Annotated in this window: 52 protein-coding genes and 3 pseudogenes (1 of these 55 cut by a window edge); 4 read left to right on the top strand and 51 right to left on the bottom strand. The window is 44.0% G+C overall.

Translation table 11 applies throughout. The features are described from left to right. The 3 genes from OCV70_RS09585 to tnpA form a co-directional block, all read right to left on the bottom strand. On the bottom strand, window positions 1-2,082 hold the 5' portion of the coding sequence (locus OCV70_RS09585; RefSeq protein WP_173765805.1) for a PEP/pyruvate-binding domain-containing protein. Its footprint begins 492 nt before the window's first position; only the first 2,082 of its 2,574 coding nucleotides appear in the window; it begins with the start codon at window positions 2,080-2,082; its stop codon lies beyond the left edge, outside the window. Window positions 2,083-2,270: 188 nt separating this feature from the next. Further along, complete coding sequence (locus tag OCV70_RS19725; protein WP_021924623.1) at window positions 2,271-2,543, bottom strand: IS66 family transposase; 273 nt, start codon at window positions 2,541-2,543, stop codon at window positions 2,271-2,273. A 227-nt stretch (window positions 2,544-2,770) separates the two neighbouring features. After that, window positions 2,771-3,199 carry an IS200/IS605 family transposase gene (gene tnpA, locus OCV70_RS09575; RefSeq protein ID WP_262579660.1) on the bottom strand — a complete coding sequence of 143 codons (429 nt, stop codon included), beginning with the start codon at window positions 3,197-3,199 and terminating at the stop codon, window positions 2,771-2,773. A 744-nt stretch (window positions 3,200-3,943) separates the two neighbouring features. Here tnpA and OCV70_RS09565 point away from each other — a divergent pair. After that, window positions 3,944-5,660 (top strand): annotated as a pseudogene (locus OCV70_RS09565) (IS1634 family transposase). 172 nt (window positions 5,661-5,832) lie between these two features. On the opposite strand, the gene OCV70_RS09560 reads toward OCV70_RS09565, so the two are convergent. The 15 genes and pseudogenes from OCV70_RS09560 to OCV70_RS09495 all read right to left on the bottom strand — a co-directional run bounded on the left by OCV70_RS09560 (window position 5,833) and on the right by OCV70_RS09495 (window position 30,423). Then, window positions 5,833-6,330, bottom strand: coding sequence for a nitroreductase family protein (locus OCV70_RS09560; protein WP_117854227.1), 498 nt, complete (start codon window positions 6,328-6,330; stop codon window positions 5,833-5,835). Between the two features lie 364 nt (window positions 6,331-6,694). After that, window positions 6,695-6,931 carry a polya polymerase gene (locus OCV70_RS09555; RefSeq protein ID WP_173767635.1) on the bottom strand — a complete coding sequence of 79 codons (237 nt, stop codon included), beginning with the start codon at window positions 6,929-6,931 and terminating at the stop codon, window positions 6,695-6,697. Between the two features lie 173 nt (window positions 6,932-7,104). Further along, window positions 7,105-7,986, bottom strand: coding sequence for a carbohydrate ABC transporter permease (locus OCV70_RS09550; RefSeq protein ID WP_117854229.1), 882 nt, complete (start codon window positions 7,984-7,986; stop codon window positions 7,105-7,107). Between the two features lie 12 nt (window positions 7,987-7,998). Continuing rightward, the gene (locus tag OCV70_RS09545) at window positions 7,999-8,916 is read right to left on the bottom strand and encodes an ABC transporter permease (RefSeq protein WP_118582788.1); all 918 of its coding nucleotides are present in this window, start codon (window positions 8,914-8,916) and stop codon (window positions 7,999-8,001) included. A gap of 97 nt (window positions 8,917-9,013) precedes the next feature. Then, complete coding sequence (locus tag OCV70_RS09540) at window positions 9,014-10,456, bottom strand: ABC transporter substrate-binding protein (RefSeq protein WP_117854231.1); 1,443 nt, start codon at window positions 10,454-10,456, stop codon at window positions 9,014-9,016. A 216-nt stretch (window positions 10,457-10,672) separates the two neighbouring features. Further along, complete coding sequence (locus OCV70_RS09535; protein WP_243176782.1) at window positions 10,673-11,785, bottom strand: helix-turn-helix transcriptional regulator; 1,113 nt, start codon at window positions 11,783-11,785, stop codon at window positions 10,673-10,675. A gap of 129 nt (window positions 11,786-11,914) precedes the next feature. Further along, window positions 11,915-12,247, bottom strand: a pseudogene (locus tag OCV70_RS20150) (response regulator); the annotation flags it as partial. Next, on the bottom strand, window positions 12,244-13,962 hold the full coding sequence (locus OCV70_RS09530; protein WP_117854233.1) for a sensor histidine kinase: 1,719 nt from the start codon (window positions 13,960-13,962) through the stop codon (window positions 12,244-12,246). The pseudogene OCV70_RS20150 and the gene OCV70_RS09530, both read right to left, overlap by 4 nt. Before the next feature lie 51 nt (window positions 13,963-14,013). Continuing rightward, window positions 14,014-16,461, bottom strand: a complete 2,448-nt coding sequence (locus tag OCV70_RS09525; protein WP_117854234.1) for a glycoside hydrolase family 3 protein — start codon at window positions 16,459-16,461, stop codon at window positions 14,014-14,016. A 22-nt stretch (window positions 16,462-16,483) separates the two neighbouring features. Next, complete coding sequence (locus OCV70_RS09520) at window positions 16,484-18,823, bottom strand: GH36-type glycosyl hydrolase domain-containing protein (protein WP_117854235.1); 2,340 nt, start codon at window positions 18,821-18,823, stop codon at window positions 16,484-16,486. 21 nt (window positions 18,824-18,844) lie between these two features. Then, window positions 18,845-21,286 carry a hypothetical protein gene (locus OCV70_RS09515; RefSeq protein WP_117854236.1) on the bottom strand — a complete coding sequence of 814 codons (2,442 nt, stop codon included), beginning with the start codon at window positions 21,284-21,286 and terminating at the stop codon, window positions 18,845-18,847. After that, a complete protein-coding gene (locus OCV70_RS09510) occupies window positions 21,283-23,712 on the bottom strand; it encodes a glycoside hydrolase family 3 N-terminal domain-containing protein (protein ID WP_117854237.1) in 2,430 nt (809 codons plus the stop codon). Before OCV70_RS09510 ends, OCV70_RS09515 begins: the two co-directional genes overlap by 4 nt. After that, window positions 23,705-26,272: a family 78 glycoside hydrolase catalytic domain gene (locus tag OCV70_RS09505; protein WP_117854238.1), complete on the bottom strand. Its 2,568-nt coding sequence runs from the start codon at window positions 26,270-26,272 to the stop codon at window positions 23,705-23,707. Before OCV70_RS09505 ends, OCV70_RS09510 begins: the two co-directional genes overlap by 8 nt. Then, entirely contained in the window at window positions 26,272-28,905 is a 2,634-nt protein-coding gene (locus OCV70_RS09500; protein ID WP_117854239.1) for a glycoside hydrolase family 3 protein, read from the bottom strand. Before OCV70_RS09500 ends, OCV70_RS09505 begins: the two co-directional genes overlap by 1 nt. 99 nt (window positions 28,906-29,004) lie before the next feature. Beyond that, complete coding sequence (locus OCV70_RS09495) at window positions 29,005-30,423, bottom strand: MFS transporter (RefSeq protein ID WP_226838046.1); 1,419 nt, start codon at window positions 30,421-30,423, stop codon at window positions 29,005-29,007. A gap of 213 nt (window positions 30,424-30,636) precedes the next feature. On the opposite strand from OCV70_RS09495, the gene OCV70_RS09490 reads away from it, so the two are divergent. Beyond that, window positions 30,637-31,821 (top strand): helix-turn-helix domain-containing protein, encoded by a 1,185-nt coding sequence (locus OCV70_RS09490; RefSeq protein ID WP_117854240.1) that lies wholly within the window; start codon window positions 30,637-30,639, stop codon window positions 31,819-31,821. A gap of 216 nt (window positions 31,822-32,037) precedes the next feature. Here the strand turns inward: OCV70_RS09490 and OCV70_RS09485 are convergent, their stop codons facing one another. From OCV70_RS09485 to OCV70_RS09450, 9 genes are all read right to left on the bottom strand, one after another. Then, window positions 32,038-32,295, bottom strand: a complete 258-nt coding sequence (locus OCV70_RS09485; protein ID WP_117854241.1) for a hypothetical protein — start codon at window positions 32,293-32,295, stop codon at window positions 32,038-32,040. Between the two features lies 1 nt (window position 32,296). Further along, window positions 32,297-32,539 carry a hypothetical protein gene (locus OCV70_RS09480; protein ID WP_117854242.1) on the bottom strand — a complete coding sequence of 81 codons (243 nt, stop codon included), beginning with the start codon at window positions 32,537-32,539 and terminating at the stop codon, window positions 32,297-32,299. Then, window positions 32,539-32,772: a hypothetical protein gene (locus tag OCV70_RS09475; RefSeq protein WP_420360641.1), complete on the bottom strand. Its 234-nt coding sequence runs from the start codon at window positions 32,770-32,772 to the stop codon at window positions 32,539-32,541. Before OCV70_RS09475 ends, OCV70_RS09480 begins: the two co-directional genes overlap by 1 nt. A 159-nt stretch (window positions 32,773-32,931) precedes the next feature. Then, the gene (locus OCV70_RS09470; RefSeq protein WP_117854244.1) at window positions 32,932-33,621 is read right to left on the bottom strand and encodes a hypothetical protein; all 690 of its coding nucleotides are present in this window, start codon (window positions 33,619-33,621) and stop codon (window positions 32,932-32,934) included. Between the two features lie 13 nt (window positions 33,622-33,634). Beyond that, a complete protein-coding gene (locus OCV70_RS09465; protein ID WP_173767632.1) occupies window positions 33,635-34,291 on the bottom strand; it encodes a hypothetical protein in 657 nt (218 codons plus the stop codon). Window positions 34,292-34,308: 17 nt separating this feature from the next. Beyond that, the gene (locus tag OCV70_RS09460; protein ID WP_117854246.1) at window positions 34,309-34,764 is read right to left on the bottom strand and encodes a zinc-finger-containing protein; all 456 of its coding nucleotides are present in this window, start codon (window positions 34,762-34,764) and stop codon (window positions 34,309-34,311) included. An 88-nt stretch (window positions 34,765-34,852) separates the two neighbouring features. Beyond that, a complete protein-coding gene (locus OCV70_RS19020) occupies window positions 34,853-34,984 on the bottom strand; it encodes a hypothetical protein (RefSeq protein ID WP_301331857.1) in 132 nt (43 codons plus the stop codon). Between the two features lie 4 nt (window positions 34,985-34,988). After that, complete coding sequence (locus OCV70_RS09455) at window positions 34,989-35,819, bottom strand: S1 RNA-binding domain-containing protein (RefSeq protein WP_301331858.1); 831 nt, start codon at window positions 35,817-35,819, stop codon at window positions 34,989-34,991. A 262-nt stretch (window positions 35,820-36,081) separates the two neighbouring features. Continuing rightward, entirely contained in the window at window positions 36,082-36,867 is a 786-nt protein-coding gene (locus OCV70_RS09450) for a transglutaminase-like domain-containing protein (RefSeq protein WP_117854247.1), read from the bottom strand. A 628-nt stretch (window positions 36,868-37,495) separates the two neighbouring features. Between OCV70_RS09450 and OCV70_RS09445 the strand changes: the two genes are divergently transcribed. Together OCV70_RS09445 and OCV70_RS09440 are read left to right on the top strand one after the other, a co-directional pair. Continuing rightward, window positions 37,496-37,774, top strand: a complete 279-nt coding sequence (locus OCV70_RS09445; RefSeq protein ID WP_005924829.1) for a type II toxin-antitoxin system RelB/DinJ family antitoxin — start codon at window positions 37,496-37,498, stop codon at window positions 37,772-37,774. Next, window positions 37,771-38,061 (top strand): type II toxin-antitoxin system YafQ family toxin, encoded by a 291-nt coding sequence (locus OCV70_RS09440; RefSeq protein ID WP_117854248.1) that lies wholly within the window; start codon window positions 37,771-37,773, stop codon window positions 38,059-38,061. Before OCV70_RS09445 ends, OCV70_RS09440 begins: the two co-directional genes overlap by 4 nt. 442 nt (window positions 38,062-38,503) lie before the next feature. On the opposite strand, the pseudogene OCV70_RS19720 reads toward OCV70_RS09440, so the two are convergent. The 24 genes and pseudogenes from OCV70_RS19720 to OCV70_RS09315 all read right to left on the bottom strand — a co-directional run. Continuing rightward, window positions 38,504-38,761: pseudogene (locus tag OCV70_RS19720) on the bottom strand (group II intron reverse transcriptase/maturase); the annotation flags it as partial. 489 nt (window positions 38,762-39,250) lie between these two features. Continuing rightward, entirely contained in the window at window positions 39,251-39,877 is a 627-nt protein-coding gene (locus tag OCV70_RS09425) for an L-2-amino-thiazoline-4-carboxylic acid hydrolase (protein ID WP_117854249.1), read from the bottom strand. 202 nt (window positions 39,878-40,079) lie between these two features. Further along, window positions 40,080-40,484: a class I SAM-dependent methyltransferase gene (locus tag OCV70_RS09420; RefSeq protein ID WP_243000316.1), complete on the bottom strand. Its 405-nt coding sequence runs from the start codon at window positions 40,482-40,484 to the stop codon at window positions 40,080-40,082. Further along, window positions 40,471-40,716 carry a hypothetical protein gene (locus tag OCV70_RS09415; protein WP_202031095.1) on the bottom strand — a complete coding sequence of 82 codons (246 nt, stop codon included), beginning with the start codon at window positions 40,714-40,716 and terminating at the stop codon, window positions 40,471-40,473. Before OCV70_RS09415 ends, OCV70_RS09420 begins: the two co-directional genes overlap by 14 nt. A 16-nt stretch (window positions 40,717-40,732) precedes the next feature. Then, window positions 40,733-41,443 (bottom strand): DUF6796 family protein, encoded by a 711-nt coding sequence (locus OCV70_RS09410; RefSeq protein WP_243000318.1) that lies wholly within the window; start codon window positions 41,441-41,443, stop codon window positions 40,733-40,735. Between the two features lie 10 nt (window positions 41,444-41,453). After that, complete coding sequence (locus OCV70_RS09405) at window positions 41,454-42,053, bottom strand: L-2-amino-thiazoline-4-carboxylic acid hydrolase (protein ID WP_117854251.1); 600 nt, start codon at window positions 42,051-42,053, stop codon at window positions 41,454-41,456. After that, window positions 42,050-42,712, bottom strand: coding sequence for an L-2-amino-thiazoline-4-carboxylic acid hydrolase (locus OCV70_RS09400; RefSeq protein WP_117854252.1), 663 nt, complete (start codon window positions 42,710-42,712; stop codon window positions 42,050-42,052). The genes OCV70_RS09405 and OCV70_RS09400 overlap by 4 nt, the downstream gene beginning before the upstream one ends. Next, window positions 42,709-43,443 carry a DUF6796 family protein gene (locus OCV70_RS09395; RefSeq protein ID WP_117854253.1) on the bottom strand — a complete coding sequence of 245 codons (735 nt, stop codon included), beginning with the start codon at window positions 43,441-43,443 and terminating at the stop codon, window positions 42,709-42,711. Before OCV70_RS09395 ends, OCV70_RS09400 begins: the two co-directional genes overlap by 4 nt. Beyond that, complete coding sequence (locus OCV70_RS09390) at window positions 43,440-44,282, bottom strand: class I SAM-dependent methyltransferase (protein WP_117854254.1); 843 nt, start codon at window positions 44,280-44,282, stop codon at window positions 43,440-43,442. The genes OCV70_RS09395 and OCV70_RS09390 overlap by 4 nt, the downstream gene beginning before the upstream one ends. A 13-nt stretch (window positions 44,283-44,295) precedes the next feature. After that, window positions 44,296-44,787, bottom strand: coding sequence for a hypothetical protein (locus OCV70_RS09385; protein WP_118582749.1), 492 nt, complete (start codon window positions 44,785-44,787; stop codon window positions 44,296-44,298). Then, window positions 44,787-45,488, bottom strand: coding sequence for an L-2-amino-thiazoline-4-carboxylic acid hydrolase (locus OCV70_RS09380; RefSeq protein WP_173767630.1), 702 nt, complete (start codon window positions 45,486-45,488; stop codon window positions 44,787-44,789). Before OCV70_RS09380 ends, OCV70_RS09385 begins: the two co-directional genes overlap by 1 nt. Window positions 45,489-45,539: 51 nt before the next feature. Next, window positions 45,540-46,226 (bottom strand): class I SAM-dependent methyltransferase, encoded by a 687-nt coding sequence (locus OCV70_RS09375; protein ID WP_173767628.1) that lies wholly within the window; start codon window positions 46,224-46,226, stop codon window positions 45,540-45,542. A 44-nt stretch (window positions 46,227-46,270) separates the two neighbouring features. Further along, window positions 46,271-47,176, bottom strand: a complete 906-nt coding sequence (locus OCV70_RS09370) for an alpha/beta hydrolase (protein ID WP_117854258.1) — start codon at window positions 47,174-47,176, stop codon at window positions 46,271-46,273. Window positions 47,177-47,189: 13 nt separating this feature from the next. After that, window positions 47,190-47,795, bottom strand: a complete 606-nt coding sequence (locus OCV70_RS09365; RefSeq protein ID WP_117854259.1) for a class I SAM-dependent methyltransferase — start codon at window positions 47,793-47,795, stop codon at window positions 47,190-47,192. A 4-nt stretch (window positions 47,796-47,799) separates the two neighbouring features. Then, a complete protein-coding gene (locus OCV70_RS09360) occupies window positions 47,800-48,414 on the bottom strand; it encodes a class I SAM-dependent methyltransferase (protein WP_117854260.1) in 615 nt (204 codons plus the stop codon). A gap of 110 nt (window positions 48,415-48,524) precedes the next feature. Next, window positions 48,525-49,103, bottom strand: a complete 579-nt coding sequence (locus OCV70_RS09355) for a TetR/AcrR family transcriptional regulator (protein WP_118582767.1) — start codon at window positions 49,101-49,103, stop codon at window positions 48,525-48,527. Between the two features lie 267 nt (window positions 49,104-49,370). After that, the gene (locus OCV70_RS09350) at window positions 49,371-49,775 is read right to left on the bottom strand and encodes a group II intron maturase-specific domain-containing protein (RefSeq protein ID WP_243176785.1); all 405 of its coding nucleotides are present in this window, start codon (window positions 49,773-49,775) and stop codon (window positions 49,371-49,373) included. 20 nt (window positions 49,776-49,795) lie between these two features. Further along, window positions 49,796-50,200, bottom strand: a complete 405-nt coding sequence (locus OCV70_RS09345; protein ID WP_021926392.1) for a hypothetical protein — start codon at window positions 50,198-50,200, stop codon at window positions 49,796-49,798. A gap of 327 nt (window positions 50,201-50,527) precedes the next feature. Beyond that, window positions 50,528-50,728 carry an iron dependent repressor, metal binding and dimerization domain protein gene (locus OCV70_RS09340; RefSeq protein WP_021926391.1) on the bottom strand — a complete coding sequence of 67 codons (201 nt, stop codon included), beginning with the start codon at window positions 50,726-50,728 and terminating at the stop codon, window positions 50,528-50,530. Between the two features lie 21 nt (window positions 50,729-50,749). Beyond that, the gene (locus tag OCV70_RS09335) at window positions 50,750-52,468 is read right to left on the bottom strand and encodes an ABC transporter ATP-binding protein (protein WP_021926390.1); all 1,719 of its coding nucleotides are present in this window, start codon (window positions 52,466-52,468) and stop codon (window positions 50,750-50,752) included. Continuing rightward, the gene (locus tag OCV70_RS09330; RefSeq protein ID WP_173767626.1) at window positions 52,462-55,737 is read right to left on the bottom strand and encodes an energy-coupling factor transporter ATPase; all 3,276 of its coding nucleotides are present in this window, start codon (window positions 55,735-55,737) and stop codon (window positions 52,462-52,464) included. The genes OCV70_RS09335 and OCV70_RS09330 overlap by 7 nt, the downstream gene beginning before the upstream one ends. 17 nt (window positions 55,738-55,754) lie before the next feature. After that, on the bottom strand, window positions 55,755-56,459 hold the full coding sequence (locus OCV70_RS09325) for an energy-coupling factor transporter transmembrane component T (protein ID WP_117854265.1): 705 nt from the start codon (window positions 56,457-56,459) through the stop codon (window positions 55,755-55,757). Next, window positions 56,456-57,034 carry an MptD family putative ECF transporter S component gene (locus OCV70_RS09320; protein ID WP_117854266.1) on the bottom strand — a complete coding sequence of 193 codons (579 nt, stop codon included), beginning with the start codon at window positions 57,032-57,034 and terminating at the stop codon, window positions 56,456-56,458. Before OCV70_RS09320 ends, OCV70_RS09325 begins: the two co-directional genes overlap by 4 nt. 164 nt (window positions 57,035-57,198) lie before the next feature. Next, the coding region (locus OCV70_RS09315; RefSeq protein ID WP_262579652.1) for a helix-turn-helix transcriptional regulator at window positions 57,199-57,671 on the bottom strand (473 nt) is incomplete at its 5' end.

Genomic DNA, 57,671 nt, shown 5'->3' with positions numbered 1-57,671 from the left:
ATCTATCTGCGTCTTCCTCGATAACCCCATGGAAGAATGTACATTTTCCAGAATAATATTTTCTTCCGGGATATTGTCCGGAATTTCCACATTCCCCGTATCCTTAAACACCTGCAATGGTCGGCACTGCAGCAGATTTATAGAGTATTCTCCTGTTTCAGATAAGTTTACCGTAAACTCAATGTCAACAGGATAGTCATATTCCTTCTGAATCAACTGCATGATCATTTGTATCTGCTGCATGAGAAGCTCTTTTTTTACAAGACCGCCGCATGAAATAAAACGGACCTCTCTGTTTATTCCTCTCTCCCTCATGGAAGCCTCCACCTCAAAATCATGTTCCAGAAGAAGTTTGCCCAGATATCCCGGAATATAAGCTTCAATCTGGTCCAGCTCCAGCTGTCTCAGACAGTGTCTGGTTGTATCCACAACTTCTATTTTCCGCTGTGAAAACTGATGTTTCTGGGCAATAGTCGTGCAGTTTGTTGCCTGAGGCATATCAAGGCTGACAAGTCTTGGATAAGAGCCTTCTGTCCTGTCTACTGCCGACGTTCCCAGCCCCATAACTAATCTGAGCATTCCAGCTTTCGGATCGATTTTCTCCAAAAACTTGTACGGACTGTAGGAGTATCCTACCCCTGCTGCGCATGGCATATAATAAGAGCCATAGTAAGAACCAGATACACGCTGTACAAGAAGTGCCATCTGTTCATCACGTTTATCAAGCCCCCGCCTCTTTCTGTAATCCAGCGCAGACAAGCTCATAGAGCTTGCATATACGGTCTTTATGGCATTCTCGAATTCCGCAAGGCGTTCTTCCAGGCTTCCACGATTTGCGCAAAAAACAGATTCATATTTTCCTGCAAATGCGTTTCCGAAGCCATCCTCCAGAATACTGCTGGAACGCACAATAAAAGGATCCTGTCCATAATATTCCAGAATATGTAAAAAATGATTTTTCATTTCCTCGGAAAATACACCATTTTTCAGACGTCTGGCAAATTCTTCTGCCAGAGAAAAATATTCTGTTTCCTCTCTTTGACGAACACGGATATCCCAAAATCCATTGTCCACAATATATGTATAATAAACATCGGAACCTATAAAGAAAGAATCATGTGGTTCCAGTACCTCATTGATGTCCCAGGCCAGATTTCGCACAATTGCTCTGGAAAGCAGCATACCGCAGGCTTTTCCGCCTATCATGCCGGTTCCGATCATATGATTCCGGACACTGAAATAGTCTTCAGGAGAAAAATGCTTTTTTACCATAAGACGCATTTTTCTGTCTCTGGTCATCATAATATCGCACATTGTATTGCAGGCCTCTTCTGTATTCATGTGATTGTCATACAGCATCCTGGCAGTATTGAAAAAACGATCCCAGGAATCTGTAAACTGTTCTTCGCCTGGTCTTTGAAATTTGCTGAGAATCTGATAAAAACGGCTGGACTGCACGCCATCTCTGATCGGACGAAATGTTCTCAGTTCTTTGTTGTAAATATGTGGCAGAAACATGGTTTCTGAATCTCTGTTCCACACTTTTGCAGGACGTACATAGATATTTTTGGGATCAGAATATACATCCAGAAGTAATTGTGTTGTATTTAATATCTTTTTTACCGCATGAAAGGAATGCTTCCCTCTGATGATAGGGAAAAAGGCAACCGTATCCAGGGAAAAAAGGAACGGACAGGTTACACGAAAAAAGTTGCCCATCATCAGGTCTGTCGCCCAGGCTGTCTGAAGCTCTGATAAACAGTCAAAAATGTAAAAGGTATCAATACCTTCCCTTTCAATGACTTTATGTATTTCCACCGTAAAGTTTTCAAATTGATGGGACAGCGGAATCTCTACTCTTTTCACCTCAGGGCATTCTTTTACCAATAATTCATGGCTTGCAAATCGAAAATATACAATATTTCGTTTGTCTTTAATCGCCTGTTCTACATAAGGTTCGCAGAAATATCGAAATTCCTCCAAGTGAGATACCCTCCATACCACGTTATCCCCCAGCCTGATATTGTCAAGTGCCTGATCCATTTCCGGAATTCCGGAAAGAATTCTATCAAAAGCTGCCATATTTTACCTCCTCTCCGATAAAAAAAGACACACAGACTTTCCATCTGTGTGCCCCATTGCACAAACTCCCACTTTTGAATTCATTATAGAAAGAATGCACCTGAAAGTCAAGAATATTTCTTTCATAGGTTAGAGGGCATTGCCCTCTTTGTAACTACTCAGCCTGACGGCTGAGTAGTTTTAAAGTACTAAAAATAAACGGGGCAATATATGGCCCGTTTGCCTGCAAATATAATGTAAATACTTTCGAGTATCTGCATTTTTTTGCAGGTTTCTATAACGCTCATGATGTCACAATACAGTTTACTGCCACTTTCTTTTCTAAAACCATCTGACATCTTCTGATGAGTTTTGCATTTGCGCAGATTCCGTTCAGAATCATTATTATAAAATTTTACATCTGCATCCCGCAGGAACAGTTCTTTTCTGCGACTGTTCGCATCTGCTAAAAGATATATCATCTCCGTACTCCAGGAATTGCCTGTCTTATCCGAATTCTTTCTCAAGTATCGCAACAGATAGACATTACACTCTGCATGCTCATTTCCGAAATGATACATCAAGCGAAGTGTAGTAAAAATCTAAGTTAGCAACCACCAGTTCAACTGGTGGTTTATCCTTGGCCCTCCAAAGGCCATTGTTACTGCTCGCCCCAAAGGGCGGTATCGCAAGCACTTTTACTGGCCCGCTATAAAGCGGTACTACTGGAATCTTCTCTTCTCGATTCCTCTGCTTGCTCATTTATATATTTCTGAACTGCTGCATCTGTTATATTGCCGATTGTTTCAACATAATATCCTCTAGCCCAAAAGGCTTTATCCCATTTACTTTGCAGTTCTGGATGTCTGTCGTAAAGCATCAATGTGCTTTTCCCTTTCAGATATCCCATAAAGTCTGATACACTAAATTTCGGTGGAATTGCTACGCTTAAATGCACATGATCGATACATACGGCTCCCGCAATTATTTCTACATTTTTATATTTGCATAGAGTTGATATTATTTCTCTCACATCTTCTCGTACCTTTCCATACAATACTTTCTTCCTATATTTAGGAATGAATACGATATGATACTGGCATTTCCAGCGAGTATGTGATAGACTTTTATTGTCCATTTGGACCGCCTCCTTTGATTTTGAGTTTGGCTTGCGACACCATTCTCATCATATCACAGGAGGCTTTATTTTGTTATCCTCACCGCTTCCGCCTACTCCATTCTCCCCAGCATAGCTGGGGGATTAGGCTTTTCATTTACCAAATACAGAACTTTTTCTGTTTAGATTTGGATAGTGCCTTTTTTTCTGAATAAGTGGGAAAAATAATGCTCATTTTTGAACCTATTTTTACCCCGAAAACGGCATTTGGTCACTGCGGTACCGGCTGTGGTATATGCCGTTAATTATCCTATTATAATACAGGTCATTTCAGAAATTCAAGAGAAATCGTGTGCTTTTGTGGAAACCCAAACAATTACATATTATACAATATGTTGTAAATATCATATTTCAATTTCACAATATATAGGATTTCAAAGCTTTCGTTTTACAATATGTGTTGTATGGTGTTGACTGTTATGTTTAATTCTTCATGCTTACCAGGGCAGATAAGTGCCTGCATCATTATCATAATAATACCATCCATTTCCTTTTCCAACTGGTTCACCAGCTCCTTCCGCCTGTTGGTAAGGGATATAAGACCCGGTCTCCACAGTTTTGCAGTAACATATGTTCGCTTATTGCTTGAAAGCCTTTTGTTTCCTTGCTTTCAGGCTTTTTTATTTTTAAAAATTAGTCATGTTTTACTAGCGTTTTATATCGTTTTGCGTTATAATAAATATTATACGAAACGGAATGCTTGCCATGTACCTCAAAAAAACACCTAACCTGAATGGTCGAATTCGTCTTTCCATTGTTGACACCTATTACGATAAAGCTAAGAAATGCTCCCGTCAGAAAACAATAGAATCTATTGGCTGGCTGGATGAATTGGAAAAAAAGTATAATGACCCTATTGCCCACTTTCAAAAAAGAGTAGAGCAGCTAAAAGCTGAAAAAGCAGCCAGACAGGCTCCCATCCACTTTACTTTTTATGATTCTGACCGGCTTTGCATAGGTGACGATCTGAGAAAAAAACTTCGGCTATGCCGCCCTGAGCCAGATCTATCATGAGCTTGACCTCCATACTTTCCTAACGAACCGGCAGCGCCACTCAAAAGAACAGTATGATGCCAATACCATCATGAAGATGCTGGTCTATTCCAGACTTCTTTTCCCTGCTTCAAAGAAATCTTCCTATGATGACCGGGAACATTTCTTTGAGAAAACAGACTACTCTTTAGACGATGTTTACCGCTGTCTGTCTTTCCTTGACAAACATAAGGAAAACTTGCAGATCTGGCTAAATGACCATATCAAAGAGAATTATGGCAGGGATACCAGCCTCATCTATTATGATGTTACAAACTACTATTTTGAGACAGATGAGCAAACCGATTTTCTCCGTAAAGGAGTTTCAAAAGAACATCGTCCAAATCCAATTGTGCAGATGGGACTTTTCATGGATAATCAGGGAATTCCTATTACTTATGAGCTTTTTCCCGGAAATACCAATGACTGTCTGACCTACAGACCTAACTTTGGACGCATCAAAAAACAGTTTGATCTTGGCAGAGTCATTTCCGTTGCTGACAAAGGAATGACAACAGGTGATAACATCTGGTACACGATCAACACGCCCACTGATGACGGATATGTTTTCAGTATGTCCATCCGGGGCGCAGAAAAAAGCATCAAGGACTATGTTCTGGAACAGGAAGGTTATGAATGGCTTGGTACAGAATACAAGCGGAAATCCCGCAAGTCTCCAAGAACGATCCAGGTATCCTCTGTTTCCGGCAAAAAGATAAAAAAGCAGGTAAATGAGAAACAGGTTGTCTTCTGGAGTGAAAAATATGCCAAACGAGCAAAAGCAGAGCGTGAAGCTGCACTGGCAAAAGCCAGAGACCTGGCAAAAAATCCAGGGAATTATACAAGAGCCATATCTTATGGTGCTGCAAAATACGTCAAAAAAGTTGACTATGATAAAGAAACCGGAAAAATCCTTACCGCCTCTTCTGTTCTGGACATTGATGAAGAAAAAATCCGAGGGGAGGAAGCACTGGATGGTTACTATATGCTCTTAACCAGCGAAATGGAGACATCTGACGACGAGATTATCGATATGTACCGAGGTTTATGGAAAATTGAAGAATCTTTTAAAGTAACCAAAAGTGAACTGGAAGCCAGACCCGTGTATGTCTGGCCAAAAGAACATATCGAAGCACATTTCCTTACCTGTTTTGTAGCTTTGACAATCGCAAGAATACTGGAAAATAAACTGGAGAGAAAATACAGCATCGGAACCATTTTGGAATCTCTGTCAAAAGCCGAATGTAGTTTAATCCAGCAAAACTACTATCTATTTGATTATTACGATGAAGTTCTAAAAGATATCGGAAGAGTTACAGATATTGATTTTGGGAAACGTATCCGTACTCTGGGAGAAATAAAAAAAGTTTTAGCAAAGACCAAAAAGTAGAAAAAACGCCATGAAAATCTGACAAAGCCGAAAAACCGCCAAGCCCTGTATTTACTGGGTTTGACGGGTGTTTTATATCCATTTAGCTGCAAAAGTCAGGATATATGCCTGGTTGTCAAGGGGAAATATCTGTAGTTAGTCCCTACTATACCAAAAACAAGACTGTTCAAAGTTATTCAACAAAATGAATCCTTGTTTCATCAAAACGATTCTGCTGTTCTCGTATTTCTGCCGGATACCCCAGTGCAAACAGAGAAAATACTTCCAGATTTTTCGGAAGATTCAGTATTTCATGAACCAGGTTCATTCTGTCCTGCATCGGTGCAATCCCAATCCACACACCGCCAAGTCCCAGTGCATCCGTTTCCAGCCAGATATTTTCCTGGGCAATAGCCATATCAATCTGAGCCATATCCTGTACAACCAGACCTTTCGTGCGATACACCGGTACAATGACAACCGGGGCTTCTGCTGCACATCCGGAATATGGGGTTGCCTTTGACAATTCCTGTATTTTCTCTTTGTCTGTCACTACATAAAATTCCCATGGCTGCTGATTACATGCACTCAGTGCCTGCATTCCCGCCTTCAATATCTGTATGATTTTTTCTTTCTCTACTGCCTTATCCTCATATTTTCTGATACGCACCCTGTGAAAAACATTCTCCATATTATTTTGCTCCTTCTGTATACATTTTTGAACTTCTAGTTGTATCATACGATATATTTTTTATAAAAACAATCCAGAAATTTGTGCAGTTAATAGACGCTTTATGTTTCCGCGCAATTTTGCGTTGATACTTTCCTTCCAATAACGTATAATTCGGAGACAGCTGGAAAAGCAACCGGCTATTATATTATAAAAACATACGATTGGAGGGCATTGATATATGGAAGAAAACCAAACTCTAAACAGACCATAATAGAACTGCATTGTATAAAGATTTCCTTCGTAAAACGAAACTTCTTTATACAACGCAGCCTTTCCTTTAACTTTGAATCGTATGTAATTTTTCAAACAGGCTCCAACACTTTTATTTAACCGGAACCAGGAATTCCTTCAACAAAGCATAATCCTCTGCATCATAGCATACGATCTCATAGGATTCTATGTCCGGGTTGCTGAATACTCTGGTAAGCCCAATATACTGTGTCAGCTTGGAGGCAAGATTTAACACGTCTTTCACGTCTGTAATCAGTTCCACTCTTCCATGGCATTTCTCAAGTGCTCTGAAAAAGCCGTCAATGTTCTTTATTGATTTTACACGCATGGTTTTCACTCTTTTGAATTTCTTTTTTTCTTCGACATTAGAGCATGTTTACAAAGTACTTCACTGCTTCTTTTCATGCATCTTGTCAATGATATTATTTTAACACTATTTAAAATATTTTTTGCAATTCTATTTTTGTCATCATAGTTTCTATTTGGGAAACTATAATGATCTCACCCCTTCACAGCACCAACCGTAATTCCTTTTACCAGGAATTTCTGGAAAAACGGATATGCAATCAGAATTGGCAAAACTCCCAGAAATGCAATTGCCATACGCACTGATGTAGAAGGAATCTGTGCCATTACGCTGACACCAGACGCGGAAGTCTGTTTGATCATATCAATATTTCTCATAATCTTTGTTAACAATACCTGAATGCTGTAAAGGCTGTCGTCTGACAGATAATACAGACCATTCATCCAGTCATTCCAATATCCGAGACCAACCAGAAGTGCAACAGTTGCAATAATTGGTTTCGCCATAGGAAGTACACATTTCACAAGAATTGTCCCTTCACGCGCCCCATCGATTTTTGCAGCTTCGATAATTTCCATAGGGATACTGGATGTAAAATATGTTCTCATCATAATTACATTGTAAGCATTCAGTAAAAGATTGGGAATCAGCAATGCCCATATTGTGTTCTGAATATGGAAATTTCTTGTCCACATAATATAGGAGGGAATCAGACCACCATTAAACAGCATTGTGAAAAAGAGATAAAAAGCAAATATATTTCTGCCCGGAAGATCTTTTCTGGATAACGGATATGACATCAAAATTGTCATGATCAGATTAAGAACCGTTCCCACAACCGTAACACCAATAGAAACGCTGTATGCTTTTAACAGTGCACCAGTGCTGGAAAATAAATATTTGTATGCAGAAAGATCAAACTCTTTCGGCCAAAAAGTATAACCATATACTGACAGTGCCGATTCAGAACTGAATGACGCGGAAATCATCAAAAGAAACGGAGCCACACAGCATATTGTCAGCAATGCAAGAATTAAATTGGCAAAAAACTGGAATATTTTTTCGTTTTTATACATAGGTGCCTCCTTTTAAAACAACGCGCTTTCCGGATCGACTTTCTTTACGATCAGATTCGCTGTAATAACAAGTATAAATCCGACTACAGATTGATATACTCCTGCTGCTGCAGACATTCCAATGTTATTTGTCTGCATCAAACCACGATATACATAAGTATCAATTGTATTTGTCACATCAAGAAGTGTTCCGGAATTCATCGGAATCTGGTAAAACAGACCAAAGTCAGAATACATGATTCTTCCCACACTCATCAGTGTCAGAATTACAATCGTCGGTTTAATCGCAGGCAAAGTGATATGTAGGATCTGCTGCCATCTTCCTGCCCCGTCAACTCTTGCTGCTTCATAGTAAGTCTTATCAATTGCAATAATCATTGCATAGTACATAATACTGTTGTACCCGATATTTTTCCATAAATTAACGATTACCAGTATCACAGGCCAGTATTTCGGCTCATTGTACCAGGAAATTTTGTTCATTCCCAATTTTGCAAGAATCTGTGTATTAATATAGCCGTTTCCTTCACTGAGGAATGCAAATACCAGATAACTGACAATTACCATCGAAACCAGATACGGAATCAGAATACAGGTCTGATATATTTTTTTCGAAATCTTTGATCTTATTTCGCAAAGAAGGATTGCTACCGCAATTGCACACACAGTTCCTAAGACAATAAAAATAAGATTATAGCCAATTGTATTTCTCATAATGATCCATGCGTCTTTGCTGGCAAAAAGAAATTTGAAGTTTTTCAGTCCGATAAATGGGCTTCCATAAATTCCTTTCTGGAAATTATACTGACGAAATGCCAGTGACACGCCAGGCAGCGGCACATAATTATTAATAAAAATATATATGCAAGCCGGAAGCATCATCAGATACAAAGGCCAATAGCGTCTGATTTTTCTCATTTTACTTTTCATGAACAAACCTCCTCGTTTTTCTATTCAAACACATGCACTGCTAAGTGCATTTAAAAAGGACAGGACGAAACCGGCCTGTCCTTTTTATTCCCTTTACTTATTTCTGTTTTGCCAGATATTCATCCAGCTGTCTCTGTGCCTCTTCATGAATGGTTCTAAGACCAGCAGCTTCCAGTTCTTCAATGAATTCCGGAATTGCTTCTTCAGGATCTAATGCGCCCCACTGTAAAGGAGTTTCATACTTCTGCTTTACGTTATTACATGCAGTAATTTCGTTCATAATTGTAGAAGTATCCAGAACAAAACCAAGAGAAGTTGCACGTGCTGCACTATCATTGAACTCTTCAAGTTCCTGACGGACAGCTGGATCTTTTCCTTCGAATACTGGAAGAATATTTAAGTTCGGCCATGCCCACTCATATGTAGTATAAGTGTCTTTCACACCATCCGGAATCTTTACAACAGATCCTTCTTCTACCCATTCATAATTAACGCCTTCAATACCATATGCAGCCATTGTAGCTACTTCCTTATCGGAATAAAGCAGGTTCCACAATTCCATTGCTTTTTCCGGATATTCACAGCCTGCAGGAATACACCAGATACCTTTATTACGCTCTGTATCTTTAAGAGGCTCTACAAACTGGGCTGAAACAAATTCATGTCCATTGCCTTTTGAGAAATCTGCTTCTTTACCAGGAATCAGGTTTTCATAATCAGCAAATCCAACTGTGCTCATCGGACTGTTATCTGTGGAAGTAGCAGCATCTGGCATCAGAAGTCCTTCCTGGTTCCACTGGTACATATAATTACAGAAATCCTTCCATTCCTGTGTCTCATACTGGCTTGTGATAGTGGTATCACTTGGATCAAATCCATTTTCAAGTACAACTAGTCCATTATAAATATCATCAATGTGGAAGGTTTTCTGCATTCCGCCACCAACCCATGATGGAACAAGCGGATATAAATCCGGATAATTCTCTTTTACTTTTACAAGTACATCATGAAAATCGTCCATTCCTTTGATATCATCTGCATTGATTCCCAACTCATCCAGAATATCTTTTCTCATCATGACACCTGAAGCTCTTGCTTTGTCTCCATTGCTTGGAAGGAAATACATCTGGTCATCGAAATACAATGCTTTGGTATCTTCTTCTTTTACCATGGCAGCTGCGTCTGGTGCATATTCTGTATACAGATCATCCAGCGGAAGAAGCATTCCAGAGGATACCAGTCCGCTACGGTCAAGATTATGTGCACACACCAGGTCAAGTTTTTCGCCACTTGTCATTGCAAGATTCAGTTTTTCCGTATCAATTGTCTGATAGATTTCTACTTCTGCTCCAATTTTCTCTCTGGTGATTTCGCTAAGAGCCTCAGATACTTTTTCGCACTCTTCTGTTGAGCCTTCGCCAAACACCCAGATTTTAAGTTTTACAACATCATCATCTGCTTTTACTGCTACTGCCGGTGTAAATGCAGAGCATGTCATTAGTGCTGCAAGAACTGCTGCCATCATCTTTTTTCTTTTCATTTTTTCCTCTCTTCTGCACAGAAATAGATTTTATGTTCGCAGGCTTCCATGCATTGTCTGTGCTCATATGCTTTTGCCTCTTTCTGTTCTTTATTTTATCGCCCTGCCATATTTAAATCTATCAAAGAAGCATCCAGTATTGTTCTGTTTACGTTTACTTATTTTTTATTGATTATTTTTTGTTCTTTTTCCGCACATTTTTGTTCTTTTTCCGTTCTACGCGTTCCGTTCCGAGGATGGTGTCGTACCCATAACCTTTTTATAAACTTTACTGAAATGAGAAAAATTGTCATAACCAACTTTAGCTGCGATCAGACTGACAGGCAAAGATGTGGTAATCAACAGATTTTTTGCAGCCTTCATTTTGGTTAATGTAATATACTCCTTCAAAGGCATTCCTTTTTCTTTGTGAAACAGTCTCGAAATATAGTCCGGGCTTAGATAGACAGCTTTTGCAATCTGTGCACACTGTAAAGGAGAGTCCAGATTTTCACGGATATATTTTTCGATTATAGCCAGGCTGTTATCGGATGTTTCAGTTTCTGAACATGCCGAAACAAAAAAAGAAGTAATTTTTTTCAAATAAGCGGCAGCTGATTCCAGTGTAACAGCACTGCTGATTCCAGCCACATCTTCAAAAGCCGGTAAGGAATGTGCCGGAAGTTCCAGTTTCCGCGCGGCACTGTAAGCGCAGTGATAATAATTTTTGCAAAATTCAACCAGAGTATCGTGATTCAGTTTATTATTTATGTTTAAGGATTGAAGATACAACAATGCTTCCTGCTCTGCTTTGCCCGCCTGATTGCCAGAAAGATACATTTCGAATTGCGACAATAACTCCGGTTCACAGTATGTAATAGTTTGTGGAACACTTGCCGAATCAGAAAAAAAGATACCAGAACTTTGACAGATATTATTTTTCCTTTCTTCCTGCAAAGCGGCAGCTGTCCTGGACAACTCGCTTACCTGGAAAGAGGGACGTGTATAAAACGCGCAGGAACAGGAAAATTGCCTGGTAATTCTGGAATAGATCATATTTAACCGAGCATAATACACGTCTGCATCCATTAACTTATTTTCCAGGCTGTAAATAAGTATTCCAATAGACGTTTTATCTGGAAAATAAGACAATATCTGATGTTGAAACGGAGAGAAAAAATCTCTGAATATTTCTTCTGTACTTTGGCGCCATTCTTCAAAAGCTACTGGAAAGGAATGCCATTGTTGTATCTGAACCCACAAGAGATAAACGTCTGAACCAGCTGAAACCGGAATCTTCATTTCCTGAAGAAAGTGAAGCACCTGGTCAAGATCCGTTTCCTTTCCCATAAACCAGTCATTTAAAAGACCTTTCAACAAAGCATTTTTCTGGGGTAAAGCTGCTTTTCCAAAATTCAGCCAGGTCTGCTGCTGTTCTTTTTCCTGAATTCTTTTTATGCTCCGTTTAATAGCAGATTCAATGTCTTCATATCTTGCCGGCTGAAGAATATAATCAAAGCTTTCTAATTGAATTGCTTCCTGCGCATAGAAAAAATCAGCATGGGAAGTCAGAAAAATACATTCAAACTGGTAATGATTCTCCCTGCACCAGCGAAGAAGGGATAATCCACTTTCCTTTGGCATCTCAATATCTGTTAACAGAATATCAATAGGGTGGGAAAGAATAATTTCCCTGGCTTCGGATGCATTTAACGCCGTATAAACATTATGTACCAAAAGAGCACTCCAATTCAGACCTGATTTTAATGAAGAGAGTACACTTGGCTGATCATCTACTAATAAAATATTCATGATTCTATCTTCCTTTCCCGAAAAGGTATCAGAAGTTCCACACATCCCTGGTTTTCTATGTTATAAAATGCCAGAGTGCTTTGATTTTCGTAAATCATCTTCATGCGATAATATATGTTATAAATTCCTACATTGTAGTCTTTATACAAAAAATCATGTTCTTCCAGATGGTTCAGTGTATTCAGAGCCTCTAAAGGAAAACCTCCGCAATTGTCTGAAATTGTAATATTCAGATAATCCTGCTGCTCTATAGATACATGAGCAGTCTTCAATTGTATCTTAATATGAGATCGATCCTGACAATGCTTGATACTATTTTCTACAAAAGTAAGAATTGACAGAGGAGGAACCAAAACATCTGTTGTATCTGCCGAGATATCAATTCCAAGCTCCGGCCAACAAGAAAAATATAGCTGTTGCAATTTAATATAGCTGGATACAGAGTGAATTTCTTCTTCCAGACTGACCAGTTCAATGTTATTTCGAAAGATATAACGGAAATATTCTGAAAGAGCCAGAATGCTTTCCTGGATCTCGCCGTATTGTTTCTTTTCTGCCATGCCATACAGGCTTTTCAGACAGTTGAGATAAAAATGAGGACGGATCTGCAACTGAAGATACTGCAGCTGTGCCTGCTTTAAATCCAGTTTCTTTTCATATGCTTCCAGTTTTAAATCATTGATTTTAGTCAACATTTCATTAAAGGTCTGACCAAAGCGCTGCAGTTCCAGCAGATCATAATTGTCATTTACACGCAGCGATAAGTTTCCGTTTCCAACTTTTTGCATAGTTTCCATAAGCGTATTAATTGGATAAATCAATTTTCTGTACAGATACATTCCGATCAGGGATATTGAAAAAAGCAATGCGATCATACAAGAAATCAATACTTTCTGGAATAAATTCATATGTGACCAGATTCCCTTGTATGGAAAAATGCAGCAAAGCTGTAGATTATATTCTCCCACTGGTGAACTGATAAACTGATATGTTTTTTTATCAAGGGTTATTTTTCTGACAGGATTATCTTCATATGGAAATAGCAGTTTCCTGGTGACAAATTCTGAGGTATAAGGTGTTCCTTCCAAAGATGCATAAAAAAGATGCATATCCGAATCAGACATACCCGCGAACAATGAGAAATTATCCAGAGACGGATCCACCATAACAGCACAAATAGTAGTGTCATACCCGATCATCCGGATCAGTACCACCCGGTCTGAAAGCATAAATGGAATCCAGCGATTGCGTTCTTCTGACAGATGAATCGGCTGCATAAAGTAATCCTTGAGCAGTTTCTGGTCTTCATAGGAATAATGTTGCTGGAAGGAAGGATAATAACAATTATCACTTTTTTCTTTGCTGTACAGAAAAAATCCTCCAAGGCAGGAATCCTGCGTCAGAATCGGACGCAGGATCTGTAAGATTGTATAGGCATTCTGGTACTTTTCCAGTTGCGTGTTACTATAATGGAACGAATGAAAAGGAGAGCCGGGTACAACAAGATTATTAAGCTGAGTTTCCGATCGTTTCAAAACTTCTTCCATATGAGTTGTAACCTGCGACAGCTGGATTTCCGTATCTGACTGATCCGCATGAATCTGCCTGCTGATAGTATAGCAGGTCAGCACAAGAAGCAGGATAAGAGCCGGGATAGATACAGAAAGAAAAGAAATATTGAGAATCTGTTTAATTGTCTTCGGATTTTGTTTCATAATAATCTCCTCCTTTCCGGTTCCCACTTTTTCTTTCGTGAGGATTCCAAATTATGGGGTTACCTTGCTGGTCATATCCAGAAGATGGCTGACTGCATTCTCAAGCTCTCTGCGAGTCACACGCTTTTCCTGTACCCCCTTTAATATCTGGGCAATTACAGGAGGGCCTCCTGGCATGACAATATCGTTTCCAGCAGCAACAGCATCTGCTCCGTCTGTTACAATATCCATATCCCCCCAGTCGGTTACCACAGCTCCCTCAAATCCCCATTCTTCACGAAGAATATGGGTGCACAGATCTTTATTTGCTCCTGCAAAAATACCATTTATCTTATTAAAAGATGTCATAATACACGCAACCTTAGCATCACGAACCAGCATCTCAAAGGGCTTTAAATAAATTTCCCGGGCTGTGCGCTCTGTCAGGATCGAATCTACTGCATCATAATTTTTTCTGCTGCTTCCCCTGCGGAATGTTTCCTGCTCATTTACTGCAAAATGCTTCGGACATACCAGCACCGGATGATTCTCCTGTACACCCTTGGTTATCTCACAGGCACATATTCCAGTTAAATAAGGATCTTCTGAAAAATATTCAAAATTTCTTCCGCAAAGAGGATTCCTGTGTAAGTTTACAGCTGGTGCAAGCCATATATCCACTTGCTTTCTCTCGCATTCTTCCCCTATAGCATTTCCAAATTCATACCAGAGTTTTTTGTCAAATGCGCAGGCGATCAGCATTTCCGTTGGCCATGCTGTCTCTCCGATTCCAGCTGGTCCGTCTTTATAAAAAACAGACTTGATACCCTTTTCCTCAATCGCAGGAGAAACATATCCGGCATATCCAACCGGATGGCTGTTCGTGGTCAGAGGTGTCCCGTTTTCATCTAAAATTGTAGAAGGTTTACTCAGATCTCCTGCTGCTGCAAAAGGAATTCCAGGTCCGTATCCCACACAAAGGGCAGCCAGTTCTTCTATGGAAAATCCAGAAAAATTTCTTGTTTGCACTTTACAGTTATGTACTTCTGCTGCTTTTTTCTGTTGATTTCCTTTTTTAACTGTATCTACTCTCTCTGTTCTCTCTATTACGTCCGCTATTTTCGTCGTTCCATCAGGTTTTTTATCCTTTGTTAAAAATTTAAGCTTTCCACAGTTACAGGATGCTAACATCAGGCAATTCTCACATTGCTCCAGAACATAATCCTGTTCTGTTTGCATAAATTTTCCACAGACCGTATTTCTGGAAGAGTTTCCCACACGCAGTGCATACTCCCCTTTTTCCAGCACCCATGCGGCTCGCTCTTCTTCATATACCGCCAGTTCTTTCCATGGAATTGTAATGCTAAGCACTTCCTCTTCACCAGGAGCCAGCTGAGAGGTTTTTTCAAAACCTCCCAGAGCCTGCATCGGATGCTCACATCCTTCCTGATCCATTTTTGACCAATAGACCTGGGCTACTTCTTTTCCCGGCACAGCTCCTGTATTTTTCACACGGACAACAACTTTTATACCGTCTTTTTTCTTTTGGGTACCTGTTTCTGTAATTTCAAATGTCGTGTATGATAATCCGTATCCAAATGGGAATAACACATTTTTCTGAAAAGTATCAAAATACCGGTAACCTGCATAAATGTTCTCCCAGTAAACCGTTACAGGACTTTTCTCAAATCCCCTGCTGCCATTTTCCTCTGCGGATAATCCATAATCCTCATACGTCATGATCTGATCCGGATGTTCCTTATCCCATGAAAAATGTGCAGATGAAGGATAGTCGTTATAATCTTCTGCAATAGTCACTGTCATTTTTCCAGATGGGTTCACTTTTCCAGAAAGAATTCTGCCCAGGGCAACCGCACCTCTTTCCCCGGGAATTCCAAGAAACAATACACTTTTGATGCTGTCATACTTTTTCAGCCATGCCAGATCGATCAGACCATTTACATTTAATATAACCACAACTTTGGTAAACTGACTGCATACTATGTCTACCAGTTTTTCTTCTTCCCTTGTCAGGTAATAGTCTTCTGTCAAATGCCGGTCACATTCCTCACCACCGGAATTTCTTCCCAGAACGATCACTGCGGTATCTGTTTTTTCCGCTGCCTGTTGAAGCAGATACTCTGGCACTTCATATTCTTTAAGCGGAGCACGGTACTTTCCAAATATTTCATACATGATTCCACAGTTCATAGCCTCATTTACTTTCGTCCAGTCAAAAGTATCCTCTTCAGAAACCTTTTCCTCTTTCAGCTTATATGTGTAGAATCCCTTTAATAAAGCTTCCGGAATAATACTGTTTTTTTCACACTCGTCAAGAATCGTAGGACAGCCGGCAATATGAGCCCCACCTGAACCGTTTCCGGAATACAGCATTCCAATCTGTGCTCTTCCGAAGAATGCCACATCTTTCTGTCCGACAAATGGAAGAAGATTATCTTCGTTTTTTAGCAGTACCACAGATTCTTCTACTATTTTTTCTGCAACTTTTTTTTGATTCATTCTCTCTATTGCTCCTTACTGGTTACTGCTGTGAAATTTTCACTTCGACCTCATGCATCTTTCCATCTCTGAAATCTGGCAATACAGATTCCAGGCACGGCTTTCCATCTACAAAAAGACTTCCTTTTCCGTTCTCCACATGCTGTGGATTTTGAATCACAATGTGATAATCGGCTCCTCTGAAATGTCTTGTCATCTCTGCATTTTCCCATTCTGCCGGAAAACAAGGAACAATTTTTAAGCCTTCATAATCCCTCTTCACACCCATGATTCCTTCGTATATTCCCATCAGGCACCAGACAGATGTTCCTGTAGTCCAGGACTGATAAGACTTTCCGTAATATCCTGGATGTGTAGAGTAGCAATTGGTAAAGACATAAGGTTCAGCACCGGAACGTGAAGAAGGATTTTTCTCACTGTCAGGCATTATTTTCTTTAATGTCTGCAATGCTTTTGATGCTCTTCCCACCTTACAATCCATCAGAATCTTAAATCCTGTTGCGTGACAATAAACACCGCCATTTTCAAACAATCCGGGAAGCATTCCTGACATTCTTCCTACATGGGCATCGTAAATCTGGTAAGGCGGATCGTTCAATGGAAATCCAAAATCCCGCTCCATTTCATCAACGGACCGAAGCAGTTCTGGCAGCTTTTCATCATCTGCTACATCTGCCAACACAGCCCAGGTCTGGGCATTCAAATAGATTTTACTGCCTTTACTGTCCTTGGTACCTATATCTCCTTTTCTACTCAAAGCTCTAGCATACCAGTTTCCATTCCATGCCGCCTGATTGATACTGCATTTCATTTTTTTGTACTCTTCTTCCAGGAACTGTGCATATGTATGATCACCTGCATATTCCATCAGATTTTTCAGTTCCCGAAGTGCCAGACAGAACTGATGGGAAAGCATCACAGATTCTGCCTCTTCATCATCTGTAACATTCAGTGCGTCGTTCCAGTCTGCGAAAAATATTTTAACCAGACCGTTTTCACCTTTATCTGCAATCAGTCGGTCAACAGCTGCTTTCACATGCTCCAGCACTGTAGCTTCCCCACCATCCTGCCAGGCTGTCTTTTTTTCCAGCAATGCCAGATTACCAGTTTCTTTGATCAGTTCACATACTGCCCAGATGATCCAGAATGGCTGATCTGAGTAACGGGTATCATCATAAGGATACCAGGTCAGTACCGCATGCCCATCACGGAACTGATGTCTCAGACACTCTATAATCTCTTCTTCTGCTTTTTCCTGTCTGTAGTTCAAAAGTCCGACTGCGATCTGCAGATTATCCCGGACTCCTTTTTTCCCGACAATACAAAAATCAGCCTGCTTTTTCACCCAGTTATTCATAATATGGTTTATTTTTTCATCCGGTGTCTTAATTGACAGAGAACTGATTTTTTCATAATTGTATGCTGCTGCTTTTTCAAATTCCTGCTGTACTTTTTCCGGGTTTGATCCGTACTGTTCTACTACTTCAATCGCCTTTTCACATGACTGGCTGATTCCGAACAGCACATGAATTTCTTTTTTCTCACCTGGCTGTAACTGAATTTTATGCTGAAGCACTCCTCCAAGGATAAAAAGTGCAGCTTCTGAATTCGTGCAGTCTCTTCCCTGTACCACTACATCTGGCCGCTGAAATAACGCACATGCAGATGCATCCGGCATTGTTAAGGTCGATAACGAGCCACAGAATTTCGTCAAATCTCCATCATAAGCATATACTGGTTCCGTAGAAGCCAGAAATCCGTGATAATACTCATGTGGGGCAAACGGATGTGCGGAATCACAGTAAATTCCATTTAATTCTGACTGAAAACCAGTATTCATACAACGGTACATTTCGTAGTATCTTGGATAAGAAAATCCTTCCAGCGAAAAGCTGACAGCCGAAAACATACTGAGATTACGTTCCTGTTCTCCCTTATTACAAAGCGTCACTGTCCACATTTCATAAAGTCCCTTTTGGGGAACAAAAATTCTCCAGGAGCCTTCTATTTCATCTTTTTCTGATCGTATTTCTGAGTAGCTGATGTTGTGTGTACAGCTGTAATTTTCAACTTCCGCATTTAATGGTCCTTTTCCAATGTTCCAGCAGCTTCCACTTTCATCATCTCTTAAATATACATATCTGGCATCATTTTGATTAATCATGCACATATCTGCTTTTTCGCTGAGGAAATAGCTCCGGCCATGACCGGTCTGGGAAATCTGGGCACAATACCGGTCTTCATTCCATAAATAATTATACCAGTGTCTTGGCGTTGCCGGATCTAGTATCTGACAGCTGTTTCCTTCATCCGTAAACTGATACAGATCAGTGTTTTCCAGCATTTCTACTGATGTCTTCATAGCAATTTCTCCTCGTATTTCTTATCTTTTTACAGTGAGATGATACTGAATTCCTGGAATCGTGCCATTTACCGCAAACTGTATCTCCCCATTTTCCTCTATTCCTTCAAGCTGTGCGATTACTTCTCCAACCGGACTTAGTACCTCAAGCTTGGCTTCTTTTGCCTGTACATAAATACAGCCTTCCAGTGTTTCTGCAAACAGCTTTCCTTTAAATTCTACAGCTGTAAATTCATATGGCATTCCGGGTATTTTCTGTCCAGGATAGTATCCGGTTTCATCCATCCCAGTCTCTCCCATTGCAGTAAGAATATATTCCTGCGCCTGATCAAGATTGTTTTCTTCTTTTGCGATAAAAGCCAACGTGATCCGTTTGTTTTCTGCTTTTACCTTTACCATATCAGATAACGAAATCAATTCTTTCGGTGCCCCGCTGTAATATCCACAATAAGGAGTCTGAACCGCATAGCAGGCATTTTCCGGATCAAATATAATTTCCCCGGTCTCAGATATTAATTTTCCATCAACATAGCCAGTTTCCTTTGGAATTACATCCCACTCCTTCATCGCCTGATCCATGATGCGCGCAAAATTTCTGTAATCTCCCTCTCCTGCAATCTTTGCAATATCATTAAACACAAGCGCCTGCTCCCCAAGATGAACGCCCTGCTCAATCAGCTTTGTTCCCTTAGCAGCTCTTTCCAGCCGGTTTTTATCTTCATATCTTCTTCCAATATCCCGGTACTTTGACCACGCATAATAAACACTGTGTTTTGCCTCAGATAATCTGGCTCCGTTTAAAAATCCTGCATTTACTGCAATATCTCCATTTCCCTGGTAGGTGTCACCAGAATCCAGAAATACGTTGCGCATTCCTGTTATATATGGGAAAAACATAGTCGGCATAGCATGAAACTCAGGCAGTGTTTTCAGATCATTCTGGGTATACACAATATCAACACAATGCTTAGCCTCAGATACCAGACCTTTCAGAAACATCGATGCCATAAATCCCCACTGACAGATCACCGCCGGGTCATTATACACATCAAAGATATTCCGGATTTCATCTGCCGGCTGATCATCCCAGTTCTCTGAGGTATGATGATTGTAAAGAATCAATCCATCCCAGTCATTCAGGCATGCATAGGCAACTGTCTGAACAAGTGCAGTGGAATGGAACATATGCTCACCATATTCGTTCCATTCGCTTAACATAAAAGGCTTTCCTTTTACGATTGCTACAGATGCCAGACTCAACAGGGTAGTTGCCATGGAACCAACGCCTCTCTGCCAGGTCAGAGGATTGGTGGATACATATTCTACCGGTCCATTTACCATATAAGTATTGTTCATATCAGGCAATAAAAGCGGATGATTGAAATAGCTGTTGTTTTCCATCAGATCTCCATCTGTATGTCCATACACATCAGCCGCCCCTGCAATCAGATTACTTGTAACGATCGGAACCTTAACTCCCAAAGAAATAAGATAATCCTTCATATCCCGGTAAAATTTCCGGTTCATATAAATACCAAACTCCATAAAATCTGCATATCTGGCCGGACTTTCTTCTGTATCCCAAGAACCATTAGGATCGTTAACCGGCTGATAAAAACCGCCTGCAATACCACGTACCGTTCCTGCTGCCGGATCTTCCTCTTCTCCTAGCGCACAGCAGCCTTCACAAGTCCATGCTTCTGCAAGTCTTTTTCTTGTATGATATTTCATTAACAGAAAATGGTTGAAACGAGACTGCACTTCATCCCTGTATGGCTTCATCTGCTCATCGGCATCAGCTCCCATGGCCCATTTGATTGCAGAATCCTCGTTGTTGATCTGAACTGTCACAACAGCCGGATCATCTGCAAGTGAGAGTCCTGTATAGGGATTTACATGACAAAGCAGCTCTTTTGCATATTCCTTCTGCAGCTCTATCATGCGCGCATTATAAATGGCATAACGTTTAATACAGGACGGTGCTCCCCCTGGATAATCCATTTCGTCACCTGGCTGAAATTCTCTTGCAACAATCAGGTCAACATGCAGATAAATTCCTTTTTCTTTTAATTTCGCAATAAAGTAATCAAAACGGTCCAGCCCTTCTGGATTGAATTTCCTGCTGTTTCCGTCTGCATAATCCAGAAGTGGGTTATTTACACAGCTGCTCCAGCTTCCAGGTTGCTCACCTACAGGCGCATCTGCTGCATGAAGACGAATCAGGTTTACTCCCATGCTTGCAAAACGCTCTGCCATTTTTTTCGCAGTTTCATGATCAGGCGTATTGGAACGTGCTGCCACATTAAAGCCAAGAAAACGGGCTCTTTTTCCATCTTCGAAATACAGATGTCCGTTTCTTGTCTCCACAAATCCGTGTTTTCCGGCAGGTGCGTCTAAAAGGTGAGAGTAATCCAGAATTCCCTTATTAGGTTCTGCTTTATGTATTCTTAAGTGTTGTCTCATGTTCTGTCTGCCTCCTTGTAAGCTTTTGCATAGAATCCCCTGTCTGTTCCTTCCAACCAGCCGTCTTCTGTAACCTTATACTCATCTTTCAAGCGAATATCCTGGGATGAACTTCCCACTTCCACAAGAAATGTTCCTTTTTCCACTTTCCACTGCATATTCATGTCCAAAAATGCCATCTGACTAGCCTTTACTTCGAATATAACTGTCTGCTTTTCTCCTGGCTCTAAAGTGATTCGCTTAAATCCTGCCAATTCTTTTACCGGTCTTGCCATACTTGCATAAAGATCTCTCAAATACAGCTGTACCACTTCATCGCCGACCCTGCTGCCCACGTTCTCTACATCCACTCTGATCTCAATTGTTTCAAAAGGGCCAATTTCCTTTTTGGAAAGTTTCAGGTCGGAATAGGAAAACTGTGTATAGGAAAGTCCGTGGCCGAAACAATATCTTGGTGTGTGTGGCAAATCCACATAATTGGCAAATCCGATGCTTCCAACCTGATCCCAGCAGGAATTGTACTGATGATTGTAATAAACAGGAATCTGTCCTGCATGATAAGCAGTTGTAACAGGCATTTTACCTCCTGGGTTATATTCTCCAAGCAATACGCTTACAACAGCCTCTGCTCCGGTTTCTGCCGGGCTCCATGCCTCCAGGATTCCATCCAGATACTTATCCGCAATATCACTTGAGATCGGTCTTCCGTCAAAATGTACTCCGACCATTGGCTTGCCAAATGCAGCTGCACGTTTTATAAATTCGTCCTGTCCTTTTGGCAGATTAATATTGCTTCCATCTACACCTTCTCCCATAGAAGACATGGAGCAGGTTCCGTGTTTGCCTCCTAATGTAAGGATTACCAGATCTGCCTCTTTTATCTTTTCCAAGGCTTCCTCAAAATGGGATTCATCTTCTCCTGCAATATAATAACCATAAGAATAGCTTACCTCTACATCTGGCAGCTTTTCCCGCAGTTCTTCTAAAAGGCTTCTGCAATCCGGCTTCTGCCTTCTCAGGATCTGATCAAACTCCTCTGTTTCATCTGACTGGATATTCGTTCCTGGAACTGTTTTGATTTCCTCTGGTTTTGCAACTTTTACCCCACTGACTCCTGCAATGGAATTCGCTATGGCATAAGTGGATTCCATCATGCACATATGGGTATATCCACCAAAAAACTTTCTTGCACAGTCTGCATGAGGACCGATTACTGCTATTTTTTTTACGTCGGAGCCAATTGGCAATACTCCGTTATTCTTCAGAAGGACCAGCGATTCTTTCGCGGACTGCAGGGATACTTCTCTGTCTGTCTTCTGGGAAAATACACCTTTTAACTCCTCTCCCTGCAAAGAAAACGGATGTTCAAATAAGCCCATACGGAACTTTGCAGTCAGCACACGCAATACAGCCCGGTTAAGTGCACTGATATCGGCTTTTCCAGTCCGGAACTTTTCCAGAAACTTCTCTCCAAATCCACTTGGATTCGGAAGTTCCATATCCATTCCGGCTTTCAGGCAAAGCAGTCCGGCATCTTCCAGCGTCTCTCCAACATGCTGGGAGCCATGGGTATTACCAACTGCACCATAGTCACTGATGCAAAGTCCCTGAAATCCCATTTCATCTCTAAGAAGCTTTGTCAGAAGTCCATAAGATGCAGATACCGGTTCCCCATTCACAGTGCAGTAACAAGGCATGATTCCCAGAAGGTCAGACTCCTGGATTGCAGCCTGAAATGGTTTTCCATAAATTTCTTCCAGAAGTCTTGGCGGTGTATCACTGACAGCTCCGTGGATTCCTCCATTGGAATTATGGAAGGCCAGAAAATGTTTGGCAACACTTTCTGTTTTTCTTCCTGCTGTTTCCTTTTTCTGTATTCCTTTTGTATATGCAGCTCCCATTGCAGAAGCAAGGGCCGGATCTTCCCCATAGGTTTCTCCCTGGCGTCCCATACGGGAATCTCTGGAGATATCCAGAACAGGCGCTAATATGTGGGTAATTCCGCAGGCAGCTTCCTGCCGGCTTACAATTTCTGCGATCTTTTCTTCCACTTCCGGATCAAATCCGGCACCACGTCCGATACCTGCCGGAAAGCTGGTGGAATCCTGAATAAATGGGCCGCATAAGCCTTCCATGTGAAAAATTGCAGGAATGTGATGTTCACTGTTTTCCATTACAATTTCCTGGACTTTTTTCTGCCACGCCGCAACTTCTTCCAATGTCTCCATCCGCCGCATTTCCAATGTGCTTACTTCTCCAATACCATGCGGTACTCTTTTTGAAATTCCGTCAAAATCTTTATATTCTTCGTCAAAAGGAAAAACACCGGTCAGCTGTGCTGCTTTTTCTTCCAGACTCATTTCTTCCAGCAGTGCCTTAGCTCTTTTCTCAGGTGCCAGTGATGCGTTTAAGTATTCTTTACTCATGCTTGTTCTCCATTATCACATATTCATATTTACCGTAGTCTGCTTCATGACAGCTGCCATCTGGCAGTAAAATTTCTGCATGGGCATTCGCCGGGATTTCTACTTTTATTCTGCAGTTTTCTCCCTCATACTCCCAGGAAGATTTAATTTTTCCAAAAGGTGAATCGTAAGATGCTTTCACATATCCAATCTGCCTGTCAGGATAGGGCTGAATCCTGATTTTTCCTTTTTCCACCCGTATTCCGGCAACACGATCCATCAGCCAGCCGGCAAAAGTTCCGAAAGAATAGTGATTCATGGAATCTTTCGGTTCTCTTCCTGCTTCCATACCTTTCCAGTTTTCCCAGACTGTAGTTGCATCATACTTCAGCTGATACAGCCACCCCGGATATGTGTCCTGAAGCATAAGCTTCCATGCCGTATCTCCATGACCATAATCAGTCAGCACATGAAGCAGTTCATATGTGCTTAAAAATCCGGTATTCAGATGAAATCCGTTTTTCACGATCATTTCATTCAGCTCATCACAGGCAATCTTTTTTTCTTCCTCTGAAAGCATGTCAAACATGATCGCGTGAACATAATCGCACTGTCTTTTCTGCTTCATATGTCCATTTTCCATACAAACTTCCCGGTAGGCCAGTTTGGTAAACTTTCTCATTTCACTATAGAATTCTGCTTCTTTCTGGTATCCAAGAGCTTTTGCCATTTCTGAGGCGATATAGCAGCCGTAAGATAAATGTGAAGTGCAGACTTCCGGTGCACCATGTTCATAAATATCTCTCAGGTAAGTTCCACCTGGATCTTCTGTGTTTATAAATCCGTTCCAGTCCGGTTCGATCCATTCTCCCCAATGCCAGCCTGTATCCAGCAGATAAGAACTATACTTTTCGTTTTTCCCTTTTTTTCTTCCAGGATTGTCCTTTTTTGCACGTTCCAGACAATAAGCCAACCATTCCTTTACTTTTTCATAATTTTCTGCAAGTATTTCTGGATTATTGTAACGAAGATACATTCTCCATGGAATCAGATCTATGGCATCACTCCATCCAGCCGCACCGTCAAACAAATGTCCCTGTGATGCCGGAGCTGTCTGGCTGATACAACCACCTTCCAGTTGTACTTCCCTTAATTCACTTAAAAATTTCCGATATACCGGATAGCATTCCATCAGGTACATTCCTGTGTTTACAAATACCTGGGCATCGCCTGTGAAGCCGGTTCTCTCCCTTGTAGGACAATCAGTAGGAATTTCAAGGAAATTCCCTTTCATGCTCCACACTGCATTTGAAAACAGCTGATTGATTCCCGGATGTCCACATTCAAATTTTCCTGTCTGTGGCATATCTGAATAAACAGCAATTGCGGTAAAATTCTTTTCTGTCACTTTTACATCTGTTATAGCCTTAATATAGCGGAAACCAAATATGGATTTTTCCGGCTTATACTCATTCCAGCCTTCTTTACAAATGTATTTTACACATTGCTCTACCCGGTGCTCTGGTGCCTGGAAATTTTCCTGCGTAAAATTGCCATTCTGATCCAGACACTCTCCATGATAAAGCGTAATGCACTGTCCTGCCTGTGCATAAAATCCAAACTTCACGTAACCAGCTATGTTCTGACCAAAATCAATAACAACCTCTCCATTAGGTGTATGAATCTGCTTGCCTGTATAGTTTTCTTTTTCAACTACATCAAAGCTATTGGAACAAACCAGGTTTTCATAGCCGAATTGTTTTTCTGTTACCGGATGCCATTCACAGATGTTTTCTTTTCTTGCATCATAACACTCGCCCTGCATCAGATCATTTAACCCAAGCGGTCCCTCCTGGGATGCACTCCAGCTTTTATCACTTATCAGAACTGTTTTTCTATCAATTTCCAGCTGACACAGAATTGCCAGATCTGTCCCAAAGCTATTTCGTACTCCACCGTATCCAGTATCGCCTCGCCACCAGCCATCTCCAACTGTAACAAGAATTTCATTTTTTCCGACGTTTAAAAGCCCACTCACATCGTATGTCTGATATTGAAGTCTGGCATTATACTGACTTGTACCAGGGGCAAGAATAAAATCACTGGCTTTTTTCCCATTTATATACGCATTATAAATACCATGGGCAGTTATATAGAGTCTGGCATTTCCGGAATTCTCTACCAGAAATTCTTTTTTCAGATAACTGGCAGGCTGTCTTTCCTCTGGTTCATGAAAAAGTTCCGGATCAATCCATTCTGCCACCCAGTCTTTTTCATCCAGAAGTCCTATTTCAAAGCTGCTTTTTTCGCTCCATTCTCCACAGATATCCTTTTCATCCCATAAACGGACTTTCCAGGTCACCTGACTGCGGCTTTTTAATTTTCCTTGATATTTATGATCCATTACAGAAGATCTGACTTTTCCAGTGTCATATATCTCCTGACCATCCACACTGGCTTTTACCTGATAGGCCGTCTGTGTCTTTGCTTCTTGTACTTTCCATAACAATTTTGGTGAAACAATATCTATAGTTGGATTACCTGTTAAGTATTCAATTTTCAAATCCGTTGCTTTTATCATTATGACTCCTCAGTGTAGGTATTGCTTTTTGCTATGATCCGTAAAATTCTTTCTGCACATCCACGTAATTCTTCCAGTGTAATCGGATATTTTACAGTTCCCTCTTCTGCATCAACAGATGCAAGTATTTCCTCTACGTCCTCTTTGCTTCCCGGCATAAGCAGGTCATTTCCTGCCTTGATGCAGGCTGCCGCGTTGGAAGGTCCATATAAAGGCATTCTGCCTTCCAGATCCGGTTTGGGCTCTGCGGTAGTACCCCAGTCAGTCATAATCAGCCCTTCAAAGCCCCACTCCTGACGTGCAGCTTTTGTTAAAAGATCTACCGAATTCGCAGTATGAATTCCATTCAACATATTGTAAGATGACATCAAGGCCAACGGCTGTGCTTTTCTGATTGCGATTTCAAATCCTTTCAAGTAAATTTCACGCAGAGTGCGTTCTGTCACGTGACTATTATTGTATGCCCTGTTATCTTCCAGATTGTTACATGCGAAATGTTTAATTGTAGTACCAGCTCCAGGGTGAGACTGAACGCCTTGGGTCTCAGCAGCTGCACAAATACCGGAAATAAGCGGATCTTCAGAATAATATTCGAAGTTTCTTCCACACAAAGGATTTCTCTGGATATTCATTCCCGGTGCCAGCCAAAGCATGATTCCAAATTCTTTCATTTCGGAACCGACAATATCTCCTGCTTCGTAAAGAGCCTCTTTATCCCAGGTCTGTGCCAGCAAAGTTGCTGTAGGAATTCCAGTGCAATACTGATAATAAGTAACTTCCTTCTCTTTCAAAGGCCGATTATCCTGTTTCATAAAAATATCCATAAAATCATTTCCAAGGGCTGGTTTCTGCCAAGTCACATTCTGACCGTCATCCACTGTAAAGATTGGTGACAACCGCAAACCAGCAGGTCCGTCAGCCAGAATAATATTATGTATATTTCTGCTTTTAATAAGACTTGAAGTCGTTTCTCCTGCAGCTCCAGGGCAGGCTCTGCTTGCCGCCCCTATTGTCGAAGTTTCTTCTTCACCGCCTCTTGCTGTTCCAACACATAATGCAGTCAGTTCTTCTTTTGTTAACTGCTGTACCAGATCGTACAGACTGCATTTTCCAGAGAGCACATCTTCCATTCTGTAGATTTGAGATGCTTGAATTTCCGTTTTCTTGTCAGGAACCTGTTCTGATTTTTTTATTTGTTTTTCCAGACAATTGTCATTTTTCTTTTTTGTCAGAAAACTTTCTACAAACAAATCTGGAGCATTCTTGATTTCTTTTTCTTCTTCCGGATATGAATAAAACAGCGTTTTATCCCCATGGATGCATTCCATTTCACAATCCAGCGGCAATAATTTTTCCAGTTTCTGATAGATACATTCTTTTTCCAGGTGAATAACTCCGGTCACCTTTGTTGCTCTGGAATGTTCTCCTACACGGATAATATAGCTGCCTTTCTCCCAGATCCACGCTTCCTGTTTCTCATCATAAGAAGCCATCCGGCTTACCGGAAAGGAAATCGTCATATTCTCACTCTCACCAGGCTGTAGGCATTTTGTTTTTGCATAAGCTGCCAGTTCCTGATAAGGCTTTTCCAGCCGTCCATCCGGTTCTGATATATAAATCTGCACTACTTCCCTTCCAGAATATTCTTTTCCTGCATTCGTAACCTGTACATTTAATACGATTTCAGAATTTTTAAGTAAAATATCCTTTGTTTCAACCAAAAATGTAGTATAAGATTTTCCATATCCAAATGGATATGCCGGAACTTTTCCAAAAGAATCAAACCAACGGTACCCCACATAAATTCCTTCTGTATAATATTCATCATCCCGGTTTCCGTTCCTATATCCAAATGTATCTGCATTGGGATAATCTTCATATTCTTTTGCCCAGGTCGCTGCCAGATGTCCACAGGGATTTACTTTTCCACTCAAAACATCTGCAAGTGCATCTCCCCCTGAGCTGCCAGCCTGTCCCATCAGAACAACAGCTGAAATATTGGACAGCTCATGGAAAAAGGAAGTATCAATCACGCCGCCAATGTTCAGTACAACAATAACGTGACTGTAATGGCTGCACAGAGTAGTCAAAAACTCTTTCTCTTCCTGATGCAGCTGATAGTCACCAGGCTCATTTCTTCTGTCTGCACCTTCACCGGAATTTCTTGCAAGTACATAAATTGCAATATCCTGGTCTGCCTTGGAAAAATCATTTTCTTCTGTAGGAATCGTCAAAGGGTTCCGATGGGCAAACATCGCCCAGAATGCCAGTTCCGGAGAATCGGCATATTTTTGCTGCATTTTTTCCTTATAAGCTTCTTTCTTCTGCACTGCCGCAGCATCGTATCTGTCCAGCCACGCTTTCGTGGTAATGACAGCACCTGCGTGCTCCAGCCCTTGTTCTACAGAACTGACTTCTCTTGCATTCACTTCTCCTGAGCCAGTTCCACCTGAGACGGTATGTCTGGCACCATTTCCAAACAAAGCGATTTTTGCTTCTTTTAACTTGAGCGGCAGAATACCGTTATTCTCCAGCAAAACCATTCCTTCTGCTGCAATCAGGCGACTTCTGTTTCTGTTTTCGATTTCGCGTCGGCTTACATCCGGCGAAACTGCTGCGTAAATTTTTTTCATGCCCAACACTCCAGATTCTAATTGTAAATTATGGATTTATACTTTACGACTGATGCTATGCTAATTGGTGTTTGTTACCAGTGAACAGTAACTGCTGTTTTACTGCTCAGTGCTTTTCTGGCTGCGTCTTCTCGCCAGTTCTTCATGAATCGCCGGAAGCTTTTCTTCCAGATCAAAGAACCGGAACAATACAAATAATCCAAGATTGATAATCAGTGGAAGATAGTTTGAAAATGCATAAATTGCATATCTCATAGAAGTAGTTGCCACTTCCAGATCCGGATTGTAAGCGCCCAATGCCAGACAAGCTGTAAGGATTACAGAACCTACACCGGAACCGATCTTGGTTCCAATTCCAATTGCACCTGATGAAACACCTACCATTTTGTTGTAGTATGTATATTCGTTGTAATCGATAACCATAGCCAGAAGAACTCCGTACAGACACATCAGCGGAATCTGAACAAAGCTTCCGATTACACTGACTGCAATATATACCTTAAAATTAGTCGGGATAATACAACGAATTAAAGCAGTAAATGCAGCTCCCAGTACACCGAAATCAATTGTTTTACGAACTCCCAGTTTTGCAATAATCGGTTTCGACACGACAAAACCAACAAGAGTGGCAAAAAATCCCAGGGCTCCAGCAAGTGCTACCAGATTATCATTTCCGAAAATCCATTTACAGTAATAAGTACCAGATGTAGCAGCAATTGAATTTGTGATCTGTGTGATCAGATTAAAAAGTATTAAAATAACCCAATATTTATTTTTAAACAACATTGGAATAGATTTCTTTAACGGAATTGCTTCTTCCTCATCCTGACTATCATTTTCACTAACTTCATCTACAAGTTTCGCTTTGCGACCGTTCATATAACAGATAGAAAGCATTAACAGAACCAGAAGCGCCATAATAAAACCATATTTTATCCATGCATTCTGATTGCCGCCCAGGGCATTTGTAATCGGAATTGTAAGAATCGCGATTACCATTCCAGAGCCATATGCACCAACAGCCCTGCATACACCCATACTTTCACGTTCGCTCTGGCTGTTTGTTCTGACAACCATAACAGCAGACATTGGAGTTCCCATCAGGGTTCCGCATACTGCTGACAAAAGAATGTTTGTCACACATGCATATATCAGTGCAGGAATCTGTCCTGCCTTAATTGGTACGCAGAACAGTAATGCTGCCAGAATGGAATATGGAACCATCATTCTTAAAATCCAACGATAGTATTTTCTATTTCCACCTTTGGAGTGATCGATTATATTTCCAAACCACAGATCCGTCACTGCATCTACAATCTTTGCGATCAGCATTACAATACCAATGCCGCCAACAGCCAAACCCACCTTATCCGTATAGAAATAAGTAAGCTGGCCAATCAGATTGGCTACCAGATTCATGCCAAACTGCCCTGACATATCTGCAAGATAATCACGTTTGCGCATCATTTTCTGCACACCATTTCGGTCAACTCCCAGACCGCGTTTTTCTTTTCTCATGTTTTCTTCTCCTTTTTGTATCTAATACTTTTATAGCTACCAGGGATCAGTAACTTTTTATACCTCAACTTTATCATTCTTAGTTTTTTCTGTATTGTAATTTAAGGTTTTATATTGTAAAATTCAACATATAATTTCAGATTTTTAACATTAACAAGCCCCCAAAAATACTGTCAAATATAGATTTAGAAAAACTTGAGGAGATGCTTTCATATGAATTATGTATCTTTTTGCAGAATGTATTTTTCTGTTACCCATATTCCAGTCAGTCTTATGAAAAAGAACGAAGCCATTTATTCTTCTATTGGTGAAGTATGTTCCGTAAAGGCTGCGCGTTATTGGGAAATGGCACCGATTGATGACACCCCTAATTTTTACCGATATTCACCAGATATTGAATATGGAGTTGTCCATATCCTTGGAACCGATTACGCAATTGTTCTCGGACCAGCTTTTAGTGTTCCGGTTACTTCTGAAATTATCAGAACTTATATGCATGAAAATGCCATTGCATTGGAATACCAAGAGGCAGTCGCAGAATTTCTCTGTACTATCCCGCGAATTACTTACCAGCAATTTTCCAGACATCTCGCATTAATTCACCTATGTCTGAATCAAAAAGAAATAAGTGTCCAGGATCTTTTTCAACAGGACAATGAGCACGTGAGAAAACGTGAAGAACAGAACGTCAACGAAATTGCCAATAATATCGAGAATAATAATTTACACGACTCCTACTATTTTGAGCAGGAATTATATCAAGCAGTAAAAGAAGGAAACCCTGTCAAACTAGATCATTTTTTGAACACAAACAAGTTTCAATCCATAGAGGGAAAAATGGCCAACACGCCTTTGCGCCATGCAAAAAATCTATTTATCGCGACAACAACAAAAGTGGGAATGCTTGGTGCCATTCCAGGCGGTCTGGATATTGAAAAGACCTATCAGCTTATGGATCTATATATTCAGGAATGTGAACGACTGCAGACGATCAGTGATGTAAAATCCCTCCAGTATTCCATGATACAGGATTTCTGCCACCATACAGCTAATACTCATATTCCAGAAGGAATTTCCTCTGAAATATACAACTGTATGAGCTACATCCGCTGCCACACCAACGAAAATCTAAGTATTGAAGATATCGCAAAACAGATTCATCGCAGCAGTTCCTACACCATGAAGCATTTTAAAGAAGAACTTGGAATTAATATAGGGGCATACATTGTCCGCTGTAAGCTGGAAGATGCCAAGGGACTGTTGACTTATAGTGATAAAAGCCTGACTGAGATTTCGAACTATCTTTGTTTTTCCAGCCAGTCTTATTTTCAGAATGTTTTTAAGAAAAAATATGGGCTGACACCTTTACAGTATAGAAAAAAGACACAACATATATAAAAAATTTTTCACCATCTTAGAAATTAATGATAATTTTTTTCAGCTAGTTTATCATTTTCGTAACGTCACGAAAATTTCTCAAACTACATAATAACCTATAAAATATAAAAAGGCTGCTTCTTATAAAGATATCCCTTAGTCAAATTGGATTTCTTTATTTTCAAACAGCCTTTTAATAAATTGTGAACTTCCAGAAATTTTACAACTAAATCCAGCCTATATCCATTCATCGGCATTCCGAATCAAGTCAATGATTTCATCCAATGAACGCTCACTTTCCACGTATACATCATACAACGCCTGTTTTGCCCTCTCGATTTTCCGTTCCGGGTGTCGTTCATCCAGCAGTGTGGAAAGCTCCTCAGCAAGAACACTATATTCCTTATGTTTTTTAATTACTTTTTCCTGAAGTCTTTCTATTTTTCTGTCCAGAGCTTCTATGTGTTTCCTTTCTTCCTGCTCCTGTTTTTCCATGTCATTCTTCCTCTCTACTGTCGGTATCCGTTTTTCCTTGTATAAAACTGAGGATCTCCTCATAGCTTTTTTCGCTTCCTGCAATAGCTTTTAAAATTTCTTCATTCAAAATCGCTTTTTTCTTTTTATGCAGGTCTTCCAGTTCCGCTGTCAGGCGGTCATTCTGTTCACGGTTCCGGCTGATTGCCCTCTCTGTTTTTGCTATTTTCTGTTCAAGTGTTTCCCTGTTCATGTTTCTTGCCATCACTGTACTCCCTTCAAGATTCTGCTGATATTTTCTGCACGGTATTTCACATAATTCCAATCCATGTCAAAAGCACTTAAGATCACTTTCTGGGTTTTGGTTACTGCATGATCAAGCCGGTACACCTTATCCAGCTGGCGTGTCATCTCGATCTTTTCCAGTTCCACGATTTCATAGGCACCTGTTGCTGCCAGGTAAAAGACATATCCGGCATATCCAAATCCACATAGCACCAGATAAATGGTCCATAGTACAAACCCGGTGGATTTTTCCGCCATTCCAAATGTACATCCGCAATATAAAATAACCAGGCAGATCAAAACAGTGTTCACAATCCGTTTCTGAAAAAGCCAGGAATCCTTTCATACCCGATCTGGATTTTTTCCAGGTTCTCATACAACTGCTGCCATCCTTTCTTTTGCTTCAAGTCCGCCTTCCTCTCTGATACAGCTAATCACAAGCTGTTTCTTTTTGTACAGGGAAACTAAAATGCGTAAATACTCCTGGCTGACCTGTTCTAAAATCTCCTCTTTTTGTTTTTCTGCTACCGGAACCTTTTGAGTTTCTTTTTGTAGGCTGCATAAATGATCGGAAATGGTTCCATTTTTCACGATCTGGGTAAAGACCTTGTGTTCTTCATAAGAAAATGTAGGCTTTTGAAATGCACGAAGGGCAAACTTTATTCCTTTTCCCATGGCCAGGCTGTCGGTAAAGTTTCGCATCCGGTCAGAAAAAGAATAACAGATTGGCTTCAGTACTGCCCTTTGAAAAAGGAAAAACAGTGCTTCTTCTTTTGTCTCTCCCTCGCATCTGGCTACCAAGCCGCGCCGTACCAGACGGTTTAAGCAAAAACGAAAATCCTCTTCATCCGCCCATTCCATCGCCTTTTCTTTTCCAAGGGCAATACATAAAAGCCGGTACATCTGGGAGTGTACATTTGCCTCTTCGCATACCGACCAGGTAAGGGCGGCCCAAATCATGGTCTCCATCTCAGAGAGTACCTTTTCCTGCTCCCCAACCCGTACCACAAACCTTCCGGAGTCTTCTTCCACCCGGTTTCCCACTGCTGTATAAAAAATCATTTAAAGTTCCTCCTTAAAACAGCTTCATCACTTCCAGAAGTTTTGGAACCACATAGCCAAGAAAAAGGGCTGCCAGCAGACACATTCCCGTATTTGGCTTTCGAAGGTTCCTGACCTCCTGGTTTTTGGTTCCGATAATCCGCACCCTGCCAGGAACATTCCACCGGAGCTTTCGGTAAAAATGGATAAAATCCTCATGGTCAAACCCAAAAGATCGGACACAGAAGATATTTCGCTTTTGCTCTTCATCATCCAATAGAAAAAAGCTCTCCCGTTCCTGATCCGTTTCTCTTAACACAACATAAAACTCCGGGATTCCACGACGGCTCCCTTCCACGATCTTGTCTATTTCCGGATAAAAAATACGGCAGGACTCATATCTTCCATTTTTCTCCGGCTGGCAGACGGCAAGGCTATCTGGTTCCAGTTCCATATAACAGTATTCCGATTCCATGATTCGTCTGCTGATGCCGGCAGTCTGCCGCAAAAGAAATATGATACTAAGAGCCAGTGCCACACACAAATAGGCAAGATCCCAGGCCCTTATTCGAAAGATGAAAAAATAAAGCGCGATTCCCTCCAAAAAGCTGCCAAGTCCAATCAGAACTGAAAACCACTCTTTTAGATCCATTAAATGGTAAACTTCATCTTCTTTTGCATGCAAACGCACCTGATACCTCCTTTCTTTCATGCAGCAAACTTATTTTCCTCATAGGAAACCGTTTCGATTTTTATTTTGTTTTGTTCCATAAGTTTTTTGCATTCCCGAATGGTTTCTTCACATCGAAAATAAGAAAATTTTCCGATATGCATTTCTGTTTCTGAAAGGCAGAGCCGGTTCTGCAGCCAGATATAAAGCCCATGTTTGGTCATAACCCCTGCGTTTATCACTTCGTTTAACGCCCGGTGTGCTTCGATCCGCTTGTGGCGAAGATTCCCATCTGCCAAGGTTCCCATAGGACTCAGGCTCTTTTTGTGAACTCCTATGTAGGAATCACATGCTGGATACCCGCCACAGACATACAGATAATTTTCCGGATCCAGGTTCCTCTCCCCATACACGTACATTGCAGGGCGGAGTACTGCCTGCCGTCCACAATAAGGACAATACAGTCTGTTGTCCTGTTTTTTCTTTTTTCTCATGTTGCACCAGCTCCTTTCCTGTTTGAGCCGATTGTAGAAAAATCGCTTTTTCTGTGTCAATAGGATTTCATTACTTTTTTAAACTTTTTCAGACACAGCGTTTGATTAGTCGTGTAATAATTCCCTCTGCCACCTCATAATTGTCATTGATACGCGTCACCACCAGCCCGATCTTGTCTCCTTTGGATGGAAGGGTGGTCATGTTGCAACTATGTGCCACTGCATTAACTCCGATATCCAGGCGCATAAAAAAAATAGGTTCCTTTATAAACTTCTGTAATGATACCTGTATACTTGCCCTGACGGTGGCATTTCCGCAAATTGTCCTTGTTGGTATTGGCCGTCGGGCTTTTGGCATCCACTTCCACGCGAATCTGGTCTACCGAATCCACTTCCACCTTGTTTACCATAACAAGGACCAGATCTTCCACCTGGAATTTTTCTCCGGCATCCCCCATCCATTCCCAGGCCATATCCCTTGCGCGGACGGAAACTTCCACGCCAAACACTTCCAGGCGGACTGCCTTTGGTGCAACCGCAATGACTCTTGCCTCTACGATCCTGCCCGGATACAAAAGAGGCTTTTCCCCTGTTTCCCCAAAGTAGAATGTTTGTCTTTTCCGGAGCATGGCATCTTTTCTGGAAGCCACCACGCTGCGGCTTTTGGCATCCAGATCCTTGATGATAAAATCAATGTCACAGCCAAGCATGTTGTTGGCAATCCGGACCTGGCGGTTTAAGGTATCTGCGTTTTCCCGACCATCCCCGCTTAAGTTAATCATCATTTCATTCATGGGGATGATGATACGGAAACCGTTGTAATAGGTAACCGCAACCATCCAACCGCTTTCCAGCTTTTCAATGCCGCCAAGCTGCCCGGTCAGAACCTTTCTGGTACGATGTGCATTTAACAGTTGGTGCCATCTGGCATCTTCCTGCTCTTCCATGCTTTCCACCTGTGCATCCACATCAATGGTAAGCACCCCTTCGTAAGCGGCCCGGGGTATTTCTTTTTCTGTGGCTTCCTCTGCAAGTGCTCTTTTTGTGTTATCCATGTAAACCCTCCTATTAGTAATACGATTAAAAAGGCACAAAAATAGCAGCCTGTGCGTAACAAGCTGCTAATTGTGCCTTCTTTTTACAAATACCATTCTATAATGGATGGAATCGGAAGTCAATGTTATAGAGGTTGCAATAAAGTCGCATTTTGGTCGTAAATTGCATTCTCCTTCATTATTTAACACGCGTCGGTTTCATTTCCAGATTTCTTCACTTCTGTAGAATTGTATCCTGTCTGTTTTTTGATGTCCGAATCTTTTATTCCTCTTCTTCCATCACAAATTTAAACACCAGCTGCTCCTTATTTTTATTTTCTTTCAGAAGTGATTTCCGAATTCCGGTTGTATCTGCGAAGGTTCCCCCATAAGCATCCACCTTAATCCATTTTCCATTTGCCTTTATTTCATTCCACTGATGCGTCCAGCTTCCTGCATTCACATGTCTTACCGGAATACCTGCTGCCTCACAGAGTAATTTGTATGCCCTTGCATAGCCGGAACAGGCCGCCTTTTTCAAAATTAATGCCGCATAAGCTTCATTTCCGTAATTCTTTTTATAAGCTTCTGTAGACTGATTAAGTTGCCAGCAACAATGCTCAGTCAGATACTGAAATAGAACAAAGGCACGTTCTTTCGTATTCAGATTGGAAATTACATATTTCTTTACAATTTTCCTTGCTTCCTTTTTCGCTAGATTTAATCTCTGAGCATTACTTGGTTCCTTCACTGTAACTTTGCATTTCAAAGTTTGTTTTCCAACCTTTGCATAAATCACTGTCGTTCCTTTCTTTTTCCCTTTTATCTTCCCAGAAGAAGAAACAGACGCGACCGCCTTTTTGGAACTACTCCATTTTACTTTCTTTTTGCTGCCAGTTACTTTTAATGTTTCCGTACAACCTTTATATACGGTAACTTTTGTTTTGTTAAGTTTTAGCTTTGCCGCCTGAACATTGACGGTTCCCATACTGATGCTAAGTAACAATACTGCCAGGATCCATCCCCATAAGATTCTTCTTTTCTTTTGCTGTAACTGTTTTTCTTTCATTGGTAACCCTCCATTTTTTGATTATCCTCTGGTTTCTACTGCGAGTGTAGCAAGTTGGTTCTTTTAGTTTCAATAGGATTTTGGAAAAAAATAAACTTTTTAATAGAAAAAGAGTACGAAAAGGAATTTCCAAAAGGGAACTCACTTTTTGTACTCTTTCTGCAAATTTTATTTTATAATATTTCAAATTTTGAAGCAATTTCTTTTTTGTAGAAATAAGAATGCAATTTTAACACATATCACTTCCAGAATAATCTCTATTTATTCCAGAAATTTTATGATTCCTTGGATACAGTTTGTATTCCAAATAGCTTCCATACAAGCTTTACTCGTTTCTTAACAAGCTTTCGAAATATATGCCACGCTCATGATGGCAAGCAGTATCGATAAAAGAAAATTTCGCAAAATATCTCCAGCGTGGTACTGATACGGCGATACAATCTGGAAGCAAATACAATCCCTTGCATTAGATAATTCTGTTTCTTTGACACCCAGCACCCTTTTTTCTTTATAAAATTCATCTTCAACTCCTCTTTAAATGAATTTAACATTAAATATTCGTGCAAAGTATTGTTTTCTTCGTGCAAATGACATATACTATAATTGCCAGCAGAAAGGAGCTGATCGTATGGCTGGAAATACTACAAACATCAGTATCCGCATGGACGCAGATTTGAAAGCGCAGGCGGACGCACTGTTTACTGAACTTGGCATGAACCTGACTACGGCATTTAACATCTTTGTGCGCCAGTCGCTTCGTGAAGGCGGCATTCCCTTTGAGGTAAGGCTAGAACAGCCGAACAAAGAAACGGTTGCTGCCATGCTGGAAGCGGAAAGGATTGCAAAAGACCCGTCTGTAAAGGGCTACAATGACCTTGACGAGTTGTTTGCTGATTTAAAAAGATGAAAGAAACAAAATATACCGTCAAGTACACCACATGTTTCAAAAAAGACTATAAACGAGCCATAAAGCGTGGCTTGAAGATCGAGCTGCTGGAGCAGGTCGTGACATTGCTGGCGATGGGCGAACAGTTGCCGGATAAGAACCGTGACCATGACCTGTCAGGCGATTGGGCAGGTCATCGGGAATGTCATATTCTTCCGGACTGGTTGCTTGTCTACCGCATTGAGGATGATGTTCTGGTGCTGACGCTGGCTCGCACCGGCACACACAGCGACTTGTTCGGGAAATAAACAGTCTGCCGCTGTATGGGGAGACCTGTACAGCGGTTTTTATGTATGCAAAGGAAGTCATCTTTGAGGTTGATACCATCACTTGCATTGTTATCACAGTTGATGTTGGGGTCTGCATCATAGAGAATATGAATAATTTTCCCATCATATATCCAGTTATCAGAGATTTTGTCATAGGAAATTCCAAATGTTGTATAGGAATCAAGGCTATTATCACAATAACTTGGATCACCCAATTCAAAGCTTCGTGATCAGCACCCACGTTGACAAAAATCATATTCACAATCATATCATCTTTAACGCCGCAAGCTTTGTTGATCATCACAAGTATGTTTCCAATAAGCGGAGTTACCATAAACTCTGCAGAATCAGTAATCGTATCTGCCATGAAAATGGACTTGCCACCAGTATGCCAACTGGAGAAAAAAGTAAAAGCTATAAACTCTTGTTGATGTTCCTTTAGATATGGAAGAGCCTCCTCAATGGTCATGCCATCAATTCCTGGCGCTCCCTTGTTTGCCTTAACTCTCTTATACGCTCTGTTAAAGTTGTCTTTATACAGTATCGCTTCCAAAAGTCTCGGCTGTGCACTGTCTCTTTCTTTCCATATCCGATTGAATGACCTAGACGCTTTCACATACCCTTCATGTTCCGCATTATCTCTTTGCAAACAGCCATTGTTTTCAATGTTTTCTGCCATAGACGGTCATTCCTCCTTTCTCGTTCATACTCAAGACTCCTACTGATTCGGTCCTTCACCTCTCGGCTACTATGACCTCTGCTGACTTCTGTGCGTTCAGCATTGCTTTATGCAATGGTTACCTCTTTCAAGGCGTACCGCACAGACCTCCCTAGGTACCACACGTTTCTTCCTCTCCATCCGTCTGCCTCATTTATCATGCATGATTCCGTGTAGTTATTGGGCTTCGATTTGATATGCAACCTTACCCTCATGCATAACCTCATATAAGGTTTCTGTCCGTCAGACCAGAGATTTGCCCATGAGTTAGTATGTTCCTCACATCCAGCTTCCTTCAGATTCCATCTCACGATGGACACCCTTGCTTTCGGCTATATCCTTCCCACTACCGGGCGGATTCGGGACTTTAACCCGTTAGAAACGTGCGCCGCTAGGCGCACATATGAAAAGAAGCTCGTATCAGCTATTGACCGATACGAGCTTCTCCGTTTATTCTCTGTTTCCGGTAATAAAGTAGTCGCAATACTCTCCGCCATTCGCCAGCGTCTGTTTTCTGTGCAGCACGCCGTGCTGAAGCGTGATCATCACTTCATCAAGTTCGCAGAACAACGGCATGAGTTCGGAAACACTGAGTTTCTCCGTGTAAATGCAAATCGGGCAGCGGGTAATGCGGTAGTAACAGGCACCCTCATACGGCTGCCCGACAAAATCCACCTTGAAGGAGGTCGGGTATTTCGCTTCCTTTTCGGGCGTGTACCATTTGGCGTATTTGACAACGCTCTTTTTGTTCTCCGCCTTGCCCTTGTCGGTATTCAAGTCGGTCTTTGCAAAATACCACTTGATATGATAGAGTGAGCGGCGCATCATTTCCTGCACGACCGTTGGCGGAATTTTCTTTTCGCTTGCCACATAGGGCGCAACGAAGGCAAGGGCGAACAACTCGTTGTATGCCATAGGGTTATCGTCACCGATGTCGTCTGCTTTCTCGACAAGCTCACGATAGACCTTTTTGCTCTTTTTCATAATGTCGGCGGCATATTCCCTGCCGTACTTCTCTGCCAGAACCTTTTTCATCGGGCTTTTGAACATCCAGAAATAAAAGCCGTTGTATTTCATATCACTTTTCCTCCCGTGATTTATTTACAGGCTTAAGAAACGTAGCCTAGCCGCCGAAGTGATAGACCATCGTCGCGTCCATATATAGCCCGGCAGTCTTGCGGTCGGTACATTCCGCCATGCTCCGGCGGTAGCTGTCAAACTGTGCGGAGATCAGCTTTCCATGATGCCGCGCCGATTACTTTCTTCCCACCAGCAATGTTCAGCCGCAAAGCATCAGGCGTCCGGCTTCCTTCGGCGTCATAAAGCTGCCGTCGGTCGTGTCGATCAGCTCTACGCGCTCATAGCCCATATCCCTGAGCTTTTGGACAAACTCCTGCATATCGCCGTATCTGCGAGGCGACATCAGGTCATGGATGGCAAACGTTCCGCCCTTTTTCAGCACGCGCAGCGTTTCCAGCAGAAGCGCCTGCTTGTCCTTCCCCGTGATATTGTGATAGACATAGTTGCTGGTCACTGCGTCGAAGCTCTCGTCGGGGAAATCCAGCTTCACGGCGTTTCCACGCCGGAACGAAGCGTTTTTCACGCCCTCCGCAGCGGCGTTTTTTTCGCACAGCGGCAGGCTGAAGGAGGCATATTCCTTGCCCCAGCGGTCAATGCCGACCATTTTCCCCTGGGGATTGCGCTTTGCGCAGGCAATGGTCAGCGCACCGCTGGGTGTACTTTGCACAAACGACAAAGGCAATGCCGAACACCACTCCCAGCACGACGCGCAGCTTTCCTCTCACACCGATGCCGAATACGCCGAAAACGAGCAGCAGCGCAAGGGACAGCACCGTTCCCGCGATGAGCGAAACCAGCATTCCCTTGGGGATCCAGTTTTTGTAATCAGGTTTCATGTTCAAGACTCCTTTTTTATTGAGTGTGACTTCTCTCATAAACCGCAGCCGCAATGCACCAGATCATGATAGCACTGTTCGTGCTGCTCTGGCTCATCACGGACATCCATGTAGACACCGGCATCTGCATTGCCTGCGCAATATCCGGTACTGCAGCCAGCAGAAGGTTCCATGTGACCGGATGGAAAGCAAGCATCCACTTTGGATAGCGCGTTTTTCCGGCAAGCAGCATCACAAAATGGATACCAAAAACCAATAGCATCGGAACATACATGGGGAGGATCGCGGGGAGCATATCGTCCTGATAGGCCGTAACCGCCGCAAGCGCGGCCTCCGCTCTGATACGCGGCCCCAGATAGGTGGTAAACCATGCCATGGTGGCCACCCATGTATGGATGGTCAGAGCGATCGCAACGGTGAATATCCCGCACAGAAACTGGATGGTTCTGGTCTTTCTATATTTTTCGTCGATGTCCGCATTCAGTGCTTTTACCACAAAGTAATAGAGAAAGCCCCCAATCGCTCCCAGTCCAACGGTAAGCACGGGCCTCCACAGCCCATAAGAGCCAGACAGATAACAGGCTCTGTTGAAAAGGCCGGTGTCGGTTTTCTGAAGCGGAACGCACCCCAGCAGCCAGTCCCCGGCAGCCATCAATCCACATCCGATCGCGCCAAGAATGCACCAGTGGATGAACTGTTTTGTTTCTTTCGTCTTCATTTTCTTCATTCCTGCGTCCCTATTTTATGATCTTCATGCAAAAGTCGCAGCGGTCATCGCCGCGCCCCAACGTCATGCTTCTCTCCCAGATCAGCTTCGGATGCAGCCCGACGTAGCTGATGTCGTCACTGTCGCAAAAGCAGCGGCACAGCTCCGGGTAGCCGTATTCTGCGCAGGTGTCGTGATAGGGACATTTCACCATATCCACACGCCATATACCGTTGCCGACCTGCAACTCCTTTGGGTCAAAGCCCGCCGCCGGGCCGAAGACGCTCCGCGTGGATTTGACGAAAACGCTGGGAACAAGGCGGTAAAGCCCCGGTATGAGCAGCAGGGTGGCAAGCTGTTTGTGACTCGTTCTCGCCAGCCGCTCCACATAGCCATGAACGATTTGCAGCGCCTCCTCTTTCGGCATGACCCGCTGCAAGGTTTCGTAGGCCGCAATGCCCGGTAAGATCTGCCGCTTGAGGTGGTATTGCTTCTCCTTGCTTGCATCTGCATTTTCAGCCAGCAGCGCATTCAACCGTGTATCAAAAAAGGCCTTCAGCTCCTTGGCGTGCGAGGAAAAGCGCTGTGCCGCAGTCTCCCGAAAATCACGGGAGAGATAGGTTTCCTTCATCGTCCGGCCTCCGTCTCAGGCTTCACGAAGCCCTTCTTTTTATACCCGCAGTCGCAGTATGGGCCGCCGGAGGCGAGAGTGTACTGCCGCACGAAGTCGGTCACGCCGCCCGCTTCGCTCATGGTGTAGTCCAGGCGGCACAGCGCCGGAGTGAGGTCATATAGCCCCAGCTTTTTCATCAGCACACAGATGCCGCATTTGGTGAAGCGTCCCTCGTATCCGCTGCCGTCGGGGTATTCGTAAAACTCCATATTCCATGAATACGGGTTGCGGTCGGCGGCTTTCAAGGCTGCGGTCGCCTTCATGCCGGAAATGTCCTTTTCGGCAAATTTGCTCTTTCCGCTCTTGCGGCAGAACCATTTCATCGGCTTTGTCATCATGGATTTTGCGTAATACTCCGTCAGCCACTCCACATCCGGACGCTCCGGCATGGAGAGAACGAACGCGCCGATCATTGCGCAGTTGACGATGTTCATCTTGAAGCGATCCGCTTTTTCAAACTCCGGCAGGTCTGCGATGATTGCTTTGTATTTCGGCTTTGCATTTTTCGTGATCGCTTTTGCCGTATCGGTATCGTAGCCGAGCACCTCTGTCAGCTGCTTTTGGAATGAGCCTGCAAACAGCGCCCACATTCCCATGGGCATACCTATGTATTTCATTGCACTGTCTCCTTACATTCTCCGCATTTTGCCTTCTCCCGCAGCAAAACCAGCCCCAATACCAAAACCAGCAGGTGTCCGGCGGATTCCGTGCCGTGATCGATCTGATCCAGCGGCCACGGCAGAAGCGTGAAGAGATTTCCCACAATCCCCGTAAAAACGATGGGGTTGCAGAAGGATGCCAATATCCGCTGTGCTGTGTTTTTCAGCGGGAGCATCCTTTTCCAGATCATAACGAGCATCACGACGGAAAGAAGTACATCACACAGGATATATGCTGCCAGCAGCGGCGCGGCGTTGCAGTAAAAAACCTTATTGGCGATCTCTGCTGCCGCCTGCATATCGCCGTATTTCTCAAAGGTAAACTTGAAGAACAGCGCCATGTTCGTAAACATAGCATGGACATAGCCCCAGCAGACCGTGCCGGTGAGATAGGCGATCTGAAACAGCTTGACCCACTTCTGCTGCTTTGGTTGGGTGAGGTGCCGCTTCAGGAGCTTCCACATCTGGTGAAAACCGATGTAATAGAGTGCCGTTCCGAGAACACCGCAGATAATGCTGACCACCATGCGCCATGTGGCCATATCGAGATAGGCGACTTTGACCATCAGTCCGATGGATTCCGTGCTTTGGGTTTTCCCGGTCGCCGCAAACAAAAAGTCGCCGATCACATAGAGCAAGCACCCGATCATTCCCGCAATAAGCGCTCGTTTTTCTTTACTCGATTTCATTTCCTGCCTCCAAATCCGATCTTCACGATCTGCATTTTCATCATGCCGTTGCCGACCTTTGCGAGAAAACGGAAAAAGCCGCTGACGGATGGGTCGCGGAGATCGTTGTAGCCCAGCATATAGCCCCGACTCGTGACCTGCAAACGGCTGTCCCACAGGGAAAGCTCGCTTTTTGCGTTCGAAACCGCAAAATACGCGCCCACATCCTGGATCTTCGCGCTCTTGAGCCATGTCTTGGCAATCATCTTTACCGCCGTCCGGTTCGCTGCGTCAAATACCAGCACGCCGCCGGGAAAAGCGTCTGCCATTTTTTGAACCAAAGCCTTGACCTGTTCGGTCAAAAAGTAGTAAAACACGCCGGAGGCAAAGAACAACGCGCCGCCGGAGGCATCAATTTCCTTAAACCACTCGGTATTGTTCAAATCACAAGAAATGCTTTCCTCCCGCTTTCCGGCGGGCAGCAGTTCATTGCGCAGGGCGATCACATCGGGAAAGTCCAGATTATAAATCTTGCAACTGCCGTTGTCGCAGCTTCTCCCTGTGCTGTCCAGTCCGCAGCCCAGATTGACCACCGCCGCATTGGGGTGAGATTTCAGATAATCCCGCACCTCAAAAGCAAGGTCATTCTGCCGCATGGCCACCTCCAGTGAACCGAAACGCTGCATCAGGCTGCGGGATTTTTTCTCCGCCTCTGAAAAGTCGTAGTCGATCTCGTCAATCAGGCGAACCGCTGTTTCGTCCCGGTAAAGATTCGGGTATAGTTCTGAGCAGACCTTCCGCGCATACAGCGGAATGATCAACGTCTCCTGTACGGTGTTTTTCTCGATTTTATATTTCATATAGGTATCTCCTTCAGTGAATAAATACCGACATAATCGCCGCCAGTGCTGCCGAAATGACCGCCATACCAACTGTGCCGAACAGCCACTTTTTGCCCTTATCCTTGGCTGTAATGTAGGGTTTCAGGTCTTCCGTTCCCGGAACTTCCCATGCGTTCGTATGTCCTACCCAATAGCCGTCAACCCAAAATCGGTCTATGAGATTCATAACGGACAGTATGACCAGCAGCTGCCAAAAGCCCTGAACGAAGCCCTTTGCGCCGTTGAGCGCATAGACACACACCAGCACATAGGCGATGTAACCGGGAACGCAGACAGCTTTGAAAATCAAAGCATTTCGCTTAATTTTCGCGTGTGTTGTAAGTCCCAGCGTTACGCACCGCTCCTGCACCTCCGGGCTGTAAAGATGCACCATGCCCACCGCGCCCTTGCGGATACCCACGGCACAGATGATAATCAGCAGAACCCCCAGCCCCAGACCTTCCAAAACCGTTTGTAAAAGCATTACTTGTTCCTCCTGTATCCTTTTTCGTCCCGGTATTCGGGATGCTCCTTTAAATATGGATCCTTGTTGCCGCAGATGGTATAATCGCATCGGCAGCCGTCCACGCAAGTAGTCGTCCGCACCAGTCTTGCATGGAGCAGCTCCATAGACGCAAAGTCCACATTACACAGGGCGGGCATAATATCCGTAAGACCGTGCTTGATAGCAAACTCCGCTGCCGGGCACGCCGTAAATTCATAATAAATAGGCTTGTCGGTTTCATAAGGCGCAACCGCCATCTCGTAATCGTGCCATTTATCGCAGCCGCTTTTCGCACGAACAAACGCCTTGTACATCAGCTTCCGCCAGAACGGCTTGTTGCAGTCCACAAATTTCAGCTTGCGGAAAGTCGGAAGAATCAGATTTTCCTCCATCTCTTCGATTTCACGGAACGAAGTAACTGCTTTGCAGACCAAATAATAGCTCATGATGGCGATGCAGTCGTAGGTGCCTCCTACGTCGTTGTGGAAGTTCTTTTTGCCGCCCAAGTCGGTGCGCCAGTCGGAGAGAAAGACCACGTACTGCCGCTGTACCTGTTCCCATATCGCCTCCCGCTCTGCTTCCGGGTAGTGCAGGGCGATCTTCGCCCGTATCTCTTTCTTGCAAGGCTTTGAATACAGCACATGGCTTTTGCGGTCGAATAGAAGCTCGTTGTCCTTCATCTGATTGCCTCCCTCCTTGTTCTTTCTTGCGTGCATGAGACCATCTCAGATTTAACCCGCTTTTCGGCAGACAAACCATGCCATGCTTTTCAGGTTTCCCATGTCCACATCCGTATACATTCCATCCAGCCGTGCTTTCAGACTGGAAACCGTTTCATAGGGCGGTGTGAAAAACCCTGCCTTTTCATAAGCATGCCGGACAAACCAATCCGTCCGCTTGTGCTCGCTCTTCACATAGAAGCAGCCGCAGAATGTCCCGCCGGGTCTCAAAACCCGGAAAACCTCCCGATAGGCGGCTTCCTTGTCCGGAAAAGCATGAAAGCCGTTCAGCGACAAAACGATGTCGAAAGTATCGTCTTCATAGGGAAGCGCCCCCACATCTCCCTGCCGGAAGGTTACATTTTTCAGGTGCAGGCAGTCAGCCTTTTCCCGTGCCTGCCTCATCATATCGGGCGAATAATTGAGACAGGTAATGTCCGCCTCCGGCATAGTCCGATAAACCGGCATGGTCAGAATCCCTGTTCCCACCGGCACTTCCAACAGCTTGCCGGAGAAATGCTCCGGAATACCGGACATTGCCTTTTCCAGATAGGCATCGTTTTCCGCCTTGTTCATTGCCCACACCAAGCAGCACACCGCTTTCCCGCTCAGGGTAGAGCAGGTGATCATGATGCCATCATAAAAATTATTGCCGCCCGTCATTCGGTATGCACTGCGAATGGCTTCTTTTCGTTCCATGGTTCTTCCTCCGTGTTTCAATCATCACACGACCGTTTCCGATTTCATTTTTTCAAAATGTCCACGATTTTCGCAAAGTCCTCTTTTGCCTCCTTGAAGATCGGCAGCATACAGTAGCAATGCACCATCTTCGGGCGGGCGGACACCGTATAGGGGACATTTGCTCGTTTGCAGGCTTCCTCAAAGTCCGGCAAAGCACCGTAGAGCACCTCGTCGGCAGAATAGAAGAAGTGAATATCGCCTACGCCGGTAAAATCTCCCCGGGAGCCGGAGAGCATATAGTCCGGCACATTCTCGCAGCCATGCCGCATGATTTTTTCCACTGTCACCATAAAGGCATAGTCGATGGAAACGTCCCGTTTATTGAGCGCCTGCATCCGCGCCTTTTCCGCATCGTTCCACGGCACTTCACCGGGGGATACAACGACGATGTGTCTCGGCTGCGGCAGCGGCTCGGGCTGCGCGTTGTTGTGCGCCGCGATCCCCAAAGCCAGCGCACCGCCAGAGGAAAAACCACAGGTGCTGACATTTCCGCCGCCGTACAGTGTAATTATTTTTCGATAACATTCGTACACCATCGCGTATGTTTCAGTAATGCAGTGTTCCATGCAGAGCGGGTAAAACGGAAACCACACATCACAGCCGGTCTCGCGGCAGAGCTTGCGCATCACAGGCAGGTCGCCCTTATCGGGGCCGATCACCATGCCGCCGCCAAAGAAATAGAGAATCGCGCGCTCGGACGGCTTCGGATGCTCTCGCACGATCAGGCAGGGAAAGCCGTTTACCGCGATCGTTTCATAATATACCTTGCGGTCGGTGGGCGTAAAAACGCCACGATGCCGGTTCTGCTTTTCAATTTCCTTTCGCAGTGCATCCTCCGGCAAGGCGAACGCCTTTTTCGCACCGGAGAGCTTGTATACGCTGCGTAAGATAGATGCAAAGATACTCATGATTTAGCCCCCCTCATTTCCGTGCCGTGATGCACAGCCAGCTTTTCTTTTTGTGTATCTGCACATCGTGAAAGCCCGCCTGCTCCAGATACGCCTTCAGCTCGGCGTCCTTGTAGATGGTCATGCCGCCGATGATCTCCGTCCACTTCTTGTCCTTGTCCGTATCGCCGTTGCTTTCGTTGCAGATGAGTAATTTCCCGTCGGGCTTCAGCACCCGGTAAACCTCCCGGAAGCACTGCGGCAGATCGGGCCAGAAATAGACGGTTTCAAAGGCCGTTACCGCATCGAACCAGTCGCCTGCAAAGATCATATCCGCCACGCTGCCTTGCAGAACGGTGCAGCGGCCCTCCGCTATGGCGGCCTCGTTGACCTTTTTGGATTTCTCCACACTGACAGGGGAATAGTCAATGCCCTTGACAATACCCTCCGGGCATTTTTTCAGAAGTCTCTTGATGTTCGCCCCTCCGCCGCAGCCGCAGTCCAGCACCTTGGCGTCCAGAGTAAGCTCCAAAAAGCGAAGTCCCCACCGTGCCACAGGACTGTGCCCCAGATTCATCATGGCGACCATGATTTTCCCGCCAAGCCCCACAGGCTTTCTGGTGTTCTCAAAAAATGACATCTTATCACACCTCCGATTTCACACATTCCGCATAGGTCAGCGGGAAGGATGCCTTCAAAACAGCGCTTTTCCGCACCGTCCAGCCGTTCTGCCGCAGAAAAGTCAGATATTCCTCGCTCGTCCACTTGCTGCGGAGAGGAAAGCCTGCCATCCTCATAAAAAATGCCCTGACCATGCCGGAAAAAGAGTTTCCGGCATGGGTGAAGGTCGGCGCAATCAACACGCCGTCATCCTTCAGAACCCGCTTGATTTCTTGCAGGGCTTTCTCCGGCTGCGGCACGATGTGCAGTGCGTTTGACACGATCACCACATCAAAAGATTCATCCGCGTAGGGCAGGCGGAACATATCCTGCACGGAAAAGTGCAGCTTCGCCGAGTGATTGTCCCGCTTGGCTTCCGCAATCATTTCCGCAGAAGCGTCCGTCGCCTCGATGTGTGCCGCTGCGTTTACGATATGTTTTGCGATTAGCCCCGTGCCGGTCGCCAGATCCAACACCGTTTTTGCTTTCACCACCGGCCGGATGTGCGCACACATCTCCTCATACGCTGCCCGATCCTTTCGCATAAAGCGGTCGTACCGACCGGCATTTTTGTCCCAGAAGTTCTTGTGTTCCGGCATCGCTATCATTCCTTTCGATATTAGATTCGCCTAACCGATACGCACAGTCGCGTAGTTAGAGAGTGCTAACCGCCGTATTTCGGAAAAGCCGCATCTCTGCGGCCTTCCGTTTATTTAAATAACTCCCTGCAAGCGCCGTACACCAGCGTTTCCAGCACCTGCGGGTACAGTTCTCCAATCTGCTCCTTGTGGGAAACAGTCAAGATCAGTCCCCGTACCGTGGCGGCAGCCAAAGAGATGCCGCGATTCGGCGCAAGGTCATATTTCTCCAAAAGTAGACGAATGTGCGTCTCGTCATCGTGGTAATGGACATTTTTGATGTCCTCCGGCAGTCTCTGCAAAAGCAGCTTCGCATCGTTTTCAATGAAAACCATGTCGCCGGTATCGGACAGCCGCCGGCAGACGGCAAGAACCGCCTTTGCCGCACGCTCCGACGGCGGCAAGCCGTTTGCTTCGCTCAGTGCATGGTCAGCCACTCCGTAAAGATCGGAGTGAACGTTCTCCAAAACCGCGAAGAAAAGCATTTCCTTGGATTCGTAGAATTTATAGAACGAGCCCTTTGAAATGCCGACCGCCTTCGTCAGCTGCTCTACGGAGGTTTTCTTCATCCCCAGCGTGACAGCACAATGTCTCGTTTCCTTCAGCAACGCCTTGCGGAGCTGCTCAGTTTCGTAATCGGTAAAAGCCAAGGTCGCACCCTCCCTGAAATATGACCATTTCGGTTCTTCTGGTCATATTATACCGCGCTTCTTTCTGGTTTGCAAGAGGTGCGGAGAAAAAAAACGCTAATCAAAAGGGGGTGCAGTGTTGCAGAAAGAGACGCTGGAATTCTGGTAACCGGTAATCGCTGTTGCCGCGGTAAAAGAAACTATATCGTAAATAGGGTAGAGGGAAAATAAATATTTTCGCCCCTCCCATTGAACCGTACGTACGGGTCTCGTATACGGCTCTACAATTTATATTCCAACTTTAACTAAGTAATAGGATAAGGGATTGAGCAGACCAGCTCCATCTTTTATCCTGTTTTCAAGTAAATCCTTGCTGATAATGAAATTCACCACGTTCATTCCGCTTCTTTTGTACCAACCCAGTCTCGAATTTGCAGCTTTAAATATTTCTTTATTGCTAAATCTGTTCTTATGTTTCCAGTTCAGATAGCTTAGATTCCGATAAATGGTTTTGGGTCTCTTCCATTGCTTCATGACAATTACTCTGATTTTATGTCTCAGCCATTCCCCGAGTTCTTTCACAAACTGTTTCATCTTTCCAATTCTGAAATAATTTATCCACCCTCGTACAATCTCGTTTACCCTTTTAATTGTAACTGCAAGTGGTCTCGCTACTGCTTTTCCTCTTTTCAGATATTCGCTCAGCTTCTTTTTCAGTTTCTTTTTCTTTTCATTGGTCGGTCTGACTTTCCATTCTGAACCATTCTATAGTATCGTAAAAATTTGTCTTTTAATACATACTTATCATTCCGAAATACAACCGTGACAGGCTTATCAAAATGTCCACGTTCTTTATAATATTCAATCATAGAATCAATTTTCTTTTCTGCTGGCCTATTCTTTTTAAAACATGGTGGAACTTCAATTTGATTTATAGGAATGCTTCTTATCCCATCAAAGTATTCTGGTTGTGTCGTTGTGATTTTTCTGTGCTTTTCATTTTCACTATTTCTAAGATAAATCTCTGCATTCTTTATATCCATTTCAATTTCATGCTTTTCTGATTCAGATAATTTCTCTGTAGCCGCAATATAAAAAGCACATTTTTCATCTTGCACACACCTTTTTCCTACATTTTCAACACAGTTAATATTATAGCACTTATTTTTCTTCTCTTTGTATATACAGGATATCTGAAGTAATAGATTGCTTGATTGTTGTCCTGTTCAAGTTCATTCAACACTTGCCAAAATGTCGTAGCAAATGCTGAAGAAAGCTGTCGAATCAAAAAGGGGCGTGGACAGTGCTTTGACTATCCACGCCCCTTTATCGGGCAAGAGTATTCGATTATGTAGACCTCCTTCTTGGGGAGGATGCTAAAAAGGATAATTTCCTCATAGGCGGCCATCTTTTACTCTTTTATTAGCTGTCTGTAACTGTTCTGTTCAAACATTGGAGAGATTTTCAGCAAGCATCATAAGGGCCAAAAAACTCTTTTTACTAACAGCATGTTCCATACGGCAGGCATCATCCATAGCGGTTTTTTCATCCACACCGAGGCTCGTCAATAAATCGCAAAAGATATTGTTACGAGTACACTCATCTGATTCATTTTCATTGACTCCCTTTGTCATACCTGTCTGCATTGTTTTCTGATTCCCGAAGCTCTATCGATGTACCGTCTGTGCTTCAGCCAAACGATAGAACAATCCCTTTTGATTCAGAAGTTCCTCCGGCGTTCCCGTCTCTGCGACGCGGCCCTGTTCCAGGACAACAACCTTATCGACGTTTGCAATCGTCCGCATACGGTGCGCAATAACCAGTACAGTTTTCCCCCGCAGCAACACGGACAGTGCCTGCTGAACCAAGTTCTCATTCTCCGCATCCATGGAAGCTGTGGCTTCGTCCAAAATAACTACCGGCGCATCCTTCAGGATCGCCCGGGCGATAGAGATACGCTGCCGCTCGCCTCCTGAAAGGGCGCAGCCATTCTCACCGATATTGCTGTAATAGCCGCCAGGCAGACGGGAAACAAACTCCTCGCACTGAGCTGCCCTGGCTGCCGCCAGCACTTCCTCATCTGTCGCCCCCGCCCGACCAAGGCGGATGTTCTCCATAACGGAATCGTCAAAAAGGGTCACATCCTGAAAGACGATGGCATAATTCTTAAACAGCGTTTCCGGCTCCACAGTCGTCACGTCCACGCCACCCAGCAGTACCTGACCGGCATCTGCATCCCAGAACCGGGCTGCCAGACGGGAAACAGTAGATTTTCCGCTGCCGGAAGGGCCTACAAGCGCAGTGATCTGCTCCTGTTTCGCTACAAAGGAAATCCCATTGAGTACAAGCTCATCATTGTACGAAAAAGAAACATCCTTAAACTCAATGTCGTACCCATTGTTCTTACAAACAGGCTGACCAGTCTGCTCCACTGTCGCTTCCATCTTCTTCGTCCGCTCAATGCTGACAAATGCAGAAAACAGTTCCGCCATCAGCATAAAGCAGGAACCAAAGGGTTCATAAACACGGCCTGCTACCAACAGATAAAGAATAAACATATTGACGGACAGCATATTTTGAGCTACCAACAGACCTCCAACCAGCAGAACTGCCACCAGCCCAAAGCGTACTGTCAGCTGCGCCAACGTCACAGCAGTACCTGGAGCCAGCTCATTACGAAACGCACACTTTACCACATAATCCAGTTTTTTCTCAACTCCATCCAGGTATTCCTGTTCCAGACCGGCGGAGCGAAGCTCCTGTATGGTATCCAGATATTCCTGCACCCCATCATAAGCGGCACGGTGAGCGTCATAATTGCGGCTTTCCGCTTTTGTCTGGGCCTTTCTGGCCGCTATCAAAATAAGCGTAGCTACCGGTACCGGCAGAACAATGCACAGCCCCATGCGCCAATCCATGATCAAAAGCCCCACGGACACAATCACAAACATAATGACTGTTCCAAAGAGACTGGGAACCGCATTGGAAAAAATTCTTTCCAGTTTAGAGCAGTCACCCATCATGGTTGTTGTCAGATCAGACAGATCACGCTGACCGAAAAATGCCAGTGGAAGCCGCCGCAGCTTTTCCGCCAGGGTAATTCTCCGGTTAGCGCTTTCTTCGTAAGCCACTTTATAAGTCAGGTTATACTGAACCCATTGGGTTATGAAGATCAAAAGTAAGAGAACCGCCGCCATCAGAACTATCACTCCTGGCTGCATTGTCAGTTCAGTCTCCCCGCAGAGCCTGTTCAGAAGTCCCATGGTCACCAGCATCAAGAGGGAAATGGGAGCCATGATGCACAAATGTCCTATCGTAGTTGCCACAATCCCGTGCTTTAATTCCCGTTCCCCCTGATCGCTTAATGCGAATAATTTCTTCAGCATGGTTTCACCTCCTCTTTCCGGTCAATCTTCCAGGCGATTGCCTGATTGTAATCTGCCCACATATGGGCATACTCGCCATTCTTACCAAGCAGTTCCTGATGCGTTCCCTGTTCTACCAGACTCCCTGCTTTCATTACCAGGATCTGATCCGCATCCTGAATGGTGGACAGCCGGTGCGCAATCATAATGACTGTTTTTCCCTTTGTCAGTTCCTTCAGGGCTGCCTGAATCTGTATCTCATTTTCCGGGTCGGCAAATGCCGTGACTTCATCCAGAATGATGACCGGTGCGTCCTTCAGAATTGCTCTGGCAATAGCCACCCGCTGTACTTCTCCTCCAGAAAGATAGACGCCTTTCCCGCCCACGATGCTGTCAATGCCCTCCGGCAGCTTTGCCAGAATATCATCACACTGTGCCAGACGGGCTGCCCGCAGGATATCTTCCCGGCTGGCATTTTTGCAGCCGCCGCGGATATTTTCCTCCAGTGTTGTTTTCAGTAATTTGGGATTCTGGAAGACAAAAGCAATCTTTCCCATGACTTCCTGTCGGGAAATCTCAGAAAGTTCCACGCCGCCCAGCGTAATACGCCCCTCCTGCACATCATAAAAGCGGGGGACCAGGGTCCCGATGGTGGTCTTGCCGGAGCCGGAATGTCCCACCAGTGCCGTAACGGTTCCGGCTTTTGCTGTAAAACTGACATCTGAAACCGCAGGCTGTTCTCCTGTGGGATAGGTAAAGGTCACATGCTCAAAGCAAATGTCGCTGCCCTGTGCCATTTGCGGCTCCTGTGCCTCTGACTGCTCTCTGGCAAGCAGAATTGTGTCAATCCGCCGCATAGATTCCATAGCCTGCATCTTATAGTTGCTCATGTACATGATCTTGTTGAGAACAGATGCGCATGCAGGTGCAAAAATCAGATAAAACAGGAAATTCTCTATAAAGGCAGTCAAATCTCCCGCCGAAGTCATGCCGATGAGTGCGGCAGGGATCAGCACAAGAAAAGCGGCATTGACCACAGTATTGAAGCCCACATATCCGGGCTTGCAGGCCATAGTAAAGGCCAGTGCGTCATCCCGATAAGCATTGATCGCTTCCTTGAAGCGCCGTATCGAATGTACCGACTGTCCAAATACCTTTATCACGGAGATTCCCCGGACATACTCTACCGCCTCGTGGTTCATTTCCTCCTGAGCGTCCTGATAGCGCTTCATGAAATTCATGGTTTTTTCGCCCATCATTGTCATCTGGCAGGCAAAGCTTGCAAGCATCAGAACGATCAGTGGAAGGCCAATGCGCCAGTCCATAGCCAGCATCAGCACAAGGCTGGCAACCGTCGTGACCTGAGCGCTCACCAGATCCGGCAGCTGATGGGCAAGGTAAGTCTCCATTTGGGCGCTGTTTTCATCAATGATTTTTCTTAGCTTTCCGCTGGGATTTTCCTCAAAATACCCCATTGGCATCCTGGACAAATGACGGAGCGCTGCCATTTTTAAATTCTTTTCTGTATGAAAAGCTGCGGTATGGGAGCATATAAGTGCCGCAAAATTAATGATCAGCCCGGCCAGTTCCAGCGCCAATGCCCACACGCCCCACTGCACCAGGGACGAGATAGAAAAACCTCCTCCGGTCAGTCCTGTTAAAAGCACACGGGCCGCAAAATAAACACACACAAACGGTCCCAGAAGGAACAAGGCGCTGATGCCGGACAACAACTGCGCAGCGCCCAGTAGGGGACGATGCCGTCCTGTAAACTCTAACAGGCGCGGAATACCGGTTTTCTGCGGCTTCTTTGTCTGCGCATCCTCTCCAAATACCTTCTTCATATAAATCACTCCTCTCTCATCAAGCGGTATAAATTTCTTTACTTCCCCTGCGTGGATATGCAGAATATGGGTCGCACAGCGCAAGATCAGCTCCGGATCATGTGTCACGATCAGGGTACTGGCTGCCTGTTTATTGGCTGCACGGATCAGTTCCGCTGTCCGCAGCAGATTTTCTCCATCCTGACCGCTGGTCGGCTCATCATAGAGCATCAGTTTTCGCTTCATGCAAAGAGCTGTTCCCAGAGAAAGCCTTTGTTGCTGACCTCCGGAGAGGGAGCCAGGGTGACGGTTCTCCATACCATTTAAGCCCAGCGTTGTCAAAACCTCTTTGCCCTTTTCTTCTGACAGTGCCGGATTATTCAAGGTCAATTCACCCAATACCGTATCGCTGAACAGTTGATGTCCTGCCTCCTGCATGACCAGGTAGACCTGCTCCGGCAGCTTTTTATGCGCGATCTTCTTGCCGTCGATCCGTACTGTACCCGTATGCTTCAAAAGACCTGCCAGGCAAAGACTGAAAGTGGATTTCCCGGCACCGTTTTCTCCGATCACCGCTACGATTGCCCCTGACGGTATTTCTAAATGCGGCACATTCAGTACCTGGCGCATCTGGCGGCTAAACTGAAGCCAATCTATTTCCAGCCCGGTACTCTTTTGTTTTATCAGCCCCATATCGGGCCTCAGCTCATAAAGCTGCTCCTGCTTTACTGCCCTGAGTCCCAACGCTTTGCGCTTCTCCAGCGAAAGACCTGCCGCTGCTTCCGGCGTAAATTCCTGCCTGATCCGGCCCTCCTCCAGCAGCACATAACGGTCAGCGATTCCCTCCAGATACCACAGCCGATGCTCTGAAATCAGCACAGTTCTTCCTTCATCCTTCATCATGCGGATCAACTTCTGCAGTTTTCGGATGCTCTCCATATCCAGATTAGAAGAAGGCTCATCCATAACGATGACCGACGGTAAAGCCGCATAAACGGAGCCACAGGCGATCTGCTGTTTCTCGCCGCCTGACAGTTCAAAAATATTCCGGTCCATCAGCTCCTGCAGGTTCAGACGATAGGACACCTCCTCCAGACGCTTCTTCATCTGCGGGCGGGGGAGATTCTGATTTTCCAGATTAAAAGCCATCTCTCCGGTCGTATCCAGATGGAAAAACTGGGTACGGGGATTCTGGAAGACACTTCCCACAATCCGGGACGTTTGGGGCAACGGTGTCTGCTGCATTTCCTGTCCGCCTACAAGGACATTCCCCTCCAGTTTCCCGGCATAAAAATGTGGGATAAGACCGTTTACCAGGCGAAGCATGGTCGTCTTCCCACATCCGCTTTTCCCACAAAGTACCACACATTCTCCGCGTGATGCCTGAAAGCTTACATCAGACAGCACCTGCATTTCATTTGCTTCCCCGTTCTGGTAAGAAAAGGAAACATGATTCAGTTTGATCAAAACATCTCCTCCCTTCCTCAGAAACAAAGATTCCAGAACAGCAGTCCGGCAGAAACAGCTATTATACACCAATCCAGAGCCTTCATCTGAACCTCCGCATAACTGGTTCGCGGCATATTTTTGTCAAACCCCCGCGCCATAACAGCAGCTGACATCTCATCCACGATAACCGAGCACTGCAGCAAAAAGGGAACCAGCATATATTCCATCATCTGCAGCGGACGACGAAAAACATTTTTCCATGTCAGCGCCATCCCTCTTAATCGGAGCGCCTGATTCACCATCTGCCATTCTTCCTGGATAGTCGGGACAAAACGGAGCATCACCGCCAGAGGAATGATGACCTCGTTTGGCAGATGCATCTGAGTAAATGCACTGATATATTCCCCAATCCTGGAAGTCTGTGTCACAATATAAAAGGCTGCAAACATCGGTAAAATAAACCGGCAGAAATGACATGCCAGCATGATGATATTCTGCAGTATCCCTGACAATCGCGGTGCTAGAAACAGATCGCAAAAAAACATAACTGCAAAGATAAGACCGGTATAAAAAGCCCTCTTCCATTTCTGGCACAGAAGCGTTATCCCCACACACAGGGCAAGAAGGACAAATTCCTGCGGATGTGTCAACCCGGAAAATGCCGAAAGGCAGGCGGCAATAAATACCGCCAGCTTACTTCTCGGATCCAAAAGACCACTGGAAATCTTTTCGCGGTTCACGCTGTAATACCGGCTTTCACAAAATGTTTTTTCAGGATCTTTCTTCCAAACAGACCGCCAAGCAATCCGCCCACCAAAGCCAAAGCAATCAGCACAAGAACAATCCAGCTAGGCGTCAGCTTATCCAGCGTTGCGATATATTCTTCTCCATAGTACCCTGCACAACTTTCTAAGAAGGCATCCTTTGCCAGAATAAGGGCAAAGAAGGGACCCATAGAAGTCAGGTTGAACACACAGTAGCTGACTGCCAGAGCACCTGCAGATTTGCGTCTTTTTGCGGTAATGAGTTCAGCGATTAATCCCCATACAACTGCAAAAATCAGCGGATAAATGGTTGCCATGGACGTAATCAGCCCCACCAGGAGCGCCAGCACCAGGATTGCACCGGTGCGCGGCACCTTGGTGGCATACAGCATATACACAGTTCCCAGTATGATGCCGGCAATCAACGGCGTTGCCAGAAAGAGGATTGGAACAATGGTCAGGACTGAAGACAACACCGTGAGCAGCACTAAATAAATTGCACCAAAGGCGCCTGCGGTAATTAAATCCTTTGTTGTAAGTTTTGTTTTCATATGTATTTCTTTCCTTTCTGCATCTTTTGTTAGTCTTTACTAACTCGTACATATTACCATGTGAAAGATTCTTTTGCCACTCCGAAAAGCCATGCCTTCTGCAAAATGCTCCAAAAAGCCAAAAAATGACACCTCCATTCGGAAGGTGTCACTATGATTTTCTTCTACTTTTTTTCCTTTCGATAGGCACTTGGTCTGCAGCCTATCACCGCATGGAATGCCTCTGAAAATTTGCTTGGATTCTGATAACCCATTTCCAGCGCAATTTCGCTGATTTTTTTATCTGACTGGCGCAAAAGCTGTGCCGCCCGATGCATTTTGTAACTACGCAAATATGCATAAGGTGATTCGCCATAAATTTGCCTGAATCCATCTTTTAACTGTGTCAGACTTAAATTGTGCTCCAATGCCAGTTCCTTCAGATTGGTCCGGTGTTCCATATCCTGTACCAGATGCTCCCTGACATGCTTGATCCGCTTCACGGTCACTCCCGAAATATAGTGCTGGTTCTCCTCAAAAAGAGTTTGTCTGAATTGGAAATGATAAAGGAGCTCCAAAATCTTCAGCCGCAAAAAGGGCAGAGACGGACGATCCAGATGTGTATACAGTTCCTGATATACATGCTCTATTTCCGCAT

The sequence above is a fragment of the Blautia acetigignens genome (genome assembly GCF_025566865.1).
In the GTDB taxonomy this organism is placed as follows: Bacteria; Bacillota; Clostridia; order Lachnospirales; family Lachnospiraceae; genus Blautia_A; species Blautia_A acetigignens.
This window is presented reverse-complemented; position numbering and strand designations above follow the sequence as displayed.

Coding starts and splice junctions, on each gene's coding strand:
- OCV70_RS19725 (WP_021924623.1), bottom strand. CDS start 2,543: ATGATATATCTTTTAGCAGATGCGAACAGTCGCAGAAAAGAACTGTTC.
- tnpA (WP_262579660.1), bottom strand. CDS start 3,199: ATGGACAATAAAAGTCTATCACATACTCGCTGGAAATGCCAGTATCAT.
- OCV70_RS09560 (WP_117854227.1), bottom strand. CDS start 6,330: ATGGAGAATGTTTTTCACAGGGTGCGTATCAGAAAATATGAGGATAAG.
- OCV70_RS09555 (WP_173767635.1), bottom strand. CDS start 6,931: ATGCGTGTAAAATCAATAAAGAACATTGACGGCTTTTTCAGAGCACTT.
- OCV70_RS09550 (WP_117854229.1), bottom strand. CDS start 7,986: ATGTATAAAAACGAAAAAATATTCCAGTTTTTTGCCAATTTAATTCTT.
- OCV70_RS09545 (WP_118582788.1), bottom strand. CDS start 8,916: ATGAAAAGTAAAATGAGAAAAATCAGACGCTATTGGCCTTTGTATCTG.
- OCV70_RS09540 (WP_117854231.1), bottom strand. CDS start 10,456: ATGAAAAGAAAAAAGATGATGGCAGCAGTTCTTGCAGCACTAATGACA.
- OCV70_RS09535 (WP_243176782.1), bottom strand. CDS start 11,785: ATGGGAAAGGAAACGGATCTTGACCAGGTGCTTCACTTTCTTCAGGAA.
- OCV70_RS09530 (WP_117854233.1), bottom strand. CDS start 13,962: ATGAAACAAAATCCGAAGACAATTAAACAGATTCTCAATATTTCTTTT.
- OCV70_RS09525 (WP_117854234.1), bottom strand. CDS start 16,461: ATGAATCAAAAAAAAGTTGCAGAAAAAATAGTAGAAGAATCTGTGGTA.
- OCV70_RS09520 (WP_117854235.1), bottom strand. CDS start 18,823: ATGAAGACATCAGTAGAAATGCTGGAAAACACTGATCTGTATCAGTTT.
- OCV70_RS09515 (WP_117854236.1), bottom strand. CDS start 21,286: ATGAGACAACACTTAAGAATACATAAAGCAGAACCTAATAAGGGAATT.
- OCV70_RS09510 (WP_117854237.1), bottom strand. CDS start 23,712: ATGAGTAAAGAATACTTAAACGCATCACTGGCACCTGAGAAAAGAGCT.
- OCV70_RS09505 (WP_117854238.1), bottom strand. CDS start 26,272: ATGATAAAAGCAACGGATTTGAAAATTGAATACTTAACAGGTAATCCA.
- OCV70_RS09500 (WP_117854239.1), bottom strand. CDS start 28,905: ATGAAAAAAATTTACGCAGCAGTTTCGCCGGATGTAAGCCGACGCGAA.
- OCV70_RS09495 (WP_226838046.1), bottom strand. CDS start 30,423: ATGAGAAAAGAAAAACGCGGTCTGGGAGTTGACCGAAATGGTGTGCAG.
- OCV70_RS09490 (WP_117854240.1), top strand. CDS start 30,637: ATGAATTATGTATCTTTTTGCAGAATGTATTTTTCTGTTACCCATATT.
- OCV70_RS09485 (WP_117854241.1), bottom strand. CDS start 32,295: ATGGAAAAACAGGAGCAGGAAGAAAGGAAACACATAGAAGCTCTGGAC.
- OCV70_RS09480 (WP_117854242.1), bottom strand. CDS start 32,539: ATGGCAAGAAACATGAACAGGGAAACACTTGAACAGAAAATAGCAAAA.
- OCV70_RS09470 (WP_117854244.1), bottom strand. CDS start 33,621: ATGATTTTTTATACAGCAGTGGGAAACCGGGTGGAAGAAGACTCCGGA.
- OCV70_RS09460 (WP_117854246.1), bottom strand. CDS start 34,764: ATGAGAAAAAAGAAAAAACAGGACAACAGACTGTATTGTCCTTATTGT.
- OCV70_RS09455 (WP_301331858.1), bottom strand. CDS start 35,819: ATGGATAACACAAAAAGAGCACTTGCAGAGGAAGCCACAGAAAAAGAA.
- OCV70_RS09450 (WP_117854247.1), bottom strand. CDS start 36,867: ATGAAAGAAAAACAGTTACAGCAAAAGAAAAGAAGAATCTTATGGGGA.
- OCV70_RS09445 (WP_005924829.1), top strand. CDS start 37,496: ATGGCTGGAAATACTACAAACATCAGTATCCGCATGGACGCAGATTTG.
- OCV70_RS09440 (WP_117854248.1), top strand. CDS start 37,771: ATGAAAGAAACAAAATATACCGTCAAGTACACCACATGTTTCAAAAAA.
- OCV70_RS09425 (WP_117854249.1), bottom strand. CDS start 39,877: ATGAAATACAACGGCTTTTATTTCTGGATGTTCAAAAGCCCGATGAAA.
- OCV70_RS09420 (WP_243000316.1), bottom strand. CDS start 40,484: ATGGTCGGCATTGACCGCTGGGGCAAGGAATATGCCTCCTTCAGCCTG.
- OCV70_RS09415 (WP_202031095.1), bottom strand. CDS start 40,716: ATGAAACCTGATTACAAAAACTGGATCCCCAAGGGAATGCTGGTTTCG.
- OCV70_RS09410 (WP_243000318.1), bottom strand. CDS start 41,443: ATGAAGAAAATGAAGACGAAAGAAACAAAACAGTTCATCCACTGGTGC.
- OCV70_RS09405 (WP_117854251.1), bottom strand. CDS start 42,053: ATGAAGGAAACCTATCTCTCCCGTGATTTTCGGGAGACTGCGGCACAG.
- OCV70_RS09400 (WP_117854252.1), bottom strand. CDS start 42,712: ATGAAATACATAGGTATGCCCATGGGAATGTGGGCGCTGTTTGCAGGC.
- OCV70_RS09395 (WP_117854253.1), bottom strand. CDS start 43,443: ATGAAATCGAGTAAAGAAAAACGAGCGCTTATTGCGGGAATGATCGGG.
- OCV70_RS09390 (WP_117854254.1), bottom strand. CDS start 44,282: ATGAAATATAAAATCGAGAAAAACACCGTACAGGAGACGTTGATCATT.
- OCV70_RS09385 (WP_118582749.1), bottom strand. CDS start 44,787: ATGCTTTTACAAACGGTTTTGGAAGGTCTGGGGCTGGGGGTTCTGCTG.
- OCV70_RS09380 (WP_173767630.1), bottom strand. CDS start 45,488: ATGAAGGACAACGAGCTTCTATTCGACCGCAAAAGCCATGTGCTGTAT.
- OCV70_RS09375 (WP_173767628.1), bottom strand. CDS start 46,226: ATGGAACGAAAAGAAGCCATTCGCAGTGCATACCGAATGACGGGCGGC.
- OCV70_RS09370 (WP_117854258.1), bottom strand. CDS start 47,176: ATGAGTATCTTTGCATCTATCTTACGCAGCGTATACAAGCTCTCCGGT.
- OCV70_RS09365 (WP_117854259.1), bottom strand. CDS start 47,795: ATGTCATTTTTTGAGAACACCAGAAAGCCTGTGGGGCTTGGCGGGAAA.
- OCV70_RS09360 (WP_117854260.1), bottom strand. CDS start 48,414: ATGCCGGAACACAAGAACTTCTGGGACAAAAATGCCGGTCGGTACGAC.
- OCV70_RS09340 (WP_021926391.1), bottom strand. CDS start 50,728: ATGCAGACAGGTATGACAAAGGGAGTCAATGAAAATGAATCAGATGAG.
- OCV70_RS09335 (WP_021926390.1), bottom strand. CDS start 52,468: ATGCTGAAGAAATTATTCGCATTAAGCGATCAGGGGGAACGGGAATTA.
- OCV70_RS09320 (WP_117854266.1), bottom strand. CDS start 57,034: ATGAAAACAAAACTTACAACAAAGGATTTAATTACCGCAGGCGCCTTT.